Source organism: Natrialba sp. INN-245 (assembly GCF_009807105.1).
Lineage (GTDB): Archaea > Halobacteriota > Halobacteria > Halobacteriales > Natrialbaceae > Natrarchaeobius > Natrarchaeobius swarupiae.
This window is the reverse complement of sequence record NZ_WUBV01000044.1, coordinates 1-56,840: the sequence shown is the minus strand read 5'-3', so window position 1 is coordinate 56,840 and position 56,840 is coordinate 1. Positions and strand designations below refer to the sequence as shown.

The following is a 56,840-nucleotide window of genomic DNA, read 5'->3' as shown; positions in this document are numbered from 1 at the left end:
TCGCATCCACCAGGGTGAGGACATCTCCTACGACAAACTGCTGGTCGCGACGGGCGGGACGCCGACCCAGCTTCCGGTCGAGAACAGTGACGCCGACGGCGTCCACCACTTCTGGACGTTCCAGGACGCACGGCGGATCCGCGAGAGCGCCGAAGCCGGCGAGGAAGCCGTCGTCGTCGGTGCCGGTCTCCTCGGGATCGACTTCGCGGCGGTCTGTGGCGCACAGGGCGTCTCCGGCAAGTATCTCATGCGCGGCGATCGCTGGTGGCGCTACGCGCTCTCGGCCGATGGCGCGGAGATCATGCACGAGGGAATGCGCGACGTCGGCGTCGAACCGGTGTTCGACAGCGGCGTCGGCCAGTTCGAAACCGACGACGACGGTCACGTGACCGCCGCGATCGATCCGAACGGCGACCGGCACGAGTGCGACTGGGCCGGCGTCGCGATCGGATTGACGTTCAACACCGAGTTCCTCCGCGGCGCGGGCCTCGAGGAGGACAACGGGATCGTCGTCGACGAGTACATGCAGACGAACGTCGAGGACGTCTACGCGGCCGGCGACATCACGCGATTCTACGACGTCTTGCTCGACCAGCAGGCACAGAACGGCTCGTGGGGGTCGGCAAAAGAGCAGGGTCGCGTCGCGGCGGTCAACATGGCTGCCGACGACGAGGACGAAGTCTTCGAGTGGGTCTCCTCGTACTCGATTACCCACTTCGACTTCCCGTTTCTCTCCTTCGGTCACCCGACGCTCGGCGACGAACACGCCGAACGCCGCTACAGCGACACCGAGTGGCGACGCGTCGCGTTCAAAGACGGCAAGATCGTCGGCGGCGTCCTGATCGGCGACCTCTCCCCACAGAGCAAGTTCAAACAGCTGATGCGCGAACAGCGCGTCGTCGCCGACCAGGCCGACGTTCTCATGGAAAAGTCCGTCGACCTCGACGATCTCGCACCCGCCCAGAGCCAGGAACAGTAACGCGGCGAGCGAACTGAATCGTCGAACCCGTTTGCGAACGAGTTTCCGCCCGTGTGGGCGTTCCCGCCGGATGAACTGCCGGGAGCGTAGCGATCGTGTGATTTTCACAGGTTCTGAACGACCAGTCTCAACGCTGACTCGAGGAAACGGGCCTGCGATTGCAACGTTCGGTTCGAAACCCGTGGCCGGAATACGTCTTCGGGATTCGGTCACAATGAGTACGAAATCGCCGAGTGAGGCCGACATCCTCAGGCCGATGCAACAGACGTCGACGAAGTACTACGCGTTGGCAGCCGTCGCGGGGCTCGCGTTCGCGCTGTTTCTGCTGGGCTGGCTCTACCAGCTGTACGAAGGGATGGTCGTTACGGCGCTGTCCGACTGGGGGACCGGCGGTGGCGTCACGTGGGGTGTCTACATCGGCGCGTTCATCTGGTGGGTCGGCATCGCCCACGGCGGAATCATCCTCTCGGCGGCCGTCCGCCTGCTCGGCATGGATCGGTACATGCCGGTCGCCAGACTCGCCGAACTGTTGACGATCGCCGGACTCTCGGCGGCCGGCTTCTACATCGTCGTTCACCTGGGGCGGCCCGATCGGATGGTCACGAGCATCGTTGGACACTACCACATCACCATTCACGGCTCGCCGCTCGTGTGGGACGTGACCGTCATTACGGCGTACTTCGTGTTGACCGCGACGTATCTCATGTTGACGCTGCGCTACGACGTCAGTCGGCTGCGAGACGACCTTCCGGATCACTTCGGACCGATCTACTCGCTGTTGACAGTCGGCTACTCCGAACGGGAGGACGAGGTCGTCCAGCGGATGGTCTGGTGGCTCGCGCTGGCGATCATCATCATGGCACCGCTGTTGCTCCACGGCGGCGTGATTCCGTGGCTGTTCGCGTTGCTTCCGACCTATCCCCGCTGGTTCGGCGGTGTGCAGGGCCCCCAGTTCCTGACGATCGCGCTGACGTCGGCGATCAGCGGCGTCATCCTCCTCTCGTACGGCTTCCGCCGGGCGTACGATTGGGACCACATCATCACCGACGACATCTTCCGCGGACTGACGCTGTGGCTCGGCTTTTTCAGCCTCCTCTTTCTCTGGCTCCAGTTACAGCAGGTCACCGCCGGCACGTTCTCCCCGCCGGTCGACATGGGGTACGCCTGGGCCGCGACCCTCGAGCATCCGATCTACATCGTCTCGATGGCGCTGGTCGCGATCGTCCTCGCGTACATCTTCGCCCAGACCATCCGACCCTCGCTGTTCGCGAAACGCCGCGCCGTCGTCGCTGGTGTCGCCATCCTCACGGCGACGCTGCTCGAGAAGATCCTGTTCGTCGTCGAGGGGCTGATGTACCCCACCTTCGATATCTACGGCGCGACACCCGGCGTTTACTTCCCGAGTCTGATCGAGATCGCCTCGGTGATCGGCACGATCGGAATGGTGGTGTTGTTCTTCCTGATCGTCGCCAAAGTCGTCCCCGTCGTCGAACTTCACGCGATCGAACACCTTCGGGAACACCCCGACGAGGAACACTGAGGCGGGTTACTGTAACGATTTACCGACGAGCTCACTCGAGAGATTGCGGAATCGCCGCCGCGATCGACCGGAGCCACGCCTCGCGGTCGTCGGCCTCGAGGGCGGCCGACGCTGCGCCGGTCGCGTCGACGCCGAGGTCGAACGCGCGCTCGACGTCGGTAGCCGTCCGGATGCCACCCCCGACGAACACGGCGGTTTCGGGTCGCTCGCGGGAGACGAGGTCGACGATCGCGTCGATCCGTGCGGGCTCGCTTCGGATCGTCGCGTCGTCCGCCGCGACGTCGGCCTGCCGTTCGAACAGCAGACAGTCCGGCTCGAGTGTGAGTGCAGCCCGCGCCGTCCGGCGATCGGTCACGCAGACGATCGACTCGAGTCCCAACTCCGAACACCGCTCGACGGTGCGTGCGACGGCCGTAAACGGCGTCGGATTCTCCGGGTGGTTGACGAAGATTCCGTCCGCGCCCGCGGCGGCGACCGCCTCGCAGGTGACCGCACCCGTCTCGCTGGTCGCGGCCGGGGTCGCCGACTGCGCGACGACTGGAAGCGAAGTCCGGTCGGCGATCAGCCGAATGTCGGAGTGGTGTGGCGAGACGACGAACCGGCGGCCGGTGTCCGCGCTCACGCGGTCGATCGTCTCCGCGAACGCGAGGCCGTCCCGTCCGACCGTCGCCGCTGTCGATTTGAAGTTGATCAAGAAGTGAGGATACTCGAGGCCCATCTCACTCCGAGTATCCTTCCTGGAGGAACGCCCCCTCGGTCTCGTAGATCGAGACGAGTTCCTCGATGAACTCCTCGTGTGTCTCGTCTTCCTCCAGGTGATCGTCGAGTCGTTCCTTGAGGTCGTCGCTGATCTCTAACGTGTAGGTCATGGGTGTGATGGGTCGACGCCCACCGAACGTATCGTAGGTGGGCCAGTCATAAAGTCATATAGCCAGGGACCGACTGTGGCGTGGATTTGCTCGGACATCGTCGCTGGTCGAACACGACGTTTTCGGTCGCTTTCGGCACACGGTCGGCGTCCAAGACGACGGACTCGGCGGTATCGTCTCGGTCGTAGCGAGGGGATTCGGTCGGGCCGGAATCTGGCTGGCAGTATGATTCCACCGTATACTCCCCAATCAGACGCCGTCAGCCGCCCGATCGGATCGTCTCACTCTCTGGCGGGACGCTCCGTACCGAAACGTGTTTACGTGAAGACTCCGATCGTACGACAACAGAACCGCTGGTGGCACCCTAATTCCGTAATTCGGGCTCCCGGAACGTTAATTTTCCCGGACGGCTCGTCGATGGAATATTGGGGTATATTCTTTACTGGCGGACCCAACATCACCATTCATGAACCAGAACCGACCCTCGACGACAGTGAGTCCCTCCGACGACATCCGACCGAGCATGGCTATCGTCGACCTGATCGCCCGGACAGACGGCGTGGACCCGATCGAACTCGAGCCGCTGTACGAGGTGATCGACCCCGACGGTCTCAATGCAGTCTGTGAATCGAGCACGGAGTCACTCGAGATCGAATTCGTCTACGGCGGTCGAACGGTTCTGCTCGAACGGAGCGGCGATGGGATCGAGATCACGCTCGTCGACACCGTTCGTCGAACCGACGCATCCGGGACAGTAGACACCGAGTCCTCGATCTAGCTGGACGGATCGGAGTCGGCTCCACACTCTCGCAGAACGCGTTCTCGTTCGCTTGCTGGGACGTCGTAGAGCGAGCAGACGCGCTCGTGAATCCGACGATCGATCGACGCGATACGTTCGTCCAGTTTCTTCGCCCGTTCGCGGCGCTCGACGACCCGCGAGAGATCGGCGACGACCTGACCGAGACGGGGGAGCGTGAGTTCGTTCAACCGCTCGAGGGGCGTGATCGTTCGCGTCGCGGCCGCCCTGAAGCCGGCGAACCCGTCACCCACCTCGACGGCGTGCGGGACGAACGTCTCGAGTGCCAGCGCGAGGTCGTCGTCGACACCGACGAATCTGATCGCCGGCACTGGGTCGGTCGTCGCGTACCCCCACCGGTCCGTGTCGGTGCCGTCGTCCGCCGGCTTGTACCGAAGTCGGACCGATATCGTAACCACGTCGCCGTCCCGGCGGAGGCGTCGATCCCGTTTCGTCTCGACCGAGTCGATCCGGAGTCCGGATCGCTCCGTAGTCGTCTCGGTGAGCATCGTCCCCTCGACGCCCGGTTCGACCCGATACGCCGGAACTGCGTCCAGTTGGGTGCCGTCGTCGTACTCGCCGAGCGCCGCGTCGAGATCCACCGAGATCGCGTTCCGTTCGGCCGTGGCTGCGAGCCGAGCGTCGACGGCGGAGACGAGGTCCGGATCGGGTCCGTCGCCCATCGCGAGCGGGAGCGACTCGAACGTCGACTGGTTGATCTGTGGGAACACCGACCGGTATGCGGTGTGTCTGTACCGGAGATAGTAGTTCAAAAGCGGCGAGTTGAGCAGCCCGAGGGTGTGTTTGTACGCGTCGTCCCGATCGGCCGTCTCTGAGATGGATTCGGACCGGAGGTGAACGGTGTACGCCGATTTGATCGTCGCCAGTCCGTCCGGATCGTACGTTCCGACCAGCGAGTCGCTCGTCTGCCTGAAGACGAGTTTCGGACTCCGATACTGGTCGGCTCGCTTCTCGAGGTCGTCGGGGTCGACGTACCGGAGTTCGGCCTCGTCGAGTCCGTACCGAACGATCGCGCTTCCAGGGGCGATCGGCTGCGTCGCCGGCGTCGGCTCGTCCTCGAGACGCGGCGCTCGCTTGCTCACCTCCTCGCCGCGTGCGACCTCGGCGAGCGCCGAGAGCCGCGGCCGATCGTCGATTCGCTCGAGGATCGTTCGCGTCGTCTCGTCGAGGTAGATCAGGAACCGGGCGGCGGACTCGCTTGCGAACGTCTCGAGTGGGATCTCCTCGGTCGCGACTCCCTCGAGCGCCGTGCCATCGGTGACTGCCCCCTCGCGCCCCCCGGGTTCGTCGCTCTCCGTCGCATCCCCACAGGCGACGGTCTCCGAGTCGGGCCCACAGACGAGGATTGCCGCTCCCGACTCGACGCCCTCGAAGACGGTCCCGACGCGGACGATTCGCGACGGCGGTGCCCGATCGATGAGGAGCCGCCGGATCGGCTCGTTTTGCTCGCGGGTCAGGATCGAATCGGGAACGACGAACCCGACGCGGCCGTCCCGAGCCAGCCGAACCGCACGCTCGAGGAAGGCGACGTAGAGATCGAACTGGCCCTCCGTGGCCGCAAACGACCGCGAGAGATACGACCGGAGCGTTGAGTCGATCGTCGCGCTGATGTCCGCACGTCCCGCCGTCGCGACCCAGGGCGGGTTCCCGACGACGGCGTCGAATCCGGGCTCGGCTCGACCGGAACCGCTCGCCTCGAGGAACCGCTCCGGAAACGCGAGCGGCCAGTGGACGTACCGGTCGACGGCGGCGCGTCGCTGTGCGGCTTCGAACCAGGCAGTCCCGGCGAGAGACTCGTATTCGTCCTCGGTCGTCGCCGCCGACACGAGGCGGTCGACCGCATCGGGTGGCACGTCGTCGGTCTCTCCTTCGGGATCGGCGTCGAAGCGCTGTGCCGTCGCCACGTTCGCGATCCGCTCGAGACGGTCGAGGGACTCGCTGTGCTCGAGCAAGAGGTCGGTCGCGGGTTCGCCGTGCTCAAACGGATCGTCGGTCAGCGCCGATGCCAGGTCGGCGAGCTGTTTCCGGTCCATCCCCACGAGCGCGTTACCGGCGAGCAGGTGGGACTCGAGGGCGTCCCGAACCGCGGGCGTCCCGCCAGCTCGCTCCCACAGCGCGGCCCGCGCCAGGCCGACCGCGACGGGATCGAGATCGACGCCGTAGAGACACCCCGCGGCGACTCGACGCCGGGCCCACGCGACACCGCGTTGGGGATCGACCGCCTCGAGTCCGTGTCGTGCAACGTGGCGTTCCCGACTGTGGACGATTTCGCGGACGAGGAATTCGGCCGCGCTCGTCAGAAACCGACCCGTCCCTATGGCCGGATCGAGGATCGCCCGCTCGAGGAGAGCGTCGACGAACGCGTCCGCAAACCCCGGATCGTCCCGCTCGAGTCCCTCACGAACGTCCTCGACGAGCGGACCGAGGGTGGACTCGACGACGTACTCGACGACTCGATCCGGGGTGTAGTACGATCCGCTCGCCTTTCGCTCGCCCGAGTCGGCGGTCAGGTAGACGTCGCCGGGGCGGAGCCCCTCTCGCCCTTCGACGTCTTCACGAACGGGCGCGTACTCCCCGTCCGCGGCCGGCCGCTCGCTCTCGGCGATCGCGAGTTCGTACTCGAGCGTCGACTCGTAGAGACGGCCCAGGTGGCGGCTCTCGAGGCGATCGAGGGGGACGTCGGTCTCGAGCGGCGTCGACGTCGACGCGCTCGAGTGTGTGCCACCGGCCGCTACCGAGGCGAACGACGGTATCGGCGGCTGGACGGAGTCGCCACCGATCGTAGCCGTCCGGTCGACGTACCGCTCGAGTAGATCCCGAAAGACGTCCCGAACCGCGCGATCGTACCTCGCTTCGAGTTCCACCTCGTCGGCGTCGATGGTGGGACCGAGTTCTGTACTATCGCCGCGAGTAGACCGCTCGCTCGCGAGGTCGACGACCGCACGGCAGACGTCCGTCCGGAGCGTCCGGACACGTTCGCGGGCGAGTTCTTCGCTCTCGGTCGAGGCGACGTCGAGCGGACACGCGCCGTCTGGGCCCTCGCGGAACGCGTCGCCACCGAACAGGCGGACGAACTGCTCGAGTGCGACGCGGTCGTCCGCCTCGAGGGCCGCCTCGAGGTCGACCTCGCAGTAGTCGTCGACTCGTCCATCTGCGCCGTAGAGTCGCCACCGTCTGCCGTCCGTGAGCACGCTAAAGCGGGCGGACGTCTCCTCGAGAAACACGCGCATTCGATGGCCCGGATGCTCGAACGGGCGCTCACAGTCGCCGTGACCGTCCGCGTCGAACGCGAGCGAGTCGAACGGCCGCCCCCACCGCCGCACGTCCGCGACGGCGACCGCGTGCTCGAGCGGGTCCGTCCCGTCGACGGACGAAACCCCGTCGCCGATGGCGTACGCCGGTCGTCGTCGTGGCCGGTCGGCCGGTGGCTCGCGGTCGTCGCGGACGAACGGAACCTCGAGGGCGCGGAGAATCGGCCGAACGATCGCCTCCTCGAGGTCGACGACGTCGTACGTCGGCGCGTCCGATCGCTCGCGTTTCCAGACGTCGGCGATCTCGGCGACGATCGCCCGGCGTTCGTCTTCGGGGTCGGCGGGGCGGTCAACCGGCTTCGAGAACGCCGCCTCGAGATACCCATCCGAGAACAGACCGTCGTTCGTGACGGCGTCGGAAACACAGCGCATTGTCAGACGCGCAGGGCGTTCGTCGCTCGCCGGTTTCGTTCGCTTCGACCGTGAATCGTCGACACGGTAGGGGGTATTCGACTGAGCCGTATAGTCTTTCGTTCCAACCGGTTCGGCCCGACGAATCGTCCGTCAGCCTCCGTGCCGATACCTGTAGCCACACAGAGCCGAACGCACGCGATGAGGAGAAATCGACATGCGACCATAGGACGTTTTATATATTTTCAGTGAAACGTAGCTGCAGATACGGATGACCGCACGCGCTCACGCGACGACCGACGATACCGCGGGTGGATCGAACACGGTGATGGGAGTCTCGAGTCGACACGGCGCGCGACTCCGGATTTCGGCGCTGTTCGGATTCGCGTTCGGGCTTGGCATCGGCGTCTACCAGATGTTCACCCTCGACCCGATGATATCGACCGCACACGACGGCGTCCCCCACTGGATGCGGGTGACACACATCCACGTGCTCGGGCTCTCGCTCGTCGTGTTTCTGTACTCGCTCGTCCTCGACGACGTCTTCTCGAGGCGGCGGGGGCTGATCGTCGGGCTGACGGTGTTCGGACAGTGGGGCGTTCCGCTCACGCTGTATCCGCTCATGGTCCACGAACTCGTGATCCTCGCGCCGGTCCAACTGCTCGCCGGAATCGTGACGTTGCTCGTCGCGCTCGCGTTCGCCGTCGGCTACACCCGTACTGTCCTGTGACCGGTCGTCCTCAGAGTGGCTCTCGAAGCGCCCATACGTCCTCGGTCGGCTCGAGGCGGTGAGGTTCGCTCCCGCGTTCGGTGAGGATCCCGGTGTGGTACAACATCGCCTTCAGCTGGAACACCGTCGGCGAGTGGTAGATGGAGCCGTCCTCGAGGGCGGACGGTCGAAGCGCTCCATCGTCGGTCAGCACGCGCCGGCGGACGGCCTCGTCGCCGCGGACGAACAGTTCGACGGTGAACGTCGGGTGGAGTTCGTGCATGTGCGTGAGGAACTCGACCAGCGTCGGCTCGGGTTGCCAGTCGTCGTGCATCGTCTGGAGTTCGGTCACGAGGAGCTCCGTCGCCGGATACTCGAAGACGACCCGACGAGCAAGCTGCCCCCAGCCGGGCGCCAGATCAACGAACCGTTTGCTCGAGCGGTACCACTCCGCGAACTCTTCGAGTGCGGACTCGACGGAGCCGTAGCGGGCTCGCGCGTACCGGACGACCTCGTGGCCGAGCGAGGTCAGTTCAACCCTGGGACCGTCCTCGATCAGTCCGAGGAACGCGGCACCGCGTCTGGCGTCGTCGACCGCACTGACGACGTCGTACGCCGAGAGGAGCGCGCCGGTGTCGCCGTCGGCGTAGTGAGCCAGCGGATAGCCGAGGTAGTTTTTGGGGTGATTGAGTCCGAAGGAGGCGTCCGCGACGCCCTGGGCCCCGGCCTGGAACCGAAGCGCCGTCGCCTCGCTCGTCGAGCGGTTGCCGACGATCCGCGGCGTCTCGAGCACCTCGACGTCGCCGCCGGCGTCGATGCCGAGAACGCCGACGTTCAGGTCGCGTGCGAGCGTCCGATCGGTTCCCGAGATGGCGTCCACCGGTGCGGCGACGTAGGCGGCGTTGGCCTCGTGGAGCCGATCGTGAGCCTGGACGATGCCGAGGCGGGTGTCGACGCCGCCGCTGGCGTACCCTTTCGCCTCGACGGCGATCAGCGGCGGCTCGTCGCCGAGCCGAGAGACGGTGAGGAGATCCGACTCGAGCGAGCGCACGCCCACGAGGTCGGGGTAGCCGCCCCCGATCCGGACGTGGTTGAACGGTGCGAGTCGATCCCGAACCGCCGGATCCACCGGCTGGCCGGGGAGCCACTCCTCTCGAGCGAACTGGGTGTCGGCGACGACGTACGATGACTCCGCCCCGTCGTCGGGAAACAGCCGTCGCTTGGTGTGTGCGAGCACCCGCGGTTCCGAGAGCGAGTCGGTCGCAGTGCCCATAGGATGCCATCGGATACCGTCGTCAATACTGTTCCGGCGGATACCGGCGTCGGTACTGTTCGGTCGGCGACCGATGGTGACCGCGAGTGCTCACAGCAGACGACTCTGACGGCGGGGCGGTGCGTACCCGAACCTCGGCGTGGGTAAAGAGAACGCAAACCTGGTGACTCGTCGCGACCGCGACGACTTCGCCCCCGACTCGAGCAGTTAGCGGACCTCTTTCCACTTCTTCCCGGTCTCGGGACAGATGCGGATCGTCTCGATCGAGTCGGGATCGTTCTTGGTTTTCAACTGCTTGCCGCTCTCGACGCAGACGAGCCTGTCGTAGGTGTCCTTCTCCAGTTCGCCCTCTCGGAGTCCTTCTCTGACGGACTTCACACTCGAGTTATAGGTTACCGAACGACAAAAAACATTTCCCGAAACTGTCCAGGCTGGATCGAACTCCGTCTCGAGCGTCCGAGCGTATCGCCACGGTGTTCCACCGGGTGCGGTCGGTCGGGACCACACGTTTGTGTCTCGGTCTCGTTTTCCGAGTATGGGCCAACCGACGCTCGTCTTCGACGACGACTGCGGCTTTTGCACCTGGTGGGCCGAGTATGTCGACGGCCGGACGGACGTCCGAATCGTCGGCTTTTCCGACCTGACGCCCGAACTGTACGAACGGTTGCCCGACGAGTACGAGTCCTGTTCGCACTTCGTCACCGAGACCGGCGTTCACTCCTGTGGGGCGTCGATCGAACGGGCTCTCACCGACTCGGGGCTCGTCGATCCGCTCGACGAAGTCGTCGGGTTCGCGCGGAACTTCGAGGAGTACGAACGCCTGCGCGAGCGCGGCTACCGGTGGGCCGCGAACAACCGCGACCTGTTGGGACGCGTGGTTTCGACGACGCCCCCGGTCAGGCGCGAATCGGGCGATTCCTGATGCAGACTGCCGTCGGAGTCCGTCTCAGGGGCCGTGGTGAATCGCCATACGCCGTTGGATTTGCCTATAGTAACAACTGAAACGATTTACACACCGATCGCCGATCTGTCTGGCGATCGGGTGTGCAATGACTTTCAGTGGCTACTATAGCTCACAGCACGCTTGATGTTGTAGACGACAGACATCGGCTTTGGAGAATCGATAGACGGCGGCGACCGTCGGTGAGAAACTCCGTCGCTCGAGGTGTCTGACTGGGGCAAATTTAACTGTACGTCGAGGGGTTCGGCAGTGACGAAGCAGATGGATCTCTCACAGTGCCCTCAGAACACTAGGCCCCGGAGCTGTATGGCTATTCATCAGACCCACAGAATTCATCCTGAGCGCGTCAACGTCATTTGACCTACCTCACCGCCCAGTGACGACCGGTGTGTGAGTCGACTGACCAGCTCGTCACGAACCGTTTCACGATTCCAGGTATATTTCATCAGGATTATTATCGATAATAGAAGGTATTATAATCCCAACTTGATTTTCTCGGGCTATGAATATCCGACGGGAATCGGTATTAGCAATCGTTTTCTCAGTGTTACTCGTCACGTCGCTTGCGGCCCCCGTTCTCGGGGCCTCGGCGTCTGGCACCCCTGAACCGGCCGACGGCGCGGCATCCGTCGCTGACGTTCAGCCGGAATCGCCTTCGATACAGAACGAAGAGCAAAACGAGTCCACAGTACCGGCCAATCAGTCAGACTCGTCAAACGAGAGTGGTGATCAGTCGGAGCCACTCGAGGAACCGACCGACTCCGAGACAACCAACGAAACGGCCGAACAGACGGAAACGGCTATCGAATCGACCGGGTCGGAAACGGTCAACGAACCCGCTGAAGGGTCCGAAACGCCCGACGAACCCTCCGAACCGCCGGAGACGGCGAACGAACCCGGCGCGCCGAATCTCACCGACGAGTATCTCACGCCGGTCGAGCGATTGACGCTCGCTCGAGCGTCGATTTCGGATCTCGAGAACGCGAGTGATGGGGAACGGGCCCATTTGAACGGTGCCGCGGGCCACCTGGACGACTCGCTCGAGCACTACGAGCGGTACCGGGCGACGGATCGGCAGGCCTACGACCAGCAGGCGCGGGCGCTCCACGAACTCGCCCGGGCCGCTGACGAGGGCGACGAGGAGATGGCCGAGATCGGACGCGCGATTTCGATGGCGAGCAACGACAGTGCCCGCATCGCCGTCCACGAGACCGACGTCGCCCTCGAGACGTTCGAGGGCGAGATGAACGAGCACCGATACGGCGAGGCCGAGCGGGCGCTCGAGGACGCCGAACGCGCCCTCGAGCGCGGCGACGCGGCGCTCGCTGAGGCCTCAACGTACTCGACCGGACGCGAGATCCGGACCCGAGCGGACGCGATCGATCACTACCGCGAGGCCGCCCACCACGCGGATCGCGCCCTCGAGACGGTCGAACGGGAGGTCGACCCCGAACTCGAGGGCGTCTCCAGCCAGCCCATCGAGATGAACGAGACGGTCCACGTCAGGATCGACGCGGCGGTACTGGCGCCCGACGCCGCGGCGTTCGAGGACGGCGACCTCGAGGCGAGCGTCGACGGCGAATCGGCCGCGGACGCCTCGCTTTCGGCCGTCGGGCCGGGCACGACCGTCGCCGGGACCGTCGCCCTCGAGTTGGACTCCGAGCGGGCGGAGAACGTGACGGTCGAGGTGCGCGCGGTCTCTGCCGATGGCGAGGATGAACTCGGCGAGGACGTGACGGTCGATCTGCGTTCGGAGACCGTGCGGACGATTCGCGACCCCGAGACGTCCTACACTGTCGAGGCCGACGAGGAGTCGACCGGGGTGACAGTCGAGGCGACCGGCGATGGCCTGGGTCCCGCGGACCTGTCGGTGACCGACGAAACCCCCTCGAGCGAGGGCGACTACCGCGCGGGGCCGATGGTCCGCATCGAGAACCGTTCGGCGATCGACGAGGCCAAGGTGACTATCCCGCTGGCCGAGGGCGTCGACCCCGACGACGGCAACCTCTCGATGTACACCTGGGATCCGACGAGTGAGGAGCCGTGGGTTCCCGTCGAGACCGAAATCGACCACGAGAACGGCACCGCCACCGCCGAAGTGGAGCACTTCTCGTTCTTCTCGGTGTTCTGGATCGGCGAATGGGAAGCGGCGACGAGCGACGGGATGGTGCTCGAGGAGCGCCATCTCGCGGGGAACGAAACCACCGACGGCGAAGAAGAGGTAAGCGGACAGATCGACGTCGTGTTCGTCGTCGACGAGAGCGGAAGCATGAGCGGCTCGCCGATTCAGTATGCTCGAGAGGCCGCAAAGCGGTTCGTCGGTGCGCTCGACGACGGCGAACAGGCAGGACTGGTCGGCTACGCTTCGAGTGCGAGTATCGATCGATCACTGACGACGGATCACGACGACCTGAACGCGAGTATCGAGACGCTGAGTGCAGGTGGGGGGACCCACACCGAGGCCGGATTGCGCGAAGGGCTGGACGAACTCGAGCGCAATAGCTGGGAGAACCGCTCGTCGGTGATCATCCTGCTTTCGGACGGGAAATCGAACAGCGGCTCGTACCCGCGGCGCGTCGCTGAAGATGCGGCCGACCGCGGCGTCGAGATCAGTACGGTCGGTCTCGGGAGCAGTATCGACGAGGACGAACTGCAGGACATCGCGTCGATCACCGGCGGCGACTACTATCACGTCGAAAGTTCCGAAGACCTCCCGGAGACGTTCGAACGCGTCGCCGAGAACCGGACCGGCGTCCAACTCAAAGATACGAACGACGACGGTATCCCCGACGCTGTCGCCGAGATGGACCTCCGGATGCCTGCCGGCTCCGGCGACGTCGTCGGTGAACCAGTGGACATCGATCCGATCGCCCGCGACACCTCCGGCGACGGCCTCGAGGACCACGAGCAGGTCGAGATCGAGTACGAGGTTCACCGCGACGGCGACGACTACGTTCTGCAGGCGGAGGTAACGAACGCGGTCGCACAGCCCGGCGCGATCGATACCACCGGCGACGGCCTCACCGATCACGAGCAACTCGAGGGGTGGGAGATCGCGGTCGTCGATGATCACGATAACGCGACGACGGTCATGGAGATCGTCGACGATTACGAGGACGACCGCGAGATTGCCGACTACTTCGAGTCGCGTTCGGTGTCGGCGAGCCCACTGACGGTCGATACGTCCGGTGACGGGCTGACCGACGCGGAGGAACGCGCGCTCAAGACGGACCCCGAACGCGGGGACACGACCGGCGACGGCGTCTCCGATCTCGAGGCGCTCGAGGACCCTGCGGAGGATCCGACGGTCTACTCGACGTCCGGGCCGTCGGTGTACTTGCTCGACGCCCATGCGGAGTGGACGTGGGGCGATCCGACGAGCCTGAGCGAACCGGCCGGCTACCAGTACACGTTCGACCTGCTGGTCTACGACGACGAGGGCGTTTCCCACGTCGAACTGAGGCAGTCGGGCGTCAGGGAGTTCGACGAACCGTATCCGGCCGAACCGCGGGAGGTCGACGAGACGGTCGAGTTCTACGGCGAGGGTGAGGAGATGCTCTCGCTGGTCCGCGGATCCCAGACGACGGTGACCGCCGAGAACGCGCTGGGTGACGGTCACACGGAGGTGGTCGATAGCCGGCACTCGGTGGTGGGCCGCTACGCCGGTGTCGCACCGTATCACAAACAACGAGATCTGGGACAGTGGTCGGGAGCCGGCCACGGCCTCGCGGAGCTTCCGGACTTCGTCCGACTGCTGTACGGCGAACCGGGCGAGACGCTGCTGGCACTCGCCGAATTCCTGCTCGTGGTCATGGACGTCCACCCCGACGCGGTCCAGGAAGACGACGAGTTCGATCCGAACGATTTCGACTCTGATGACGCCGTTCCGGCCGACGTGATCGCCCATCACGGCGGCCTCGAGGAGGATCCGCTCTGGTTGGACCTCGCCCGTGGGATAGGTGCGGATATTCACCGCACACAGGATCAGGATAACCCCCACGAGTCGCCGGCCGAGTCGGCGACCGAGACGATCGCACACTGTGGAGAAGAGTACGCCGAATCGGAATTCGACTCGAGTTCGGATCCCGAGATACTGATCTCGGAGTACTGTCTGTTCGCCGCCGGCTGGTACGAGGGCTACACTGCGTTCGTCGTCGCCGAGACTGCCCTCGGGAGCAAGGGCACGACCAAGGTCGCCAAAGGCGGCTCGAACGCGAACGACCTTCGACGTGTCCTCGACGAAACCGAGGACGTCGCGGATACCGCCGCGATTCGAAACCTCGAGAATCCGAACTCGAAGACCGGGAAGATCAACTATCGAGTCCGAACGACTACCGGTCAGAATGTCGAAGATGTCAGTCCGCAGTTCCAGACGGCTGGAAAGACTACGCAGGCAGTCAACACTCTCGATGAAGTTGATACGCGAATTCTTCGAGAACTCGACGAAACTCAGCGAACTGAGCTTCTTCGTCAGCTGGCTGATCATCCAAGCAGTGTCCAGCTCGTAAACGACCTCGGACCTGATGCAACACAGCGTCTTCTTCGGTCCGGTCAAGCTGACGAGATAATGAAAGTTCATCGGGGTCTTTCGCCGTCTCAACAACAGCAGTTTGCACGGATATTACAGAATGACGATCTCGGCCCTCAGCTCATCCGTGTTACCAGTAACTCAGAGATCGGTGCTGAAAACGTTGAAACTGCACTCTCGAGGATGAGTCGATTAGATGATCACGGTCACGATGTTCTCAATCTCAAAACGGCGAGGGAGGCAAACAACAAGCATAGCGGACAGCCTCCGCACAAAGAAGGGACGATTATCGTCGATTATGAAATCCAAAATCCCTCTTATTTCATCCGCGTGTACGGTGGTGATGATCCTAGTGGTGGATGGCTAATGAAAGAAAATCAGTTTGAGGTCCACGAGATTACAAACCGGGCTGGTGTTCTCGACAGATTCGGCCTTAATACGGAGTGGCAAGACTACGATAAGGTTGCAAGAGTAACAGTTGGATCGGCCAGCGATTCGGATACAATCCGAATGCAGACGAGCACAGCAGCAAAGGTAGAAGATACGCAACTCGGAATTCAACGGCCTGGTGGTGGTACGCAACACCTCGTTACAGAGGGGAGAGTCACCGGTTGGGAAGAAGTTGGTAACATTGAAGACTTCCTAAGTAGTATTTGAACCAACAGATGGTCGATGTATCGTATACGGAAAACAACCTCCAAATCGGGGACAATACAGTTCAAGTCCCGTACAATATTCTATCTGTTTTAATTGTCGAAGATGTGATCGTTGTTCTTCAAAACCCCCCGACGAACGCTGATGACGAAGAAAGAAACATCGTCGCGTTCAATAAAAATGGAAACAAATTGTGGACTGTGGAATCTCCATCATCGGGGTACCGATCCCCCAAGACCTATACTCACATTCAACATACAGATGACGGACTGATAGCGAATAATTGGAATGGATATAAATATATTGTAGATGTTGACAGTGGGGACACCACAAAGTACAAGAAATTTATGAAATGATTTTCCATCCCATGTCTTTATATTCGAACACATGTTTTTGTTATGGCCTTCCGGTCGTAGAACCCAGCGTTACACAAACTAACGAACCACACTGGAACCGACCTCACGTTCGGAAGTGATCGGAATTTATTTCGCGCACCCATATCAATACGCAATTATGACTGGACCGTATGCTGAGCACTCTCTCGTTCTCGAAATTGAGACGGGAACGACTGACCAATTCCTTCGAATTGAACCGGACCGCCCCGATGGTGACTACTGGCTCCACCAACTGGCTGAATTAGATCCAACACTAGACCGAGACGACCTGATTGACCGGTACGCGCTCCCGCCCACCAACGAATATGAAGTCCATCTCGTAACCGTTCCACCGGGCGAATCGTTACAGATCGGCGATGTCGCTGGAACCGATGACCGGACGGGCGGTGGTGATCTGGTAGAACTACTCGAACGTGATTCGGTTCCGGACGCGTGGATCGACGAGACGACCACACTCGAAGCGTTCCTCGGGTGATCCCCACTGCCGACAGCTCGAATTCGAGCGTCTCTGGGATGTCCTCAAACGGGTCGCCGAGAACTAAGCTGGCGTCGACCTGACTGATACGAACAGCAACGGCAATGACGACCTTGAACAGGGTCATCACGGTGGCTTCGGGTATCTCGCCAAATCGATAGGAATAGATTCTCTTCGTATACAGAATCGGTGTATCCCACACGAGTCTCCGGCCGAGTCGGCGACCGAGACGATCACACACTGCGGTGAGGAGTACGCCGAATCCGAATTCGACTCGGATCCTGACACCGAAATCCTGATCTCGGAATACTGTCAGTTCGCCGCCGGCTGGTAGAGGGCTACACCGCGTTCATCGTCGCCGAACTCGCCCTCGGAACCAAGGGGACGACCAAGGCCGCCAAAGGCGGCTCGAGCGCGAACGACCTTCAGCGGGCCCTCGACGAGACGCAGGATATCGCCGATACCGCCGCGGTTCGAAACCTCGAGAATCCGAACTCGAAGACCGGGAAGATCAACTATCGAGTCCGGACGACTGCCGGTCAGAATGCCGAAGATGTCAGTCCGCAGTTCCAGACGGCTGGAAAGACTACGCAGGCAGTCAAAACTTTCGATGAAGTTGATACGCGAATTCTTCGAGAACTCGACGGAACTCAGCGAACAGAACTTCTTCGTCACCTGGCTGATCATCCAAGCGGTGTTCAGCTCGTAAACGACCTCGGACCTGATGCAACACAGCGTCTCCTTCAATCCGGTCAAGCGGATTCGGTACTGCGAACATATACTCAACTGTCAGACCACCGGAGCCAATTCGCCGCTATTCTCCGGACCGATGAGGCCAGTTCGTCCTGGATTCGGGTGATCGGTGACGAGAATATCCACGTTGGAGACGTCCAGAACACTCTCGTCCGGATGGATCAACGGGGGATAGATACGAATCAAATCACTCAGTTCAGAACCGCTCGAGACGTGAATCGTGGCTTCCCCGATGAGTGGCAACCGCCGTACGAGCAGGGAACAATCGTCATTAGGATCACTCCTGAAACTGATCAGAGGTTTGTCAGAGTCCACCAGAAAAACAATCAAGCAGGCGGATTCGTAATGCAGGAGTCGCAAATCAGGGGGCTCTCCCCGACTGAAATCGAGAGTGAATTCTCTCTGTCATATACCCCGGAATACGTCTCGGATGTCGTCGTACCGAGTGGAACCCGCGTTAATATGGGAAGTGTAGAAAAGAATTTCGGCGGTGAACGAGGCGCAACGCAATTTAACCTGGTGGACGATGTTCCAACGGACAACTTCCAGAACGAACGGCCGCTAACCGATACATGAAATATATTGATGATACGCTTCGGCTAGACGATATCGAAGTAACCCTTCCAGCACCGATCGGCGGAGCTGTGGAGGTTGACGAGTTCGTCGTCGTCCAACTGGATACGCTAGGGGCAGCCGATCGCCTGAATACTGAACACTACAGACGAAACGTCTGGGGCATAGAGAGTGATGGCACCACTCGATGGCGTATCGAGGCCGGGGATCGAATCGACGGTCACGTCAAACCGTATACTGATGTCTGGATGGAAGATAATGCGCTCTGGGCATACAACTGGAACGGGATCACCTACAAGATTGATCCCACCGACGGGAGCCACTGTGATAGTCGAGTTATGAGATGAAATCGTCGTCCCAGTGACTTTCGTTGCGAAGAGTTCGGTTTCTAAGTATTATCTCGATAGGGATCAGAAGATCATCGATACCGCCTCGATTCGAAACCTCGAGAATCCGAACTCGAAGACGGGGAAGATCAACTACCGGCTGACTGATAGTGATCAACCGATTGAAGACTACTCGCCACAGTTCCAGACCGCAGGCAAAAACGCACAGACAGTCAGACAGTTCACTGAAGAGGCTAACCCAGCGGTTGTAAATCAGTTGGATCCTGACCAACGGACGGAACTGTTGATACACTTCGGAGACAATTCAGAGGGGTATCGTGTTGTCAATGATCTTGGCCCTGAACGGACCGAGCGACTGTTTGGTCTCTCGTTCGAACAAGTTGATGAGGTGAAGTTCCGGGCAAACCTTATCCAACACGGAGACGAGATAGCGCAACAGCACTCGGCACACACGCATTTCGATCCTATCGAATGCTAGACATAGCGTGGGTGGATGAGAGAGATCGGCCGGTTCAAGGCCGGTCTCCCGGGTTATTCGTGGCATCTCCGTCAGGATGTCGATGGTCATCCGATAGGACGTCCCAAGGTAAATTCGCAAGCAGTGAAGCGGAATCAGCGCATAATCGGCGAATCCACCGCCACCTTCCGGAGCGGCGGATTCGTCCGTATCGTCAGCAACTCTTTTGGCAATCCAGACACAGCGTTCGGTGAAGCGGAAGATTTGGGTTGGCACAATTTCCGGTCTTCCGCTTCAATACCGTGATTCTAACGACTCAACTCGACGCCGTCTAGCGATTAAACAGAGCCGTCTCAGGTCGACGGGGCGAGAGTCTCGCGGAGTTCGACCAGCGGCGCCTCCTCGAGTGCGACGACGCGAAAGTTTCCGTCCCATCTGCCGGTTCGTATCGCATCAGAGAGGGTCTGCCCGAGGCCGTACGTCCCGAGAACCTCGCCGTCGACGTAGACGACAAGTTCCTGTTCTTCGGGTTCCTGAAACGCGTCGACGGCTACGAGTCCGCCGGTGAACCTGCTCACGCCGTCGTCGGTGAACTGGAGTGGGAGATAGTAATTACCCCGCTGTTCGTCACGACCGACGGTCCCGACATCTGCGACCTCCCCGTGGGTGACGAGAACGACCTCGTCGTCCGTCGGTCCGTCACCTTCAGACTCGACGTCGTCCGCCGATCGGTCGTCACGTTCGGTATCGCCGCTTTCCGGGTCGTCGCTCTCGACGTTCTCGTCTCGTCGGAGGGCGGTGACGAGCGGTTCGTCGAGTGTCTCGGGCGACGGCTCCGATTCGTCCGGGTGTTCCGTCGCGTCGTCACCGCGATCGTCAGCCGTCGCCTGGTCGGTGTCCATTCCGCCATCGTCGGGCGTAGGGTTCTCGTCGTCGGCCGTCGCCGCGTTCTCACCGCCGCTCGGTGGATCGATCGTCTCGTCGCCGAGACAGCCCGCCGTCGCGGCGATGGCGACGCTACAGCCAGCGAGTACATGTCTGCGTGGGACCATACACGGCCGTTCGTGTCGCCTAACTTAAACCCACGAGAGCCATCTCTGGGCCAGAAATCGCTGCCCGGTGGCCGCGTCCGCTCGAGAACGGCACCGGACCGCCGAGAAAAAGCGTTCTGCAGGCGAACGCACGCCTCGAGCGTCGTCGGCGCTATGGAGCGGTGTCGTCACCGTCCGCCTCCGACCGCCCGCGAGAACCGCAGCGGTGCAGTCTCGAGTCTGACGGTGAGGACGCCGTTGTTGAAGACGGCCTCGCGGTCGTCGGTGAACCGTCGGTGGGACGGTGAGGGGATCGTTCGATCGTAGACGTCGCCGGCGCGCTCGAGGTGGATCCGCACGCGACTCGAGTCGGCAGCGACCGAGACGTCGGCGTCGCCGTCGACCGCGTCCACGGCGATCCGGAGCCGTTCGGTCGAGCGGTCGTAGACGACTCGCGTCCGGAAGGGATCCGTCTCGACGGAGTGAGCGAAGGGCACGAATCGACGTTTCGAACGACCGCGGAAACCGTTCGTCCTGTACACGTTCACGGTTGATGACGTGGGTCCGCTCGCAGAGGGCGTGTGCGGAGTCCGCTCGAGGACAGGGCGACTCCCCTCGAGCGTATCAGAGGTAGCCGAGGTCCGCCAGTCGCTCCTTGGTTCCCTCGCGCATCGAGACCGACCCGTCCGCGGTCGTCGACTCGAGCGAGCCGAACCGGTCCTCGAGGCGCTCTCGGAGCGTACGCGCCCGCTCGGGTTCGTCGTCCGAGACGTCGGTTTGCTCGAACGGATCGGTCGGGACGTGGTGGAGCCGTTCGAAGCCGTCGTCGCCGCAGACGTACTTGTACTCGTCCGTCCGGATCGCCCGAAGCCGGCGGTCGAACGCCCGCACCCGGTCGGGGATCTCGCCGAACCTGGCCTCGAGCCGCTCGATCGACGGCTGGGGGGCGATGTACTCGGCGAAAGCGGCGTCGCGGGGGTCGTCGTCCGAGCCGGGAAGAAACGACCGCGAGGACCACTGCTCGCGGAGCGCCGGATCGTCGATCCCGACGGCCTCGAGCACCGTCGCGGGGAGGTCGAGCAACTGCACGAGATCGCTCCGCCGCCCGCCACCGGTACACGGTCCGCCACAGAGGACCAGCGGGACGTGGATCAGCGTGTCGTAGAGATTGTACTGGTGGCCGAAGAAGCCGTGTTCGCCGATGTGCTCGCCGTGGTCGCCACAGACGACGAACAGGGTGTTCTCCCACTCACCAGCGGCCTCGAGGGCGCGCCGGAGTTCGGCGAGCTGGCCGTCGACGTATGCGAGTTCGGCGCGGTAGAGCCCGCGGAGCATCGCGAACTCGCGATCCGTGATCTGGTAGTCCTCGCAGTCGTAGGCCCGCGGGTCCTGACGGATCGCCGTCGCCTCCTCGTAGCTCGCCTCTTCGGGGAGGTACCGTTCGGCGTACTCGCGGGGCGGATCGTACTCGACGTGTGGCTCGATGAAGTTACAGAACAGGAAAAACGGCCGGTCGTCCTTCCGGTCTGCGAGCCAGTTTTCGATCCAGGTCGTCGACCGGTCTGCACCGTCGTCGCCCGCAGGCTGGAGAACTTCGCTGTAGAGGATGTTCGCCGCGTTGACGAGGGGGTTCCCGTCGAAGAGTCGATTGCGCGTTGCCTCGAGTTTTTCACGCGTGTCTTCGCCGCGGACGACTGCGCCCATGTCGGCGTCGGACTGGATGTACTGCCACCCCTTCCGGAGGTCGTCGAAGCCGCGGTCGAAGCCGAACTCCTCGGTGATCCAGGTGTTGTTCGAGACGCCGATCGTCTGGAAGCCGCCGTCGGCGAACGCCTCGGGGAGCGTCCGCAGATCGTCGTCGAGGTACGTGTGACCGCCGTGGGTGCCGTGTTCCGACGGATACGTTCCGGTAAACATCGAAGCGTGAGAGGGCAACGTCCACGGAGCCGTCGCGAAGGCCCGCTCGAAGGTCGTTCCCTCCGCGGCGAGTCGGTCCATCGTCGGGGTAGTCGGACGGTCGGTGCCGGAACGCGTTCGCTCTCGAGTGTCGGGATCGCCGGTGACGTCGACGCTTCGCGCCCGTGCGGTATCGAGAACGACGAGAACGACGTTCCGGACAGTTTCGTGTGACTCGGAATCACGTCCGCTGGATTCGTCCATGGGTAGGGAACGTCCGCTTCACATCCGGAAGGTCGTCGGCCCGGAAGGTGCAGGGAGTTCACAGGGGTGGGAGGTGGCTGCCCCGACCATCTCGAGCGGAAAATGTTCGGGGGACCGTGCTGGCGAGTGACTGCGGGGAGAGCCACCCCAGGATGGAGAACGACCGCCGATAGCCGAACGCGGACGCGGTCGACGGCCCTAACTCGACCGCCACCGTCGGTGGAACCGATGCGCGCGTTCCGGATCGCCTACGACGGCACCGACTACTACGGATACCAGCGCCAGCCGGACGTTCCGACCGTCGAGGACGCGATCTTCGACGCGCTCCGGACGCTCTCGGTTCTCGAGGACGACGAGGAAAAGCCGACGGGGTACGCCGCGGCCGGGCGCACCGACGCCGGCGTCTCCGCACTCGCCCAGACGATCGCCCTCGAGGCACCGACCTGGCTCACCCCGCGGGCGTTGAACGCCGAACTGCCGGCCGAGGTCAGGGCGTGGGCGGTCGCGGACGCCCCCGACGGATTCCACGCGACCCACCACGCGACCCGTCGGGAGTATACCTACCACCTGTACGCGCCGGCCGCCGACTCGAGATCGGACCGAAACGACGTGGAACCGGACGAACTCACCCGCGAGCGAGCGGTCGACGACGACCGATTCGTGGCCGCCTGCGAGGGGCTCTCCGGCACCCACGACTTCCACAACCTCACCCCCGACGACCGCAACACCGAACGGTCGCCGACGCTCGAGGCGAGCCGCGACGGCGACTACGTCGTCCTCACCGTCGTCGCCGATGGCTTCGCCCGCGAACTGGTTCGACGACTGGTCTCGCTCGCACGGGCGGTCGGAACGGGTGAGGCGTCCCTCGAGAAACTCTCCCGGGCGCTCGCGTCCGAGCCGTTGCCCGGCCACGAGGGCATCGCCCCCGCGCCGCCGGAACCGCTCGTGTTGACCGACGTCGCGTATCCGGACCTCTCCTTCGAGATCGATCGACAGGCGGCCGAGAGCGCTCGAGGCGTCTTCGCATCGCGGTCAATCGAACGGCGAACCGGCGCTCGAGTCGCCCGCCACGTCGCCGACGGCGTTCGGTGATCGACGGTCGACCGGGAACGCTTCGGGGTAACGGTTTACACACGGCTCACTCGAGCGTCTCGTGTACGAGCGTTTTTTACCACCCGGAACACACCTCGGCGCATGGAACTGTCGCCGGAAGAGTACGGTGCCTACTGGCGTGCCTCGATTCGCATCGCAGGTGGGATTCTCGTCGTCTACCTGAGCTACCGGTTCGTTCTCACGCACTTGCTCTCACACCCGGACGTCGCACCGGTGCTGATGGGCATCTTCCTCTTCGCCGTGATCGTCTTCGCCGGGACGTTCCTCGCGATGCTCGGGGTAGCCCGCGTCGTCCGGACCGCGGTCGATGCGGAGGGACGCGGCTGACTCGAGTTCCCGATCGTTCGATTGTGATGGGATAACAACCGACACTCGTTATAAAAAACCCTCATTCGTGGGGCAGAACGCGGAGGAACGGTCGGCACCGACGTACATATGTTATGTACGAACAGGCAGTGCGACCCGACGACGCGTCCCGGTGGCCGGAGGACCTCGCCGACGGAGTCGAGCGGATCCGCGACGCCGGCGTTGCGGGTGCCGGCGGCGCCGGGTTTCCTTCCTACGCGAAGTGGGAACGGGCGGACTCGACGGAGTATCTCCTCGTCAACCACCAGGAGAGCGAGCCGAACTACGTCGTCGACAAGTGGCTGGGGAAGACCCGCGCGAGCGCGTTCGCCGAGCTGTTCGACCGCCTGCTCGAGGACGTCTTCGACGTGATCGTCGTGAGCGCAAAGCGGACCGACCGGGAGGAGTACCTGCTCGAACTCGAGGCTGAGACCGGTGGAACGGTCCGCACGCCGGACGAACTCCCGCTCGAGGTCGAGACCGAATCCGGCGTCGTGTTCGCGTACACCGACCCGACCTACCAGTACGGGATGGAGAGCGTCCTGTTGAACGTCGTCGCCGACACGGTGATCGGGAGCGACCTGCCCGCCGATCACGGCTGGCTCGTCCAGAACACCGAGACGATGTCCAACATCTCGCGGGCGTTCCGAGAGCAACGGCCGGTGACGTCCACGTACGTCCACGTCGACGGAGACGTCCCCCGCCACCGATTTCTCGAGGTCCCGATCGGGACCCCGGCGAGTACGGTACTCGAGGCGGCGCGCGCTCCGATCGAGTCGCTGCCGTCGGACGCCGTCGTCGCCTCGGGCGGGCCCGGCTGGTGTTTCGAACTCGAGTGCGGGCCTCGGGAGTTCGGGATCACGAAAGCGACGAACGGACTGCTCGTTCTCGAGGAGTCGACGGTCGAGGCCAACACGCTCGGCGACGGCCGGATCGACGTCCTCGAGTCGCGTGACTGGACCGAACGGGAACTGGAGACCGAACCGACGGCGACGCTCGAGCCCGACCGTGTTCGGATCCCCCTCGTGACGAATCCGGCGTTCGAGGGAACCGTCGAACCGGCCCGGCCGATCGTCGCCCCCGGCGACCGGGTCGATCGCGGTGACGCCGTCGCCGGTCCCCGATCGGATGGGATCAGCATTCCCCACCACGCCTCGATCGACGGGACGGTGACCGCGGTGACCGACTCGAGCGTCGAGATCACCGCTGACGACCGTCGCTGACCGACTCGAGGGTCGAAATCGCCGCCAGTGACCGCGGTGACCGATCACGCCGCGCTGACCGGTGGTGCCAGCCGACCGCCCTGGTCGCGACAACCACTCCCGCTGACACGTCGGCTCTACCTCCTCCGTTGTGCGATCGTCGTATCTGGCGCTATTCCTCGAGTCGGAACGCCGCAGGCACGTTCACGATTCGCAGGGGTTCGACACCCTTTACCACCTTCGCTCCGAATCGGCGGCCATGAGTTCAGTCCCCGAACGCTCCGAGGTCGACGAGGAGTACACCTGGGATCTCGAGAGTATCTACGCGACCGACGACGACTGGGAAGCCGCCTACGAGAGCGTCGCCGAGCGGATCGACGACCTCGAGAGCTACGAGGGCCGAGTCGTCGAGGATGCGGAGACCCTCCACTCGGTGCTCGACCTTCGCGACGAGATCATGCGTGAGGTATCGACCGTTTCGGCGTACGCCCGGATGCGCCGGGACGAGGACACGACCAACCAGCAGTACCAGGCGCTGACCGCCCGCTCCCAGTCGCTCGCGGCCGACGCCTCCGCCGCGGCATCCTTTATCGACCCCGAGATCCAGGAACTGACTCGCGAGGAGTTCGACGAGATGGTCGAGACAGAGCCGGACCTCGAGACGTACGACCACTACGTCGACGACGTCCTCCGGATGAAACCCCACACCCGCTCGGCCGAAGTCGAGGAATTGCTGGCCGAACTCGGGGAGGTCACCGGCGCGACGGGCGAAGTGTACAACATGCTCTCGAACGCGGACATGTCCTTCTCCGCGGTCGAAGACGCCGACGGAGAGGTCGTCGAGATCACCCAGAGCAACTTCACGAACCTGCTGAAACGACCCGACAGGGACCTGCGCCGACGCGTCTACGAGTCGTACTTCGACGAGTGGGGGTCGATGCGCAACACGGTCGCGACGGCGTACAAGAACAGCGTCAAGGCGGACGTCAAGACCGCCCGTGCGCGCAACTACGATACGGCACGCGAGGCCGCCCTCGACGGGCCAAACGTCCCGGTCGAGGTCTACGATACGCTCGTCGACACCGTCCACGACAACCTCGAGAACCTCCACCGCCACGCCGAACTCAAACGCGAGGCACTCGAGGTCGACGAGCTCCGAATGTGGGACCTCTACATGCCGCTGACCGGCGACGAGGGCCCCGACCTCGAGTACGACCAGGCGACCGAGTACGTCGTCGACTCGCTGGAACCGCTCGGCGAGGAGTACCAGACCCGGGTCGCGGAGGGACTCGAGTCGCGCTGGGTCGACGTCTACGAGAACGAGGGCAAGCAGTCGGGGGCCTACTCCGGCGGGACGTACGACACGCAGCCCTTTATCCTGATGAACTACCAGGACGACGTCTCCTCGATGTACACCCTCGCCCACGAACTCGGCCACTCGATGCACTCCGAGCTGACGAAAGAAGAACAGCCATACGTCTACTCGGGGTATGAGATCTTCGTCGCCGAGGTCGCGAGCACGGTCAACGAGGCGCTGTTGACGAACCACCTCCTCGAGACCGTCGACGATCCCGAACTCAAGAAACACGTCCTCAACGAGTTTCTCGAGCGAGTGCGATCGACGCTCTACCGCCAGACGCTGTTCGCCGAGTTCGAACACCGCACCCACGAACTCGAGGAGGCCGGCGAACCGCTCACCGCCGATAGACTGGACGAACTCTACCGCGGTCTCAAAGCGGAGTACTACGAACCGGCCGTCGTCGACGACCGCATCGCCCGCGAGTGGATGCGCATCCCCCATTTCTACCGGGCCTTTTATGTCTACCAGTACTCGACGGGAATCTCCGCCGCGCTCGCCGTCGTCGACCACATCCTCGAGGAGGGAGAGTCGGCGGCCGCCGACTATCGAACCTTCCTCCGGCAAGGATCCCGGGAGTACCCCCTCGAACTCCTGCGGACCGCCGGCGTCGACATGAGTGCCTCGGAGCCGATCGATCGGGCGCTCTCGACCTACGGCGACCGACTCGAGGAGTTAGCCGAGTTACTCGAGTAATCGCCGACCTCGCGGGAACGTTCTGGAGATCTGATTCGAGTCGCGAAAACCGACCGCGACCCAAAGGCACATTTATGACCGAGGACTTATCGGCGCACGTCAGGATGTCTCGAAGCCCGTCTCTCCCCGACCGACCCCATCGCGATATCGACCCCGATCTCCCCGACGACGAGCGACTCGAGGCGCTTCGTGATCACTTCGTGGACCTCGTCGAGGTCAACGACCAGCTCTCGGAGCAACTCGCCGAGGCCGAACAGCGCCGCGAACAGCTCCGAGGAGAGGTCGACCGCGTCGAGCGCGAGAACGAGGCGCTCAAGAGTTCCTCGCTGTACATCGCGACCGTCGAGGACGTCCTCGACGACGAAGTCGTCGTGAAACAGCACGGAAACAACCAGGAAGTACTCACAGAACTCTCGCCCCGTCTCGCCGACCGTATCACCGCCGGTGACCGGGTCGCCGTCAACGACTCCTTTGCGATCCAGACGATCCTTGAGGCCGAAACCGACGCGCGCGCCCAGTCGATGGAGATCACCGAGAAACCCGCCGTCGGCTACGAGGATATCGGCGGCATCGACGAGCAGGTCCGCGAGGTCCGCGAAGCCGTCGAACAGCCACTCGCCCAGCCGGAGATCTTCGAGGAGGTCGGCATCGACCCGCCCAGCGGCGTCTTGCTGTACGGGCCGCCGGGAACCGGGAAGACGATGCTCGCGAAGGCCGTCGCGAACAAGACCGACGCGACGTTCATCAAGATGGCCGGCTCCGAACTCGTCCGTAAGTTCATCGGCGAGGGCTCTCGGCTCGTCCGCGACCTCTTCGAGATGGCCCGCGAGCGCGAACCCGCCATCATCTTTATCGACGAAATCGACGCCATCGCCACCACGCGAACGGAATCGAAGACGTCGGGCGACGCCGAGGTCCAGCGGACGATGATGCAACTGTTAAGCGAGATGGACGGCTTCGAGGCCCGCGGCGAGATCCGCATCATCGCCGCGACCAACCGCTTCGACATGCTCGATCGCGCAATTTTGCGCCCGGGCCGATTCGACCGCCTCATCGAGGTGCCCGAACCGGACCGCGACGGCCGCGAGCAGATCCTCGAGATCCACACTCGCGGCATGAACGTCGGCGCGGACATCGACTTCTCGACGCTCGCCGACGACACCGAGGGCTACTCCGGGGCCGACATCGAGAGTCTGGCGACCGAAGCCGGCATGTTCGCCATTCGAAACGGTCGCGACGAGGTCCGCCACGAGGACTTCCTCGAGGCCTTAGAGAAGATCGAAAACGACGACTCGAGCGACGTCGTCTCCTCCGCCGGCTACTTCTATCAGTAGGACGTCTCGAGACGCTCCCGGTCGGGATCGTTCCGACACGCATTCGATCGTCTATCGCCGGAGAGCCCGTGGGTCGGTCCGAACGAAACACGTCATCACGACAGACGTTCTCTCGAGGCGTCGATTTCCGAACCGCAACGCCTTACGTCGTGGATCCCCGAGCGCGTCTATGAGTTCGATCCGAGTCGTCTGGGGGGCCGCCTCGGGGCCGACGGAGATGTCGTCGTACGACGCCGCGCTCGCGGACGCGGGCGTCGAGAACTACAACCTCGTCTCCGTCTCCTCGGTGATTCCCGCGGACGTCGACGTCGAAGCCGTCGGAACTGCGCCGACCCTCGGTCCCGCTGGCGAGCGTCTGACCGTCGTCGAGTCTCGAGCGATCGCCTGCGGTGACGACGCCTCGAGTCGGGTGAGCGCGTCGCTGGCCTGGGCGCGATCCGTCGGCGACGGGCCGGGACTGTTCTACGAGTTCGCCGGCGAAGCCGACCGCGAGACCGCCGAGAACCGTGTTCGGGAAGGGCTCGCTGCGGGTCAAGAGCTTCGCGAGTGGGAGTTCGACGAGCCGTCGGTCGTCTGTGAGAGCACCCCCGTCGAGTCGGACGGGTACACGACGGCGGTCGTTCTCGCGGTGTACGGCGAAAGCGATCCGATCGTTCGTCCGAACGCCGGCTAACACCGATACCGAGAGGGTCTCGAGCTACCGATCACCGACCGCAGTGACAACGACTGTCATTCTCCGAAAGCGAACGCTTTTGACCGACCAACACATTGGTGGTGGTACACACTTCTCATGAACGGAAATACGCCGTACGCAGGGCTGCCAGGAGAGACGCAGGCCGGAAGGCGAGCAGCGGCGGACGTTCCGACCCTCACGAGTACACAGAAACGACTGCTTCACCGCGACGTCTCGCGGATCGCGGCCCGAACCCGCGAGTTTCTCCCCGACGAGTATATCGTCGACGCCGACGTCTCGAGCGGCGTTGGGGGGCCCCAGGTCAGGGTCGCAGTCAGGCCACCGGTCGGCCACGCCGTCAGTGCCGGCTTCACCCCGGACCTCGAGAACGCGACCGAGGAGATAATCACGTCCGACGAGCGAAGCGAGGTCGCCCGCGGGCTGGCTGCAAGCGCCGCTCTCCAGGTGAAACAGGCAGTCAGCGACAACGTGACGCCGACCGGGAAATAAACTCTCGTACAAACTGCTGTCCGTCATTTTCGGGGCGACCACGAGCCGTCCTGCGGTCGTTCCGGTACATCGGTACAACAGTCGTATCAGAAGCAGGCGACGAGTTCGCCGGATTCGATCGGATCCGCCGGTTCCTGATACCGATCCGTTTCGACGCGGACAGCACCCGTCTCGTCGATCGCGTAGACGGCCGCACTCGAGAGGTGTCCGAGTCTCCGATGATCGCCACTCGTCCGGCCTGCTGTCCGTCAGCTCCGGTGAGACTCCGACCGGCCTCGCCCTACGGTGGATCGGTACAACAGACCGTCTCAGTACAGTAACTGTTCGATCTGGTGTGACCGACGCTCGAGGTCGAACGCCGGTTCGACCGACGGATCGTGCTCGAGTCGATCCATCACGAGCAACGGGTCGGCACCCGCGCGTTCGACCGCGCGAAGCAGCGACTGGATCGCCGATCGATTGGTCGCGAGTGACTGACAAAGCCCGAGCGCCAACGCGAGCGGGATCGCTCGCTCGGGACGGTCGGGAAACGAGTCGCTGATTCGCGAGAAGTCAACCCTGTCGTCCGATTGCTCCACACACGAGTCGACCGGCTCGAGCGTGAGACACCGCGTACAGCACTCGACGTCGGACGCCCCTTCGGGTGTGTACTCGCGACACTCGGCCGGGACGGAAAACGAAATCGTCGGCGCGTCGCACTCGAGACAGGCCATACGAGAGCAGTCGTCGCCCGCGTCCGAAACGGTATCGGTGGAGAGGCGTTCAGTTTCCGGGAACGCCGCCAGCGGTCGCCTGCTCCATCTCGGCTTCGTCGGCGGCCGCATCGGCCTCGGCTTCGCGCTCTTCGCGCTCTTCTTGTTCTTTCTTCTCTTTGATCTTCTTCAGGCGGAACGTCTCCTCACGCTCCTGTTCTTCGAGTTTCTGCTCGATGTACTCCTGGTTCTCGTACAGTTCCGGCAGGAGCTTGAACTCGAGGGCGTTGACGCGGCGTTTGGTCGTCTCGATCTCGCGGAGCATCTTCTTCATCGCGGTCTCGACTTCCGCGGCGAGAATGATGCTCTCTAAGAGGTCTTCGTAGGCCTCGGCGGCCTCGTCGATGCGGGCGGAGGTTCCCATGATCCCGTAGCCACGCTCGTCTAAGCTCTTCGAGACGCGCGAGGACTCGATCTGTGGGACGACGACGCCCATGATGTTTTTCGACTCGGTGGTGATCTCCGGGTGCTCCTGTAACGCGGCGGCTGCTCCGCGAACGGCGACGTCTCCTTCCATTGCGCGAGCCATGTTGATCTTCTTCTGGGCCTCCTCGTAGTCCTCGGAAAGCTCCCCGCGGACGTCCTGGGCCTTGTCCAGGATGTCCATGAACTCCATGATCAGCCCGTCCCGTTTCTTCTCTAAGGTCCCGTGGCCCCGCTCGGAGAGGTCGATACGATCCTCGATCTCCATCAGGTTCTTGCGGGTTGGTTTGACGTCCTCGGCCATCTTGTGGGACGCTTGCGCTCCCAGCCGGATAACTGTTTACAGTTTCAGTCGCCGGGTTTCGGCCCGCTTGCCGTCGTCCGGTTCGCATCGGGGCGAACTCGAGGCCGCCGCCTCGAGGCGAACTCCGGACCGCGGAGTCAGCGACGGATTCAGCCCAGAAACAGATCGACCATATCGTTCGTTTGCCCGCCCTTGTACAGCTCCGCGTAGCCGCAGTTCGTACACGAGATCACCCGGAACCGACGGTTCTGGATGTCGAAGAACTTCGAAAATCCGGTTCCAGTCGTCGAGATATCGTCGACCTCGGTTTCGGTGTGTCCACACTTCGGGCAGCCGTGCTCGTCTCGGTCGTGCTCGTTCATACCGGTAGTGTCAGACGAGTTTGGTAAGTGTCTTCCGGTGGGCGGTCGAACGCGAACGCGATGACCGGAGGTGGAATCGTCCTGTTGTTTCTCTTTCTCGGGCTCGGAGCGCCGCTCGTGTTGTTCCTGTTGATCGGCTCGGAGACGTCGAACCCGACGGTCGTCGACCGCGAGACGGCCGAGCGCGAGGCGAAAGCACGGGGCGGGCTCTCGTCGAACGAATCTTCGAACCGTTCGGGGGCAACGATTGCTGGAGACGGGTCCGAGCGCTCGAGTTCGTCCGAGAACGCCGACGACGACCGCCTCGAATACGGCTCCTGGGGGCCCGAGTCGGAGCGAGACGAGCGGTGAGGTCGGCTCGAGCGACTCGGCGTTCCCGGTCCGGCAACAGTCGTGATTCCGACTCGACGGACGAAAACGTCGACGAAGGTTACTCTCACGCGCGCAAAGGCCAGCAGAAACCGACGACGGACCTACCCTTCTCCGACCATCTGATCTTCGTCTTCCCACTCCTCCTGGCGGAGTTCGTACTTCTGGATCTTTCCGGTCGCCGTCGTCGGCAACTCCTCGACGAACTCGACTCGTTTGATCGCCTTGTAGCTCGCGAGTTCGTCGCGCGTGAACGCGACGAGTTCGTCGCTCGTCACCCCCGGATCGTCGGGGTCGCCGCTGGCCGGTACGACGAACGCCTTCGGCGTCTCGCCCCACTCGTCGCTGGGCGAGGGGATGACCGCGACCTCCGAGACCGCGGGGTGGTCGAAGAGGGCGTCCTCGAGTTCGATGCTCGAGACGTTCTCGCCGCCGGTGATGATGATGTCTTTCTTCCGGTCCTGGATGGCGACCATTCCGTTCTCGTCGACCGTCGCCAGATCGCCGGTGTGGTAGTAGCCTTCGATGCGGTCGGTAAAGGCCTCCTCGGTCGCGTCGGGCTTGTTCCAGTACTTCTCCATCACCTGGTTGCCCCGGACGACGACCTCGCCGATCGTCTCGTCGTCCCGTGGGACGTCCTCGCCGTCCTCGTCGACGACCCGGACGTCGGTCCCGAGATATGCGAGCCCCTGTCGCTTCTTGATCGCGAAGCGACCCTCGCTCTCGTCGTCGAAGTGACGGCGTGCGTCCGACGTGGTGATCAGTGGTCCCGTCTCCGTCGCCCCGTAGACGTGTTTCAGATACCAGCCGAACTCGTCTTCGACCGTTCGGACGGTTGCCTCCGGCGGCGCACTCCCCGCAGTCGCGATCCGTACGTCGTTGTCGCCGGTCGTCTCGGGGTCGTGCTCCTCGTAGTGGTCGATCAGCATGTTCAACACGGTCGGCGCACCACAGAGGTAGGAGATATCCTCGGATCGAATCGCCTCGAAGACGTCCGCAGAGTCGACGCCACGCGTACAGACGTGTTTCGCGCCCATCCCCGTGATGGCGTAGATGTGGCCCCAGCCGTTGACGTGGAACATGGGGAGCGTCCAGAGGTAGACGTCGTCGTCCGCGATCTCCTGGTGGATCGTCACCTGATAGGCGTGGAGCGTCTCGGCGCGGTGGGTGCGACAGACGCCCTTCGGATCGCCCGTCGTCCCCGAGGTGTAGTTGATCGTGATGATTTCATCCTCGGCCATCTCCGGCCGTTCGTACGCCGTCCCGGCCTCCTCGAGCATCACGTCGAACGACTCCCACGCGTCGGCGGCGTCCCCGCTCGAGTCCGGCGGTTCGCCGTCGTCACCGGATTTCGCTCTCTCGGCGTCGAGTTTCTCGAGCGCGTCGAGATCGTTCGTCACGAACGTCTCCGTCGGCACCGACTCGCGGATCGGTTCGATCTTCTCGACGTACTCGTGGTCGGCGTAGATCGTGTCGACGCCCGCATTCGAGAGGATGTACTCGAAGTCAGACGGCGTGAGCCGGTAGTTCAACGGTGTGTGGACCGCGCCGATCTGCATCGTTCCGTACGCCGCCTCGAGGTGGTAGTGCGTGTTCGGGTCGAGCACCGCAACTCGATCGCCCTTCTCGACCCCGCGGGCCTGCAACGCGGCCGAGAACCGGTCGGCGCGCTCGCCGAGTTCCTCGTAGGTGAATCGTTCCCCCGTCGTCGCGACCACCGCCTCGTCGTCACCGTAGTGGGTTCGCGCCCGGTCGAGAAACGCCGTCACGAGCAGTGGTTTGTGCATACACACCAGACGCCAACGCCGCCGGACAAATCCGTTGCGGTGAGCCCGACGTACGAACCGTCCGACTACGCTTACCTGTTCGGACACAGATTTTCGAGGCGACAACCCACGACGGTCGTTTCGAGGCGACAACCTACGACAGGAGTCGTCAGTCGAGACGTGAACCCGTTCGGCGTCGATGTCGATCGGTATCGACGTCACTCGAGGACGTCCTCGAGCAGTCGGTCCTCGGTCAGAACGGCATCGACGACCGTCCGACCGGCGTCGGTCAGTTCGTACCCCTCCTCCCGGTTGGCGACGAAGTACTCTCGAAGCTGTCTGAGGTGGTAGTTGAACTGGCCTTTGTCCTCCGCCGACACCGACGCACGGAGCGTCGAGTACGCGATCGGTTCGTCACGCTCTGCGAGCGCGAGGAGGATCTGCAGGCGGTTGGGCTCAGAGAGCACCGACAGCGTCTCCGAGACGGGCTCGAGCGACGACCGTGCGGGTGTTCTGACGAGGTCGTCGCCCGCGACGAACCGTTCGTCCAGGGGGATCCAGCTTCGCTCCGTCGCGCCGACGTATCTGGCGGTCGGCCGGACGAGTCCGTTGTTGGCGCGTTGCTCGAGGCAGTGGGCACACCAGCCGCCGACCCGCGAGGCGGCGAACGTCGCGGTAAACAGCGCTGGCGGAACGCCGACGCCGTGGAGTAACGCGGCGGCGTAGAACTCGACTGTCGCCCGGACGTCCCGCGTCGGCATCCGTTCCGAAAGCACCGTCTCCGCGACCGTCTCGAACTCCCGGATACTCTCGAGGAGGTCGTCCTCCCTCGCCCGCTCGTAGAACCGTTCCGCCGCGGCCGCGAGGACGGCCGCCCGCGGGTCGCGGACCCGATAGATCCGGTGGCCAAACCCCTCGAGTCGCTCGCCGGCCTCGAGTCGCTCCCGGACGTATCGCTCCCCGTTGCCGGTGTCGTGGACCTCCCGGAGCGTCGCGAAGACCGAATCGAGGGTGCCGCCGTGGCGAGTCCCTTTGAACGAGCCGACGGCGGCGGTGATCGCCGAGACGAGGTCGGAGTCGGTGGAGACGACGGTTCGTGCGGTGAACGTCGAGGGGTTGAGCCCGTGTTCGAGGGCCGTGACGAAGAACGTCTCGAGGCCGCGAACTTCGGCCGGTGTCGGCTCCTCGCCGGTGAGCAGGTAGAGGTAGTTCGCGGCGTGGTTCAGGTCAGAACGGGGCTCGAGGGGCTCCTCACCCTGCCGATAGCGCCAGTAGGCGGCGACGACCGTCGGGACGACCGCCACGAGGCGACACACCGTCCGACGAACCGGCTCCGTCGCGATGGGGGCGTCGGTCTCCGGGATTCCCGACTCGTTTGGAGTTGCCTCCGCCGCCTCGAGAGCCGCGGCCGCGACGCCCATCCGTACGGCGTCCATCGGCGAACCGTCGGCTCGAGCCGCCTCGCAGAGGAGGTCGTCCACGACCGCGGGGATCGCCCGTCGAGCAGAGAGCGCCGCGCGGAACTCCTCGAGTTCGTCGGGGGTCGGGAGCCGACCCTCGAGGAGCAAAAAGAGACTCTCCTCGTAGCCCGCGTTGGCCGCGAGTTCCTCGATCGGATAGCCCCGAACGATCAACTCGCCGGCCTCGCCGTCGACGTCACAGAGTTCCGTCTCGGCGACGGTAATCGACTCGAGTTCCGGATCGAACACCGATGGCGCCACGATGGATCGACGGTCGGCTTCGGCGCTCGTAAGCGTACCGAAGAAAACGCCGGACGGCCGTCGGTGCTGGGTTGGCGTTGGGTCGGTGCTGGGTTGGCGTTGGGTCGGTGCTGGGTTGGCGCTGGGTCGGTGCTGGGTTGGCGTTGGGTCGGTGCTGGGTTGGCGCTGGGTCGGTGCTGGGTTGGCGCTGGGTCGGCGCTGATGAGTTACGACTCGAGGAGGCCGCCGAGCGCGCCGGCGAGTGCGCTCTCTATGGCCATGACGAACGAGATGAGGATGGCGACGGCCAGGATGCCGATCCCGGCGAGACCCGAGATCAGTCCGCCGACGGGACCGCCCGCCCAGCCGACGACGCCGACGACGAGCGCCACGAGCACCCCGGCGACGATTCCACCGAACGCCCCCGCGAGCAGCCCGTGCCAGAAGCCACGTCCGAGCCCGCCGCCGGCGAGGTAGCCGGCGACGAAGCCGCCGATGAGTCCCGCCGCGAGTTGGCCGACGCCCGGCAGCGTGAGTCCGATGAGTCCGAGGACGGTGATGACGAGAAAGCCGATGATGACGGCACGCCAGTCGGTCATAGCTGTCCTAGGTGGACGACAAAGATAACGTCACGGTCGTCGGTCCAAGTACCGGAGGTAGTGATCGGAATCGAGTCGTCACCGAACGTCACCGACTCGTTGTCGGCGATCCGTGGCAACCGACTCGAGTTCGATCCGTCCGCGACGTTCACGTGGGAGATCCCCGAGTACCACGAGCGGCGCAAGCAGTCCGACTACATCCTCCAGGAGGCGTTCGGAGACGTTTCCTGAGCCGGGTGCGAGGAATAGAGGACGAATCGCTTCAGTTGGAGTGTTATCATTTCTCATGCCGATCGAGACCGTGGCAAGGCTGCGCCGCGTAACGAACGACCTTTTACCGTCGCGCGTCCTACGACGGAGTATGATTTTCGAAGATCTTCCGACGACGCCCACGGCGGAAGAGTTGATCGATAAGTCGTTTTCGCGGGCAGCACGGGCCGGGAACGCCAAAGGTGGCCTCGAGGCCCAGCAGTCGATGCTCCAGACGGCGGCGAACATCATCTCGGACAACTTAGAGAACGTGGTGACGGCCTGGCCGGACTTCGCGTACGAAGACGACGTCCACCCGTTTTACTACGAACTCGCGGACGCAATCGTCGACGTGGACGAACTGCGCCAGAGCCTCTCGGAAGTAATGTGGGCCAGTCGAAAGTCCCGCGAGATCCACGAGGAGTACCAGTCGAAGCTTCGGAAGACCGACGTCGACACCGCTCGAAAGCACCGCAAACAGGCCTTCGCGCGACTTGCCGACATCGTCGAGCAGGTCGACGACGAGCTGTTGTATATCAACAAATCCCGCAACGACCTTCGGGACCTCCCGGAGATCAACCCCGACGAGCCGACGATCGTCGTCGCGGGCTACCCGAACGTCGGAAAGTCCTCGCTCGTCAACGACGTCACTAACGCTCGCGGTGAGACCGCTTCCTACCCGTTTACGACGAAAGGTATTGGTGTCGGCCACTTCGAGCGAGATCACATCCGCTACCAGATCGTCGACACGCCCGGCCTCCTCGACCGCCCGCCGGCCGAACGAAACGAGATCGAATCCCAGGCAGTCAGCGCCATCGAACACCTCGCCGACTGTATGCTCGTCGTCCTCGATCCGAGCGCCGAGTGTGGCTACCCACTCGAGTCACAACTCGAGCTTCGGGACGCGATCGCGGCCCGATTCGATACCGTCCCCGTCCTCACGGTGGCGAACAAGGCCGACCGCACGGAGGTCTGGACCGGCGACGCGGTCGCGGAGATGGACGCCGACTATCGAATGAGCGTCGAAACCGGTGAGAACGTCGATACAGTGCTCGAGGCGGCGGTCGACGCGATCGACTACGAGCCGACACTCCCCTTCGAGGGGTGACGATGAAGAGTCCGGGACTCCTCTGGATGCTTCAGACCGCCGCCGGACTCTCGATGGCTGGACCGATGTTCATCGTCGGAATCGAGTTCCTCCGGACGGGGCGAATCGTACCCGGTGTCGGGATGTTCGCCGTCGGGCTCGTCGCACTCTATCTCCCGACGTACCTCGTCAACCGCATCGGCGGGCCACGAGCCTGGATTCGTCGCCGACTCGGACACACCGACGCCGGCTCGAGCGAGCCCGAATCCGAGCGTCGACAGTCCGATGACGGAAGCGATCCGACGCTCTCGAGCCCGCTTGACCGGCTTCGCAAACGCTGAACGGTCCGCGGCCCGAGTGTGCGGCGGGCGGTTACGCCGTTTCCCGCTCGACGAGGCCGATGTATCTGATCTCGACGTCGACGGAGCTCTCGGCGTGTTGGTTGATCCGCTCGTGTAACGCATCGGCCAACTCCGGCGGCGGCTCCTCCGGCGCACCACCGATCGTCAGGATCACCCGCTCCGGGCTCCGGAACGGATAATCCTGGTCCATGATCACCTCGAACTCGAGCAACTGGTACTGGGCGAACGCTTCGTCCTCGAGGAGGAGTTCAGCTTCACCACGGGCGTTCTCCTCGAACGACGCGACGGCAAACGAGGAGTACGTGATCGCACCGAGAAAGACGGTGAAGACGAGAACGATCACGCCCAGGCCGACGACCCGTCGTCGAACCCGCTCTTCGGTCGGGCCCAGCGAGAACAGATTCTCCGGTCGGTAGCCGGCGTACCACAGCGTGAGCAGGCCGGCGAGGTTGACCGAGAGAACGTTGACGAGTACGAGGACGGTCGAACCGATCGCCGCCGAGGGCTGTCCCCAGGCCATGGCGATACCCGCCGCGGCCGCAGGCGGGATCAACGCCGCGGCGATCATGACACCGACGAGCGCGACCGACGTCCCGGTCGCGATGCTGATGATCCCCGCGACGCCAGCACCGAGTGCGATCGCCAGCGAGAGGAGGTCGGGGGCGAGACGCTCGGAGATCTCGTCGACCTCACTGATGGCGAGCCCGGGCGGGACGATGTTGGTCACCCGCACCATCCAGGCGAAGATCGCCGCCGCCGCGATCGCGAGGACGACGCCAATGATCTGGTAGCGGAGACTCTCGAAGAACAGGTCTTCGTCGTCGATCACGGTCCCGACGCTCGCGCCCAGCGCCGGTCCGATCAGCGGCGCGATCACCATCGAGCCGACGACGACCGCCGGCGAATCGAGCAAGAGGCCGGCGGTCGCGACGACGGAGCTGATGACCGTCATGATCGCGTACACCGCAAACGTCGGCGTCAGCGACTCCGCTTCGGCCTGGAGCTCCTGTCTCGAGATCCGGTCGGACTCGACGTCGCCGTTCTCGTACTCCTCTCGAAGCGCCTCGAACCGGCGGGAAACCACCGTCTCCGCGTCGACGACGACCGTGTAGGCGTCCTCGTCAATCCCCGCCTCCTGGATCTCGTCGAGGACGACCTCGACCGCCGGCGACGGCAACGGGAAGTAGACGACAGCCGTGTAGTCGCGATTGCTGTCCTCGTCGGTGACGACGTAATCGATCCCTCGTTCGTCCAGCGTCTCGAGGATCGTCTCGCGCTTGCCCGTCGGAACCGTCAGCTGTACGAGCCGCACACAACTCTCTGAGACGGCGGGGGATCATAACTTTCGGTCATCTGCGGTGAGAATCGACGGCGCATCGACACTGGGTGCGCTCAGCGCTCTCGCTGTGACGCTACATATTTCCTCGAGACGACCCAACGGTCGGTATGTTCGAGACACGTCCCGACCGCGAGGCCGAGGTTGCGCTCGTCGGCCGCTCCAACGTGGGGAAGTCGACGCTCATGCGCGAGTTGACCGGCCACAGCTTCGACACCGGCGGCAAACCCGGCGTCACCCGCGAGCCCAACCACTACGACTGGGCACCCGAAGACTTCGTCATCACCGACCTGCCCGGCTTCGGCTTCATGAGCGGCGTCCACGAGGAGTACCGCGAGGAGATCAAGACGAACATCGTCCACTACTTAGAGGAGTACGCCGACAACGTCCTCGTCGCAATCTTGGTCGTCGACGGCAAGAGCGTCATTGACATCATCGACCGCCACTCCGGCCCGGACGAGATTCCCTACGACGTCGAGATGTTTCACTTCCTTCGCGAGCTGGAGATCCCGACCGTCGTCGCCGTCAACAAGATGGACAAAGTCGACGACCGCGACGAGCGGCTGAACGACCTCTGTGATCGGCTCGGACTGCTCCCGCCCTGGAAGCAGTGGCAGGAGACGATCGCCCCCATTACGGCCAAAACAGGCAAAATCGAGCCGCTGAACGAGGCCGTCCGCGAACACCTCCACGAGCAAGAACGGGACGATCTGTTCAAATTCTTCTAGTACTCCGACAAGCGTCGACTGCAGGGCGGCGATCCGTGTACGCAGGTCGTCGAGCCCGACACAGACGTCGTCACCACTGGCCGACGCCTCTTATCGCTCGTCCGTCGTCGGGTTCGTCTCGGAGTCCAACCGGAGTCCTGACGGGCGGTCGGCTGCGACGTACACTTTCCGGACGCCGCGGTCGTGGAGGCCGGTGCCGCACTCGCCGTCACGGACCGCCTCGCGGACGCTCGCCGGATCGTCGATCGTCGCCCCCGCGACGACGTCGACACCGGCCTCGAACAGCGGGTCGGGCAGAAACGAGGCCGTCGCACCGACGACGACCACGGTCGCGGACGACGGCGCGAGGTCGACGTAGCGACTCGCGCCGCCGTAGACGAACGCCGAACCGGTGACGAAGACGACGTCGGCGTCGGTCATCGCCCGTTCGGCCTCGTCGGGGCCGAACGTCGACACCCGAACACCAGGGGGCGTCGACACCGAGTCGATCGGCGTCCGCTCGATCACGCGAACGTCGACGTCGTCGAACTTCCGAAACGCTGGCCGAAAGAGACCCACCGTCGCAATCGTCTCGACGGACGGCTCGAGCAACGCCATCGGATCGCCGTCGCGCCACTCGAGAAACGGGACCGACAGCGCGTTCAGCGTCGCGACGGCGAGGGCTCGATCGAACCGCTCCGCACCGTCGCTCGAGGCGGATCGAGAACCGGCGATCGGGTCGAGTTCGTCGTCGGCCGACGCGCCGGCGGAAGCGGCGAGCGGTTCGAGGAGGTCCTCGAGCGTCCGCGGCGTCGGGGACGGGGGGACCCCTCGCGGACGGTGGGCGAGGCCGGCGAGCGTTGGTTCGGACGCGTCGTCCGCGGTCAGTTCTACGAGAACGACGCGTTTCCCGACGGTGATTCGGTCGACGCTCGTCCCCTCGAGTGCACCGCCGGCCTCGAGGTGGCCACGAACCGCTGTGAGGAGGGAGTTCATCGGTTAGTTTCACCCGCTGAGTTTGAGAGTGCGTCCGAAACGGGATCAGTGCTTCGGGCCGGATTCGCGCCGACGCCGCGAGCGTTGGCCCGACGGCGAGTGCCCTGTCGAGTTCGGTCTCCTCGCTTCTCGCCGGTCCGTTGGCCACAACGGCACCGACTGCGATCGAAAACGCCGGTCACGGCGCTGCCGTCTCGTCGAGTTGCTCGAGATACGAGTCTGGATCCTCGCGAAACGAGTCCGCACAGCCGGGACAACAGAAGTGATACGTTTCCCCCGCGTGGTCGACGCTGGCCGGTGCGTCCGCCGGATCGACCGTCATCCCGCAGACGGGGTCGGTCGCCAGCTCCTCGCCGGAATCGCGGACGCCGTCGTCGGTCTGGGAATCCGAACTGGCATCGCCAGAGTCCGCGGTCACACCACAGGACGTCGGCGTGTAGCTCCCGCTCGCACCGCCGGCCGTTCCGCGGACGTCGACGACCTCGGCGAGCAGGCTCGCGGCGATCTCCGCCGGCGTGTAGGCAGCCACGTCGACGCCGGCGGGGTTCGTCACCGCCGCCTGGATCGCCTCCGGGTCACGCTCGAGGATACTCGCGGCGCGATCGATCACCTCCTCGGCGCGCGTATCGCTCGCGACGAGGCCGACGTAGAGCGCGTCCGCGAGGACGCCGGCCGCGACGCCGCGAGCGTCGAACGACCCCATCGAGGCGACGACGACGATCGGCTCGCCGTCGACGGCGGCCGCAACCGTCTCGGGATCGGTCTCCCCGAGGACGGTCGTCCCAGCCGGGATCGAGCCCTCGAGCCCGGCGCTCTCGCCGGCGACGAGCGTGACGTCGAACGTCAGCTCGCCCGCGAGGCGGGCGAGCGAGCGGGCAACCGGCGAGTCACCGACGAGCAACAGATCCGGCGCCGTGTTGACCGGCTCGAGAAACACCTCGAGGATGCCCTCGCTGTGACAGCGCATCGGGAACGCCTCGAGGCCCGCGCGGTCGATCCGGTCGGGGTCGGGCGCGATGCCGATCAGCCGGGCCTCGTCCGCCTCGATAGCCGCTTGAGCTTCGGCCGCGACGATCGACTGGGCGCAGGCGGCGCCGCCGATCCAGCCGTGAAGTTCGCCGTCGGCGGTGACGACGGCTCGATCGCCGACGTTGGCAGAGACCGGCGGCTCCCGGCGGACGACCGTCGCCCGCGCGTAGGGCTCTCTGCGACTCGAGAGTCGGCGTTCGATCGTCGAGACGGCGGTTTCGTCCGTCGGTTCGTCGCCCTCGTCGGATTGGGGCAGATCGGCCTCGGTAGATCGTGCCGGATCTCCCTCGTCGGAGTGAGCCGGGTCGCCGTCCGCCGCGTCGTCGGGTGGTGTCGTGTCCCTGGTCATTCGTGATCGGTCAGTCGTCCGCCGCTTCCCCGCTCTCGAGTTCGAACTCGAGGTTCGCGGCGGGCTGTTGTGCGAGGCCAGCCTCGTCGAGAGCCTCCCAGACGACGTCCGGTGTCATCGGCATCTCGACGTGGGAGACGCCCGCGTGGGCCATCGCGTCGACGACGGCGTTGACGATCGCCGGCGGCGAGCCGACCGTGGGCGACTCGCCGACGCCTTTCGCGCCGATCGGGTGGTGGGGGGAGGGCGTGACGGTGTGGCCCGTCTCGAACTCCGGGATCTCCATCGCCGTCGGCAACAGGTAGTTCATGAAGTCCCCGCCGGTGACGTTGCCGTTGTCGTCGTAGGTGACGTGTTCCATCATCGCGGTGCCGATCCCCTGGGCGAGGCCGCCGTGGATCTGGCCCTCGATGACCATCGGGTTGATCCGGTTGCCACAGTCGTCGACGGCGACGAACTTCTCGAACTCGACCTCGCCGGTCTCGCGGTCGACCTCCACGACCACGACGTACGAACCGAACGGGTAGGTCATCTCCGGGGGGTCGTAGTAGTTGACCGCCTCGAGGCCGGGCTCCTCGCCGGCCGGGTTGTTCATGTACGCACCCGCAGCGATCTCGGTGATCGTGATCGATCGATCCGGTGCACCGGCGACGTGGAACTCGCCGCTCTCGCGGTCCCACTCGATATCCCCCTCGTCGGCCTCGAGTTCGTTCGCGGCGATCGTTTTGGCCTTGTCGCGGACCTTGCGCGAGGCGACGGCGGTCGCCGCGCCGGCGACGGGCGTGCTCCGGGAACCGTACGTTCCCAGCCCGTAGGGATCGGTGTCGGTGTCGCCGTGTTCGACGACGATGTCGTCGACGTCCATGCCGAGTTCCTCGGCGACGATCTGGGCGAACGTCGTCTCGTGGCCCTGACCCTGGGTCTGAACGCCGACACGAACCGTCGCTTTCCCGGTCGGATGGACCCGGATCTCCGCGGAGTCGAACATCTCGACGCCCGCGATGTCACAGGTCTTGCCGGGGCCGGCCCCGACGACCTCCGTGAACGAAGAGATGCCGATTCCCAGTAGCGTATCGGCGTCGTCCTCGATTCGCCGTTTTTGTTCCTCGCGGTAGTCGTCGTACTCTGCCATCTCGAGGGCGAGATCCAGCGCCGACTCGTAGTCGCCCGAATCGTAGTTCCATCCCGTCGGACTCTCGTAGGGGAACTGCTCGGGCTGGATGAAGTTCTTCCGTCGGATCTCCGTGGGATCGACCTCGAGTTCGTCCGCGAGCACCTTCACCATCCGTTCGATGAGGTAGACCGCCTCGGTAACCCGGAACGAACAGCGGTAGGCGATGCCGCCCGGCGCGGTGTTGGTGTACGCCGCCGACAGCGAGGCGTAGGCCGCGTCGATGTCGTAGGAGCCGGTGAAGATGTTGAAGAAGCCGGCGGGGAACTTCGAGGGCTGGGCCGCCGCGTTGTACGCGCCGTGGTTCGCGAGCACGTCGGTTCGAACCGCGAGGATCTCGCCGTCCTCGGTGGCGGCGATCTCGCCGGTCATGTCGTAATCGCGGGCGAACCCGGTCGTCTGGATGTTCTCCGAGCGCTCTTCGACCCACTTGACGGGTCGCTCTAAGACGTACGACGCGGCCGCGGCGACGACGTAGCCGGGATAGATCGGCACCTTGTTGCCGAAGCCGCCGCCGACGTCCGGGCTCACGATCCGGATCTTGTGTTCGGGAATCCCCGACACCTGCGCGAACAGCGTCCGGTGGATGTGGGGTGCCTGCGAGGTCATGTGGACGGTCAGCTTGTCCTTCCCGGGATCGTAGTCGCCGACGGCACCGCAGGTCTCGATCGGCGCGGGGTGGAGCCGCTGGTAGAGCATCTCCTCTTCGACCGTGACGTCGGCCTCCTCGAACGCCTGTGCCGTCGCCTCCTCGTCGCCGGTCTCCCAGTCGAAGATGTGGTTGTCCTCCTTGTCTTCGATGTCCTCGCGAATGAGCGGCGCGTCCTCGGCGAGCGCGTCCTCGGCGTCGACGACGGGGTCCAGGACGTCGTAGGTGACGTCGACTTTCTCCGCACCGTCTTTGGCCACGTACCGGTCTTCGGCGATCACCGCCGCGACCTCCTGGGACTGGAACTTGACCTTATCGTTGACGAGGACGTCCTGGGTGTCGTCCATCAGCGTCGGCATCGTCGCCAGATCGTACTCGAGGAGGTCCTCGGCGGTGAGGACGGCGACGACGCCGTCCATGTCCATCGCCCGGGAGACGTCGATCTCCTCGATCCGGGCGTGGGCGTGGGGGCTGCGGACGAGTTCGCAGTGGAGCATCCCCGGCTTCTTGACGTCGTCGACGTAGTTCCCACGGCCCGTGATGAACCGCTGGTCCTCCTTGCGTCTGACCTCCTCGCCCATCCCGCCGCGGCCGTGGCCGCAGTGTTTCTCCGGCTGTGGCCCGCCGTCCTCGGCGTGTTGGTACTCCGTGTCGGCCGAGTTCTCGTGGTCGCTGCTCACGATTGGTCACCTCCGATATCGGCGGTTTGATCGGCGATCCCGCCGTCGTCGGCCGGCTCGGTGACCCGGCCGCCGTCCTCTCCCGCCTCCGCCGACGGGCCGCCACAGCAGTTCTCGACGCCACAGTCGAACGCCGGGCCAGCCTGGTCGTCGCCGACGTCGGACGTGGAGTCGGCGGCCGAAGCGACGTCCGTTCCGCCGTCCGCGGCCGCACGCGCCTCGAGTTCCTCGGCGGCGTACTCGATCGAGCGCACGATGTTCTGGTAGCCGGTACACCGACAGAGGTTGCCGCTGATCGCCTCGCGGATCTCCGCCTCGTCGGGATCGGGATTCTCGTCGAGCAACGCCTTTCCGGCCACGATCATTCCCGGCGTACAGTAGCCACACTGCAGGCCGTGTTCCTCGTGGAACCCCTCCTGAATGGGATGGAGGTCGCCGGCCGATTCCGGAAGCTCCGCCATCCCTTCGACGGTGAGCACCTCGCTCCCGTCGGCTTGCACCGCGAGCATGAGACAGGATTTGAGCGGCTCTCCGTCGACGAGAACGGTACAGGCACCGCAGTTGCCAGTATCACAGCCGATGTGGGTGCCCGTCAGGTCGAGATCCTCACGGATCGCGTGGACGAGCAGTTGCCTCGGCTCGGCGTCGATCGTTCGCTCCGTTCCGTTGACCGTCAGCGTGATTTCTCGCGTCTCCGTCATTGTGGAACCCTCCGTTCGACGACGCCCGCGCGTTCGGCGGCGTCGGCCAGCGCCCGCTGGGTGAGGACGTCGACCATCCGTTCCTTGTAGGAGGCGTCGCCGTGTTCGTCCGATTCGGGATTCGACTCCTCGGCGGCCAGTTCGCCGGCTTCCTCGAGGAGCTCCGGGCTCGGCCGCTCGCCCTCGAGGTGGGCCTCGGCGTCGTTCGCACGGGCGTTCGTGATGTCGACCGCCGTCATCCCGATTCCTGCATTCTCGATTCGGCCGTCGTCGTCGAAGACGAGGCGTGTCGCGACGCCGGCCATCGCGTAGTCGCCGGTCTTGCGCTTTAATTTGTGATAGGCGCTGCCCTCCCGCGGCTCGGGCGTCGGAACCCGGAGTTCGGTCGCGAGTTCGTCCTCCGCGAGCGTCGTGTCGTACGGCAACAGGAAGAAGTCGTCCGCGGGGATCACCCGCTCGCCGTCGGGGCCGTGGGCGACGACCTCGCCGTCGTGGGCGAGCAAGACGCTTCCCCAGTCGCCTTTCGGATCGGCCTGCGTGACCGAGCCGACGACGGTGCCGCGATTGCGGATCTGTGGATCGGCCACGAGCGGCGCGGCGTCGGCGAAACTCCCGTAGCGGTCGGCGACGATCGGCGAGTTCTCGACGTCGGCGTGCCGTGCGAGCGCGCCGAGTGTGAGGGAGCCGTTTTCCTCCCGGAGATAGTCGAGCGAGTCGATGCCGTTGATGTCGACGACCGTCTCGGGACGGGCCAGCCGAAATCGAAGCATCGGGACGAGACTCTGCCCGCCCGCGAGGATCGTCGGCTCGTCCAGACTCTCGAGAAGGCTGACCGCCTCGTCGATCGTCGACGGTTCGTGGTGTTCGAACTGTGCGGCTTTCATAGCATGTTGCGAAGTCTGTCCGTGACGCTTTCGTCGGTCTCCGCGTCGACGTCGGTCATCTGCTGCTCGATACTCCCGAAGAAGTTGGTCACGATCTTGTCGGCGACCGGTTTGATCACGCGGGAGCCGAGCTGGGCAATCCGCCCGGTGATGTCGGCTTCCGTCCACCACTCGATGCGCGATCCCTCCCCGCCCTCGAGGTCGTCGATTCGCATGCCGGAGGTCATGCTGAAGCTGCTCGAGCTCGCGTCGCCGCCGCCCGAGGCGATCATCTCGAAGTTCTCGTCGTCGCGCTCGTCGATCGTGACCGTCGTCTCGAACCGGGGTTTCACGCTACCGACGCCGATCTGCATCAACGCGGCGTAGCGCTCCCCCTCCCGGAAGGCGCGATCGGCGACGACCTCGGGGTCGGCCTCCGGGAGCGTCTCCGCGCCCTCGTTGGGTTCGTACTCGTCGAAGCTGAACTCGTCGTCCATCGGCGTGATGTACCGACACCCCTTCAGGGAGTTTCGGACCGCGATCGGATCCGAGAGGACGATCCACGCCTTCTCCGGCGGGACGCCCTCGAGTTCGAACTCGCCGTCGAACTCCACTACGATCGACCCCCTGTCGGACGGATCGAACTGGTCTGCTGGCGCGTCATCTTTTATAACCCCTCACTATGAGCATACTATTACCACGAACGATAATGACGGACACGATCATGATAAGTGTTACCCCGGTAATAGATATCATCCCACAATCCCGTCGACTCGAGCGTCCAGACGCAAAGATTCGTCTCTCGGCGACGGAGCGTGAAGAAAACGGCTCTTACGAGGAGTCGTTCGTCTGCTTTTCGACGATAATGCGTCCGTCCTCGACGTGCCACTCGACCCGATCACCGGCGCCGACGTCGAGGAAGTTGCGGACGGGTTTCGGCACTGTCGTCAGGTTCTTCTCGGAGACTTTCGTGTCCGTGAGACGGCCCATGTACGCTACGTTCTTGCGTAGTGACTACATAGTTTTCGCTATACGTCGTCGGGCGGCCATCGACCCATCGCTACCGATCATCCGGTCGATCGCCAGCGGTGTGCGCCGCCGTCGGACGCCCGCTCGAAGTTCAGATCGTACCGGTCGGACTCGAGGAGCACGGGACCAGGAACGTATGCGCCGTCGGCGTCGGTCTCCTCGAGGACGCCCCGCTGTGCCATCGTCTCGAGGACGTCGCGGACCGTTCGTTCCTTGCCGGGGACCAGGTTCGCCTCCTCGACGACGCTCTCGACGTCGACGCGTCCGCGAAGGAAAGCGAGACGGATAGCCGCCACCCACGACGGCTCCCGCTTTAGTTCCCGACACATGGCCTAGCGGAGGACGAAAGGCGTCTTATACGTTCTGGCAGTTACGTTTCGGCTGATTTGCAATTGGGACCGGTTACGGCCGAGAACCGGCTGAAAGTGTCAGACGGGTTCCTGTCCGACAGTGCCGGCCCAGCCGCGACCCATAGGACGGGTCCGTCCGGGAGATCTGGCGGTCCGTCTCAGAACGCTCGAAGCGCCTCGAGGATCGCCTCGGCACTGCCGTCCGCGATGACCTCGCGGGCCCGTTCGAGTCCGTTTTCGAGAGTATCGACGTCCTGGCGGGCGTACATCCGGAACGCGCCGTTGAGTGCGATAGCGTCGGCGAACTGGTCTTCGCGCTCGCCGGCGAGTACCTCTTCGGTGATCGTCGCCGAGTCGGCGGTGACGTCGTCGACGGCGAGGTCGTCGCCGTCCATCTCCATGCCGTAGTCGGCGGTTTCGATCTCGTAGTCCTCGAGGTCGCCGTTCGCATCCTCGGAGGCACCCGCCGCACGATCCCACTCGGCCACCTTGGTGTAGCCGGGGCGGATGTCGTCGTAGCCCTCCATCCCCTGAAAGAAGATGGTCCGCGAGAACGCGAGTTCCTCGCTCTCTTCGATCAGATCGATCATCTTCTTTGCGAACGCGAGGTGGTAGAACGAGCCGAGATGGACGTCGGCGTTCGCGGGGTTGGCGACCGTCTCGATCGTGTTCACGAACGTTCGCACACCCATCTGGTCGCGCCGGTCGTAGAGTTTCTGAATTCCCGGATTGAACGCGGGCTGGTAGTAAAATCCGAAACCGGTGTCGTCGACCATCGCGGCGCTTTCGCCGGGCTCGAGTTCCGTCCGGACGCCGAGCTCGTCGAGGACGTGCTTGTACGCCGTCGCCTTCTGGGTGGGGACTCGGTCACCGGAGTGAACGACGACCGGCGTTTCCGCGGCCGCAGCGACGACGCCGGCGCCGACACCGAGGATGGCCGAGGTGTGCTTGCCGTCGTAGTTCGCCCCGCAGTCGACAGGATCACAGTCGGGTTCGGCGGTGACGACCGACTGCTCGCGCATGACGTCGGTGTACGCCGCGAGTTCCTCCGGTGTATTTCGCTTCCACCGGTTCGCCAGCCAGAACGCGCCAAGCGTCGTCTCGTCGGGTTCGCCGGCGAGGATCCGCTGGAAGGCCTCGCGAGCCTGGTCGCGAGTCATGTCGTCGGCCGATTTGTGTCCCGAGCCGACGACGTCGGTCATCAACCGCTTCAGCGGCCACTCGCCGAACGCCTGGGTCGCCTGAGTCATGGTCCGATGTTGGATGGGACGACGCAAAAGCGTCCCGTTTCCGGGGTTGACCGATCACGCGAGATTACGGACTGTGGTGGCGATCTCTCCACCCGAAGAGAGGATATCGTCGACGGATGTATCGATATTTAGCCAGTCACGGCGAGATTGCCATCATTACCTCGTCGATGTACTCCTCGTCGAGTTTGTAGTGGTCCTCGCGGACCGCCTCGATCGTCCACCCGCGGTCCTCGAAGAACGCGATCGCCTCCTCGTTGGTCGACGGAACGCTCTGGTAGACTTTCTCCTGACCGTTCTCGAGTGCCCACTCGAGTGCGCGATCCAGCAGGCCGCTGCCGATTCCAATCCCGCGGTACTCCTCTAGGACGCCGACGGTGAGTTCGGCGGTGTGGCTCAGCTTCTCGAGTTTGGGAACGTGGAGGTGGGCCCAGCCGACGACGTCGCCGTCGACGGTCGCGACGAAGAACATGCGCGACTCGACGTCGTTGTGGCGCAACAGGACGTCCTCGTGGTCGAGTGCGTCCGCGACCGACTCCGCTTCGATGGAGGTCATCTCCTCGACGACGCGGCGGATCGCACCGACGATCCCCGTCAAATCCTCCTGGCTGGCCGGCCGGATCGTGACGTCGACATCGTCGGCCGAGAACTCCTCGCGTTCGTCCGAGAGATCGATGGCGATTCGCAACGTATCGTCCTCACCCTCCTCGAGGTAGCCGTCGCGTTTGAGGATCGCCACGTTGTGGCGAAACGCCCGCTCGTGTTGGGGATCGCCGTGTGGGTCCTGTGGGAACAGGTCCCGGCGGGCCTGTCGTGTGTCGACCGCACCGTGGGCCTCGACGTAGCCGTAGATCCGCTCGCGTTCGTCCCCGTCGATCGTGATCGGGTCGGTCAGTACCATGTCGAGTGATAACGACACCCACGGCAATAATTGTTACCGTGACGATACTCCCTCGAGAACCGGTCCGCAAATTCGAGAGGGGACGGAGAACGGACCGTCGCTGGCGACGTCAGTTTCGGAACTCGAGGCGAGCTACCGAGCGCGGATCGGCGAAGGCGTGTTCGCGCTCGGTCTCTGTGCGGGCGCCGTTCCGTACCTGCTGCGGGGCGTCGGCTGGCTGTAACCGCGCGCGAACGGGCCGAAAGCGATACCTTTCGAATCCCCCTAGGGCCGTTGATGAGCAGCCTCTCGGGGGAGTGGCGCGAAGAGATCGACGACGTGGACGCCGCCATCGTCGACGGCTACCAGAGCGGTCTCCCAGTCGAGACGCGTCCGTTCGACCGCATCGGCGAGCAACTGGGAGTCGACGGCGAGGAGGCGCTCGAGCGCGTGCGCCGACTCGTCGACCTCGGCATCGTCCGGCGGTTCGGCGCGGTCCTCAATCCGCCGGTCATCGGCTCCTCGACGCTCGCGGCGGTCGAAGCGCCCGAAGGCCGGTTCGCAGAGGTTGCAGCGGTCGTCAACGGCTACCGGCAGGTCAACCACAACTACGCCCGCGATCACGAGTGGAACATGTGGTTCGTCGTCACCGCCGGTTCGCGCGAGACCCGCGATCGGATTCTCGCGGAGATCGAAGCGCAGACGGGCTGTCGCGTACTCGACCTGCCGATGCTGACCGACTACTACATCGACCTTGAGTTCCCCGTCGTCAACGCCGACCGGTTCGCCCGCGAGTCGCTCGCGGATCGGACGGACGCGTCGGCGACCCGGATCAGCGAGGAGGCGACGGATAATCTCTCCGCGTTCGACGCCGATCTCCTGGTCGCGGTTCAGAACGGCTTTCCCCTCTCGGCGACGCCGTACGCCGAGATCGCCGACGAACTCGGAGCCGACATCGACCGGGTACTCGAGGCGATTTCCCGCCTGCAGGACAACGGCTGTCTCAAGCGCATCGGCTGCGTGATCGACCACGTCGTCACCGGATTCGACGAAAACTGCATGATCGTCTGGGACGTCCCCGACGACGAACTCGACGAACGAGGCGAACGGGCGGGCCGACTGCCGTCCGTCACGCTCTGTTATCACCGCCCTCGACGGTCCGACCTCGAGTGGCCGTACAACCTGTTTACGATGATCCACGGCCGGGACGCCGCGGCTGTCGACGCGAAGATCGACGAACTCGCCTCGGAGCACCTGCCGGTCGAGCACGAACGGCTCTACTCGACGGAGACGTTGAAACAGACCGGTGCCCGCTACGACGAGCTCCTGTCGTCGTGACCTCCGCCACACGACTGATAGGGATTATCGTAGGAGTTCATCGGTTCCCGGTGAAGAACCGAGAGACAGTGCCGAAAGAGAGGATTCGAAACCGGTGGTTGGCTACGATAATCCCTATGATACGGTCTGCTGTAAGTCATTTCCGGTGCGACCGTGACCTGTCCTGCGGTCGCACCGGTAAATCGTTACAGCAAACCGTATGAGTTAGAGATCGTCAGTAGAGAAGATCAGCCTGGTGCTATTGTCGTCGAGCCATCGAGCGTGTTCTGTGTAGTCTGGATCGTATTCGGCTACCAGTGACCAGAAGTCGTCCGTGTGGTTCTGCTCGAGAAGGTGAGCCAGCTCGTGAACGACGATGTACTCTCCGATCTCAGGAGGGGCCATCATCAGCCGCCAGTTGAGTCCGAGGGTGCCCGTAGACGAACAACTGCCCCACTTCGTTCGTTGGTTTCGTATCTCGATTTCCTCGTACTCGACGCCCATCTCGGCAGCGTACTGGTCGGCATGGTTTTCGAACCACTCTCGTGCTTTCCGTCGATAGAGAGTTTCAAGCGCACGCTGTATCGAGGTCTGTTCGACGTGGTGTCTCGCGAGCCGAAAGCGCCCGTCTGAGACTCGGGAGGTCGGTCGCTGTTCGACGACGATCTCGTGGGGGTCTCCGTGGTAGGGAAACGTTTCACCGATCTCGAACGTCCGGTCTGGAACCTGTTTACGGTAGGTGTCGTACTCGCGCTTTTTCTCGAGGACCCACGCTGCGTTTTCCCTGAGGAGGGTTTCGGGATCTTCTGACGACGCCTGGGGAAGCACGACCCGTACACCGCGAATATCTACGTCGATCCGTGGCTCAGTCGCTTCCGGACTGCGTCGAACGTCGTACGATACGGACTTTCCGAGAAGTGGCGTCTCCCGACTGTCCATCTCAGGCATAGTTGGTGATGAGATACCCTCGAATAGCGTCTACGAGCGGATCATCGATAAGGTCACGGCGTTCGTACTCAACGGCGAGTACGTCGAGGACCAGGATCTCTACGTCCTGTTCGGTCGCCCTGTTGGTCTCCCAACCGGGGTAGTCTCGATCGACGCGCTCTTCGAACAGGTTCACGAGTTCTCCTGCAATCTCTGCGGCCATCTCGTCGGATTCGAAGCCATCCTCGAGTTCTTCCGTGAAGTGGGTGTAGATCGCGAACTCGGCGCGTTCGGCGGAATCATCACCGGCCTCGTCTTCGATCTCGAGTACGTCCTCTTCGACGGCCTCGAGTGCCTCTACGGCTTTCGGATCGGAGAGCTGGTCGTCCTGCCAGCGCTCGACGATCTCGGTCACGCGCTCGCTCAATCGCTGGTAGCGGGGATTTTCCCCCACTCGTGGATGTAAGTGGTCCTGCGTCGCGTGGGCGATCTGCGAGGCTTTCACGCCGGGATCGCTCGGTCCCTCTACGTCTTCGAGGTATTCTTCGCCGAGCTTGTACGTCGGGAAGTCGTCGCGAATCTTCCCCACGTCCACGTTCTCGTTTATGATCTCCCGCGTCTTCTCGCGCATGTTCTCTTCTGGGGTCTCCTCACCGGCCGTGGTCCGCTCGAACGCGACGTGAATCCCGCTCAGCCACTTGTACTCGTCTTGAATACCTTCTTCGATGAGTCTACCGTCGGGTGCGACGGACTCGTAGAGGTTCTGAAGGCGGCGAAATCCCTGCTTGAACTCCCGACGATGTGGATGCTTGCTGATCTTCGAGACGGCGGCGTTCGTGGCCTCCTGTGAGTCGTCCTTGGGGATGCCGTCGAAGATCTCCATGACGCGTTCTACCTGTTGCTCGAGTTCGTCGAACAGTTCCTCGGAGTCGCGAGCTGCGTAGGCTTTCGTCTCCGCGTCGTAGTCGAGTGCGTCGTCGATGTTCTCGAAGACGCCCTGGAAGTCCACGATCTCCCCGTTTTCCTTGCCTTCTGTAACTCTATTCGTCCGAGCGATCGCCTGCATGAGGTTGTGGTTCGTCAGGTTCCGATCGAGGTACATCGTCTTCAGAATCGGCGCGTCGAACCCCGTCAAGAGCATATTGTGGACGACCAGCAGGCTCGGCTCCTCGTCGGGTTCTTTGAACCGCTTGACGATACTGTCGCGCTCCTCGGGATCGGTGTGGAACTGGCGGACCAGTTCGTCGTCGTCTTTCCTCGCAGTGTACAGCACTTCCACGGCGTCCTCTCCGCGGCGTTCGACGAGCCGTTCGCCGTACATCGCGGCCGATCGGCGACTTGGCGTAACCACCATTCCCTTCCAGCCGTTGGGCGCGACTTTCTCGCTGTAGTGTTCGTCAATCTCCTCGACGGCACGATCGACCCGAGGCTCGAGTTCGGCCATGGTCCGACTGGTCACGGTATCACTTATGAACTCGCGCTTTTCCTCGGTGGTCATGCCGCGGAACTCGCGTTCGAACTCCTCGTCGAGGGCGTCTTCGGAGACTTCCCACTCCATCTCGTGGCGGAGCGTGAAGTAGACGGGTACGATCAGACCGTCGTCGATACCGTCTTTGACCGAGTAGCGATGGAGGTACCGTTCGCCCTCGGGACTGAACTCGGTGAACGTGTTTCGGTCCTTCTCGCGTTCCCCTTCCTCGACCGGCGTCCCGGTGAATCCCAAGTGCGTGTAGCTATCGAACGCGGCCTCGAGACGGCTGCCGAGATCGGCTTCCATGAACCGATGGGCTTCGTCGGACATGACGACGACGTTCTCGTTGGACTGGACGTTCGGCTCAATGCCCTGGAACTTCTGGATGGTCGTGAGGATTAGCTGGCTGCTGCCTTCCTCAATGAGCTGCTGTAGATGATCGATGCTCTCGGCTTCCGTCCAGTGGGCAAGCGAGAGATTTGAGAGCTGGTCGCGCATCTGGCTGTTGAGCTTGTCCGTATCGACGATGATGAAGACCTGCGGATTGCGGGCAGCGTTCCCGGACAGTAAGTTGTCCGCAGCGTAGAGCATCGTGAACGACTTACCTGACCCTTGCGTGTGCCAGATGAGACCGCGGTCATTCTCGTCCTTCCGGACACGCTCGAGGATTCGCTTGACCCCGTAGTACTGCATGTACCGCGGGACGATCTTCGCGTCGCCACCGGGGCGTTGCTCGAAGAAGACGAAGTTCTTGAGAACGTCCAGCAGCGTTTCCGGATTACAGAGGGCCTGTACGGCCTGTTTCATGTCGTTTTCCGGGTCAGCGTACTCCTCGGGGGCATCGTTCCACGGTTCGTAGAATTCCGCTGGTGCTCCGACTGCACCGTAGCGAAACGCCATCGTGTCCGCAGCGACGTTGAACAGCCCTGGAACGAACAGCCGCGGGACATCCGCCTCGTACTGCTGGAGGTCGTCGATCGCGTCGCCGTAGTAGTTGTCCTGGGCGACGCTTTTCAGCTCCATCGTCACGAGCGGGATTCCGTTGACGAAGAGGGTCACGTCCGGGCGGATCGTCGTCGCCCTCGAGACGGAGAACTGATTGACTGCGTGGAAGCGGTTGGTCTCGAGGAAGGTCTCGGGATCGAAGTCGATCAGATCGACGTAGATCGTCTCCGTTCCGTCGTCGGTTTGGACGGTGAACGTCTTCCCTTTCGTCAGCAGTTCGTGGACGTGCTGGTTGCCGTCCAGTAAGTTGTCGTGGTCGAGGTCGCGTCGCAGCGAAGTGAGGAACTTCTCGACGTTCTCGTCGGTGATCTCGTCGTTGAGTCCGATCACCTGCTCGGCCAGCAGGTTCCAATAAATGACCTCGTTGCGTCGTCGATCGTATTCCTCGTCGAGAACTCCTGCCCCCCGTCCGCCATCGCTTCCGTGTGTCTCCCAACCGACGGCGTCGAGCCACGAGAGCAGCGAGCGTTCGACGCCATCTTCGGTGGGAGTCCGAACCATATCCACTACTTCTCAGTCCTGAAGAATGTGTCTGTCGGTTACAGTGTCGGTCGGTGGATCGGCTCTTCCGTTTCGCGCTCGTTCGAACACCGACAGTATCGCTCGAGAGTCGATCGTAGCACTCTCACTCCGCATACGGAGTTTTGGTTCGATTCTATATATACTTTATTTAGACCTCTCGAGTGAGCGATGCTCGAGAACTCGAGTCACTCTGAAAGCCATTGGCGTACGGATACTGTTCATAGAAATTATAGTAGCCACTGAACGTCAATGCACACCTGATCGCAGGATAGCTTCGCGGTCGGTGTGTGATTCGTTTCATACGGTTTACTGTAAATCATTTCCGGTGCGACCGCAGGACGGGTCGCGGTCGCACCGGTAAATCGTTACAGCAATCCGTATCAGTGGCTACTATCGCACCCTGGGCGGTGGGGCAGAACACGTCCCAAGAGCTAACTCGGCGGATCTTGAATCGAGTTGGCGGTATAAACAAGAAGAAATTAGCGGATCCTATCAGTAAGGCGAGGGTGGAAATTGGGTCTCCCACAGACCAGGTATCAGCACGCATGCTGTCTCTGAAGGCGTTTACACTGCTGTCAACGCAACTGATTAGTTGATATTTGCTCATATAGTTGGCGTATTGGGGCGGATGAGTACAGGGCGCTTACCTCGCATAGAGGGCGGTCAGATTCGGGTCACCAGATCAGCCAAACACATCCAGTGACAGGAGTTTACCAGCGGCGGTTACAACAGGACCGCCTGGGCCAATCCGAGGAAGACGAAAAAGCCCAGCACATCGGTTGCCGTAGTGATGAAAATCGTCGCAGACGTGGCTGGATCGAATCCCACTCGGTCGAGTAACAGTGGCGTAATGGCACCGAAAAAGCCAGCGATCACGAGATTTGCGACCATTGAGATACCAATAACAGCTCCGAGTAACAGCCCAAATTCGCCGAACGAGAAGGCGATAGCGATCACGGCGACGAGCACACCGGTAATCATCCCGTTGACGGCACCGGCTACGACTTCGTTGAAGATGACACGCTTGCCGGTGTTGAGTGACACCTCACCGAGTGAAATCCCACGGACCGTGACCGCCATCGCCTGTGTGCCAGCATTTCCACCCATCCCGGCGACGACCGGCATGTATGCTGCCAAGATGGCAACAGCAGCGATGGTTGACTCGAACAACCCCACCACCGCTGCAGCCATAAATGCTGTCCCGAGGTTGAGAATCAACCACTTGTATCGTTGCCGTACCTTTGTTCCCGGACCGTCGAGAACGCTCTCTTCTTCAGCAACGCCGGTGAACTCGTAGAGCGTTTTCCCCCGTGCCTCTTCGAGGAGGCGTAGCAGGTCCTCGGCGTGAATCACTCCGAGGATATCTTCCTCTTCATCGAGTACAGCAACGGAACGCTCGCGGTTTTGTTTGAAGACCTCAAGAACCGCTTCGTCATCGCGGTCGTACCGGACATGCGGTGTCTCCTGAACGTAGTCGCTGATCGTCTCGGTTTCAGGATCGGCTATGGTCAGCGCTGCTCCAGGAAGTTCGCCTTGTAACTCTCCATCGTCAGTAACAAAGATCGTCGGAACCTGTCCTCTTCTCTCTTCAAATCGACGGACGCGTTCGGTGACGTCTCGGAAGTCCCGTGTTTCATCGACGGTGACGTAATCGAGGCTCATCACCCCGGCTGCACTTTCAGGGTCGAACGAGAGTAAGAAGTTGATTTTCTCGCGGCGTTCGCTATCGAGCGTCGCGAGCAGCGCCTCACGTGTCTCTTCGTCAGTGTACCCGAGAACGTCTGTCACCTCGTCCGGATCGAGCCGGTCGATAAACGTCTCCAGCTCGGACCGACCCATGTCAGCTATGAGATGTTCTTTCACGTCTTCGGTGAGCCCGAAGAACACATTTCGCCACTCGTTCAGTGGCAAGTCTGTGAACGGATCCGACGGCTCTGGGTCTCCCACAATTGCTTCCTGTAGGTCTGCCTGCCGAGTCATATAGTGACCATATAAGTCGGGCACCAAATCATACCTGGTAGTGTTTCGTGAAAAGACGACATCGGCAGTCGTTGCGCTAGCGACACTGAATGGCCAATCAATTGGGATACACCCGAAAGAAAGAGATGTTTGCTGCTGAACGAACTCTTGTACGTCGATTTCAAAAGAAAACCAAGGCGGATTCCCCGGACCACCGTGCCCGGGGTTGAAGCCGACACCCGCTGCCACTAACCATGGACTATTAA

General features: G+C 63.4%; 53 protein-coding genes and 1 pseudogene (1 of these 54 running past the window's edge). 24 read left to right on the top strand and 30 right to left on the bottom strand.

All coding sequences use genetic code 11. The annotated features are described in order from the left end of the window. Both GRS80_RS13635 and nrfD read left to right on the top strand, forming a co-directional pair. On the top strand, positions 1-979 hold the 3' portion of the coding sequence (locus tag GRS80_RS13635) for an FAD-dependent oxidoreductase (RefSeq protein WP_160048037.1). It extends 266 nt beyond the left edge of the window; 979 of the gene's 1,245 nt are visible here — the last part of the coding sequence; its start codon lies beyond the left edge, outside the window; it ends in the stop codon at positions 977-979. Positions 980-1,193: 214 nt separating this feature from the next. Next, positions 1,194-2,519 (top strand): NrfD/PsrC family molybdoenzyme membrane anchor subunit, encoded by a 1,326-nt coding sequence (gene nrfD, locus GRS80_RS13630; RefSeq protein ID WP_160048036.1) that lies wholly within the window; start codon positions 1,194-1,196, stop codon positions 2,517-2,519. 31 nt (positions 2,520-2,550) lie between these two features. Here nrfD and GRS80_RS13625 read toward each other — a convergent pair whose 3' ends face one another. Both GRS80_RS13625 and GRS80_RS20450 read right to left on the bottom strand, forming a co-directional pair. Next, positions 2,551-3,237, bottom strand: a complete 687-nt coding sequence (locus GRS80_RS13625) for a triose-phosphate isomerase (RefSeq protein WP_160048035.1) — start codon at positions 3,235-3,237, stop codon at positions 2,551-2,553. A 1-nt stretch (position 3,238) separates the two neighbouring features. After that, positions 3,239-3,388, bottom strand: a complete 150-nt coding sequence (locus tag GRS80_RS20450; protein WP_200840393.1) for a hypothetical protein — start codon at positions 3,386-3,388, stop codon at positions 3,239-3,241. A 493-nt stretch (positions 3,389-3,881) separates the two neighbouring features. Here GRS80_RS20450 and GRS80_RS13620 point away from each other — a divergent pair, with 493 nt between their 5' ends. Further along, positions 3,882-4,166, top strand: coding sequence for a HalOD1 output domain-containing protein (locus GRS80_RS13620; protein ID WP_343161581.1), 285 nt, complete (start codon positions 3,882-3,884; stop codon positions 4,164-4,166). On the opposite strand, the gene GRS80_RS13615 is transcribed toward GRS80_RS13620, so the two are convergent. Then, on the bottom strand, positions 4,163-7,888 hold the full coding sequence (locus tag GRS80_RS13615; protein WP_160048034.1) for an N-6 DNA methylase: 3,726 nt from the start codon (positions 7,886-7,888) through the stop codon (positions 4,163-4,165). The two genes, GRS80_RS13620 and GRS80_RS13615, sit on opposite strands and share 4 nt — an antisense overlap. A 250-nt stretch (positions 7,889-8,138) precedes the next feature. On the opposite strand from GRS80_RS13615, the gene GRS80_RS13610 reads away from it, so the two are divergent. Further along, a complete protein-coding gene (locus GRS80_RS13610; RefSeq protein WP_160048033.1) occupies positions 8,139-8,597 on the top strand; it encodes a hypothetical protein in 459 nt (152 codons plus the stop codon). 10 nt (positions 8,598-8,607) lie between these two features. Here the strand turns inward: GRS80_RS13610 and GRS80_RS13605 are convergent, their stop codons facing one another. Continuing rightward, positions 8,608-9,849 (bottom strand): hypothetical protein, encoded by a 1,242-nt coding sequence (locus tag GRS80_RS13605; protein WP_160048032.1) that lies wholly within the window; start codon positions 9,847-9,849, stop codon positions 8,608-8,610. A 207-nt stretch (positions 9,850-10,056) separates the two neighbouring features. Further along, on the bottom strand, positions 10,057-10,227 hold the full coding sequence (locus GRS80_RS13600) for an HVO_0758 family zinc finger protein (RefSeq protein WP_160048031.1): 171 nt from the start codon (positions 10,225-10,227) through the stop codon (positions 10,057-10,059). A gap of 157 nt (positions 10,228-10,384) precedes the next feature. Here GRS80_RS13600 and GRS80_RS13595 point away from each other — a divergent pair, with 157 nt between their 5' ends. The 4 genes from GRS80_RS13595 (at position 10,385) to GRS80_RS13580 (ending at position 16,862) form a co-directional block, all read left to right on the top strand. Then, positions 10,385-10,771 (top strand): DCC1-like thiol-disulfide oxidoreductase family protein, encoded by a 387-nt coding sequence (locus tag GRS80_RS13595; protein WP_160048030.1) that lies wholly within the window; start codon positions 10,385-10,387, stop codon positions 10,769-10,771. A gap of 541 nt (positions 10,772-11,312) precedes the next feature. Beyond that, entirely contained in the window at positions 11,313-15,995 is a 4,683-nt protein-coding gene (locus GRS80_RS13590) for a VWA domain-containing protein (protein ID WP_160048029.1), read from the top strand. Positions 15,996-16,003: 8 nt separating this feature from the next. Continuing rightward, the gene (locus tag GRS80_RS13585) at positions 16,004-16,348 is read left to right on the top strand and encodes a hypothetical protein (protein WP_160048028.1); all 345 of its coding nucleotides are present in this window, start codon (positions 16,004-16,006) and stop codon (positions 16,346-16,348) included. A gap of 157 nt (positions 16,349-16,505) precedes the next feature. Further along, entirely contained in the window at positions 16,506-16,862 is a 357-nt protein-coding gene (locus GRS80_RS13580; protein ID WP_160048027.1) for a hypothetical protein, read from the top strand. Positions 16,863-17,174: 312 nt separating this feature from the next. Here the strand turns inward: GRS80_RS13580 and GRS80_RS13575 are convergent, their stop codons facing one another. After that, positions 17,175-17,609: a hypothetical protein gene (locus tag GRS80_RS13575; protein WP_160048026.1), complete on the bottom strand. Its 435-nt coding sequence runs from the start codon at positions 17,607-17,609 to the stop codon at positions 17,175-17,177. Between the two features lie 108 nt (positions 17,610-17,717). On the opposite strand from GRS80_RS13575, the gene GRS80_RS13570 reads away from it, so the two are divergent. After that, positions 17,718-18,191: a hypothetical protein gene (locus GRS80_RS13570; protein ID WP_160048025.1), complete on the top strand. Its 474-nt coding sequence runs from the start codon at positions 17,718-17,720 to the stop codon at positions 18,189-18,191. Then, positions 18,188-18,535 carry a hypothetical protein gene (locus tag GRS80_RS13565; protein ID WP_160048024.1) on the top strand — a complete coding sequence of 116 codons (348 nt, stop codon included), beginning with the start codon at positions 18,188-18,190 and terminating at the stop codon, positions 18,533-18,535. Before GRS80_RS13570 ends, GRS80_RS13565 begins: the two co-directional genes overlap by 4 nt. A gap of 430 nt (positions 18,536-18,965) precedes the next feature. Here GRS80_RS13565 and GRS80_RS13560 read toward each other — a convergent pair. The 4 genes and pseudogenes from GRS80_RS13560 to GRS80_RS13545 all read right to left on the bottom strand — a co-directional run. After that, positions 18,966-19,271: pseudogene (locus tag GRS80_RS13560) on the bottom strand (IS5/IS1182 family transposase); the annotation flags it as partial. A gap of 74 nt (positions 19,272-19,345) precedes the next feature. After that, a complete protein-coding gene (locus tag GRS80_RS13555; RefSeq protein WP_160048023.1) occupies positions 19,346-20,044 on the bottom strand; it encodes a hypothetical protein in 699 nt (232 codons plus the stop codon). A gap of 167 nt (positions 20,045-20,211) precedes the next feature. Further along, on the bottom strand, positions 20,212-20,520 hold the full coding sequence (locus tag GRS80_RS13550; protein ID WP_200840392.1) for an Hsp20/alpha crystallin family protein: 309 nt from the start codon (positions 20,518-20,520) through the stop codon (positions 20,212-20,214). A 127-nt stretch (positions 20,521-20,647) separates the two neighbouring features. Next, a complete protein-coding gene (locus tag GRS80_RS13545) occupies positions 20,648-22,183 on the bottom strand; it encodes a sulfatase (RefSeq protein ID WP_160048022.1) in 1,536 nt (511 codons plus the stop codon). A gap of 228 nt (positions 22,184-22,411) precedes the next feature. Between GRS80_RS13545 and truA the strand changes: the two genes are divergently transcribed. From truA to GRS80_RS13510, 7 genes are all read left to right on the top strand, one after another. Further along, on the top strand, positions 22,412-23,275 hold the full coding sequence (truA, locus tag GRS80_RS13540) for a tRNA pseudouridine(38-40) synthase TruA (RefSeq protein ID WP_160048021.1): 864 nt from the start codon (positions 22,412-22,414) through the stop codon (positions 23,273-23,275). A gap of 102 nt (positions 23,276-23,377) precedes the next feature. Continuing rightward, positions 23,378-23,623 carry a hypothetical protein gene (locus GRS80_RS13535; protein ID WP_160048020.1) on the top strand — a complete coding sequence of 82 codons (246 nt, stop codon included), beginning with the start codon at positions 23,378-23,380 and terminating at the stop codon, positions 23,621-23,623. 113 nt (positions 23,624-23,736) lie between these two features. Continuing rightward, the gene (locus GRS80_RS13530) at positions 23,737-24,864 is read left to right on the top strand and encodes an NADH dehydrogenase subunit (RefSeq protein ID WP_160048019.1); all 1,128 of its coding nucleotides are present in this window, start codon (positions 23,737-23,739) and stop codon (positions 24,862-24,864) included. Between the two features lie 238 nt (positions 24,865-25,102). Beyond that, positions 25,103-26,896, top strand: coding sequence for an oligoendopeptidase F (gene pepF / locus GRS80_RS13525; RefSeq protein WP_160048018.1), 1,794 nt, complete (start codon positions 25,103-25,105; stop codon positions 26,894-26,896). A gap of 104 nt (positions 26,897-27,000) precedes the next feature. Further along, on the top strand, positions 27,001-28,230 hold the full coding sequence (locus tag GRS80_RS13520) for a proteasome-activating nucleotidase (RefSeq protein ID WP_160048017.1): 1,230 nt from the start codon (positions 27,001-27,003) through the stop codon (positions 28,228-28,230). 169 nt (positions 28,231-28,399) lie between these two features. Further along, a complete protein-coding gene (locus GRS80_RS13515) occupies positions 28,400-28,903 on the top strand; it encodes a pyruvoyl-dependent arginine decarboxylase (protein ID WP_160048016.1) in 504 nt (167 codons plus the stop codon). Between the two features lie 117 nt (positions 28,904-29,020). Continuing rightward, complete coding sequence (locus GRS80_RS13510; protein WP_149081415.1) at positions 29,021-29,413, top strand: DUF5811 family protein; 393 nt, start codon at positions 29,021-29,023, stop codon at positions 29,411-29,413. A 308-nt stretch (positions 29,414-29,721) separates the two neighbouring features. Here GRS80_RS13510 and GRS80_RS13505 read toward each other — a convergent pair whose 3' ends face one another. From GRS80_RS13505 to GRS80_RS13495, 3 genes are all read right to left on the bottom strand, one after another. After that, on the bottom strand, positions 29,722-30,126 hold the full coding sequence (locus GRS80_RS13505) for a DUF6276 family protein (RefSeq protein WP_160048015.1): 405 nt from the start codon (positions 30,124-30,126) through the stop codon (positions 29,722-29,724). A gap of 49 nt (positions 30,127-30,175) precedes the next feature. Next, positions 30,176-30,892 carry a V-type ATP synthase subunit D gene (locus GRS80_RS13500; protein ID WP_160048014.1) on the bottom strand — a complete coding sequence of 239 codons (717 nt, stop codon included), beginning with the start codon at positions 30,890-30,892 and terminating at the stop codon, positions 30,176-30,178. A gap of 149 nt (positions 30,893-31,041) precedes the next feature. After that, positions 31,042-31,254 carry a zinc ribbon domain-containing protein gene (locus GRS80_RS13495; protein WP_160048013.1) on the bottom strand — a complete coding sequence of 71 codons (213 nt, stop codon included), beginning with the start codon at positions 31,252-31,254 and terminating at the stop codon, positions 31,042-31,044. Between the two features lie 60 nt (positions 31,255-31,314). Here GRS80_RS13495 and GRS80_RS13490 point away from each other — a divergent pair, with 60 nt between their 5' ends. Then, positions 31,315-31,605: a hypothetical protein gene (locus tag GRS80_RS13490; RefSeq protein ID WP_160048012.1), complete on the top strand. Its 291-nt coding sequence runs from the start codon at positions 31,315-31,317 to the stop codon at positions 31,603-31,605. A 122-nt stretch (positions 31,606-31,727) separates the two neighbouring features. Here GRS80_RS13490 and GRS80_RS13485 read toward each other — a convergent pair whose 3' ends face one another. The 3 genes from GRS80_RS13485 to GRS80_RS13475 all read right to left on the bottom strand — a co-directional run bounded on the left by GRS80_RS13485 (position 31,728) and on the right by GRS80_RS13475 (position 35,688). Continuing rightward, complete coding sequence (locus GRS80_RS13485; protein ID WP_160048011.1) at positions 31,728-33,410, bottom strand: long-chain-fatty-acid--CoA ligase; 1,683 nt, start codon at positions 33,408-33,410, stop codon at positions 31,728-31,730. A gap of 197 nt (positions 33,411-33,607) precedes the next feature. Beyond that, a complete protein-coding gene (locus GRS80_RS13480; protein ID WP_343161580.1) occupies positions 33,608-35,110 on the bottom strand; it encodes a citrate/2-methylcitrate synthase in 1,503 nt (500 codons plus the stop codon). 206 nt (positions 35,111-35,316) lie between these two features. Then, positions 35,317-35,688, bottom strand: a complete 372-nt coding sequence (locus GRS80_RS13475; protein ID WP_160048010.1) for a DUF5518 domain-containing protein — start codon at positions 35,686-35,688, stop codon at positions 35,317-35,319. A gap of 60 nt (positions 35,689-35,748) precedes the next feature. Here GRS80_RS13475 and GRS80_RS13470 point away from each other — a divergent pair, with 60 nt between their 5' ends. From GRS80_RS13470 to GRS80_RS13460, 3 genes are all read left to right on the top strand, one after another. Then, a complete protein-coding gene (locus tag GRS80_RS13470) occupies positions 35,749-35,919 on the top strand; it encodes a hypothetical protein (RefSeq protein WP_160048009.1) in 171 nt (56 codons plus the stop codon). A 130-nt stretch (positions 35,920-36,049) separates the two neighbouring features. Beyond that, positions 36,050-37,045 carry an NOG1 family protein gene (locus GRS80_RS13465; RefSeq protein WP_149081407.1) on the top strand — a complete coding sequence of 332 codons (996 nt, stop codon included), beginning with the start codon at positions 36,050-36,052 and terminating at the stop codon, positions 37,043-37,045. 2 nt (positions 37,046-37,047) lie between these two features. Beyond that, complete coding sequence (locus GRS80_RS13460; RefSeq protein WP_160048008.1) at positions 37,048-37,365, top strand: hypothetical protein; 318 nt, start codon at positions 37,048-37,050, stop codon at positions 37,363-37,365. Positions 37,366-37,396: 31 nt separating this feature from the next. Here the strand turns inward: GRS80_RS13460 and GRS80_RS13455 are convergent, their stop codons facing one another. After that, positions 37,397-38,698: a TIGR00341 family protein gene (locus tag GRS80_RS13455; RefSeq protein WP_343161579.1), complete on the bottom strand. Its 1,302-nt coding sequence runs from the start codon at positions 38,696-38,698 to the stop codon at positions 37,397-37,399. 134 nt (positions 38,699-38,832) lie between these two features. On the opposite strand from GRS80_RS13455, the gene engB reads away from it, so the two are divergent. After that, entirely contained in the window at positions 38,833-39,450 is a 618-nt protein-coding gene (engB, locus tag GRS80_RS13450) for a GTP-binding protein EngB (RefSeq protein WP_160048007.1), read from the top strand. Positions 39,451-39,540: 90 nt separating this feature from the next. On the opposite strand, the gene GRS80_RS13445 is transcribed toward engB, so the two are convergent. From GRS80_RS13445 to GRS80_RS13400, 10 genes are all read right to left on the bottom strand, one after another. Beyond that, positions 39,541-40,425: a DUF364 domain-containing protein gene (locus GRS80_RS13445; protein ID WP_160048006.1), complete on the bottom strand. Its 885-nt coding sequence runs from the start codon at positions 40,423-40,425 to the stop codon at positions 39,541-39,543. Between the two features lie 178 nt (positions 40,426-40,603). Beyond that, entirely contained in the window at positions 40,604-41,803 is a 1,200-nt protein-coding gene (locus GRS80_RS13440) for an XdhC family protein (protein WP_160048005.1), read from the bottom strand. 10 nt (positions 41,804-41,813) lie between these two features. Next, on the bottom strand, positions 41,814-44,303 hold the full coding sequence (locus GRS80_RS13435; RefSeq protein ID WP_343161578.1) for an aerobic carbon-monoxide dehydrogenase large subunit: 2,490 nt from the start codon (positions 44,301-44,303) through the stop codon (positions 41,814-41,816). Further along, the gene (locus GRS80_RS13430) at positions 44,300-45,004 is read right to left on the bottom strand and encodes a (2Fe-2S)-binding protein (RefSeq protein WP_160048004.1); all 705 of its coding nucleotides are present in this window, start codon (positions 45,002-45,004) and stop codon (positions 44,300-44,302) included. The genes GRS80_RS13435 and GRS80_RS13430 overlap by 4 nt, the downstream gene beginning before the upstream one ends. Then, entirely contained in the window at positions 45,001-45,888 is an 888-nt protein-coding gene (locus tag GRS80_RS13425; protein ID WP_160048003.1) for a xanthine dehydrogenase family protein subunit M, read from the bottom strand. The genes GRS80_RS13430 and GRS80_RS13425 overlap by 4 nt, the downstream gene beginning before the upstream one ends. After that, the gene (locus GRS80_RS13420; RefSeq protein ID WP_343161577.1) at positions 45,885-46,481 is read right to left on the bottom strand and encodes an SRPBCC domain-containing protein; all 597 of its coding nucleotides are present in this window, start codon (positions 46,479-46,481) and stop codon (positions 45,885-45,887) included. Before GRS80_RS13420 ends, GRS80_RS13425 begins: the two co-directional genes overlap by 4 nt. A 217-nt stretch (positions 46,482-46,698) precedes the next feature. Continuing rightward, the gene (locus GRS80_RS13415; RefSeq protein ID WP_149081397.1) at positions 46,699-46,857 is read right to left on the bottom strand and encodes an AbrB/MazE/SpoVT family DNA-binding domain-containing protein; all 159 of its coding nucleotides are present in this window, start codon (positions 46,855-46,857) and stop codon (positions 46,699-46,701) included. Positions 46,858-46,934: 77 nt separating this feature from the next. After that, positions 46,935-47,225 (bottom strand): hypothetical protein, encoded by a 291-nt coding sequence (locus GRS80_RS13410; RefSeq protein WP_160048002.1) that lies wholly within the window; start codon positions 47,223-47,225, stop codon positions 46,935-46,937. Between the two features lie 179 nt (positions 47,226-47,404). Next, positions 47,405-48,496 carry an anthranilate phosphoribosyltransferase gene (locus tag GRS80_RS13405; protein WP_160048001.1) on the bottom strand — a complete coding sequence of 364 codons (1,092 nt, stop codon included), beginning with the start codon at positions 48,494-48,496 and terminating at the stop codon, positions 47,405-47,407. Positions 48,497-48,632: 136 nt separating this feature from the next. Then, the gene (locus GRS80_RS13400; protein ID WP_149081394.1) at positions 48,633-49,394 is read right to left on the bottom strand and encodes a GNAT family N-acetyltransferase; all 762 of its coding nucleotides are present in this window, start codon (positions 49,392-49,394) and stop codon (positions 48,633-48,635) included. Between GRS80_RS13400 and GRS80_RS13395 the strand changes: the two genes are divergently transcribed. Next, positions 49,393-49,617 carry a hypothetical protein gene (locus GRS80_RS13395; protein ID WP_160048000.1) on the top strand — a complete coding sequence of 75 codons (225 nt, stop codon included), beginning with the start codon at positions 49,393-49,395 and terminating at the stop codon, positions 49,615-49,617. The genes GRS80_RS13400 and GRS80_RS13395 overlap by 2 nt on opposite strands. 53 nt (positions 49,618-49,670) lie before the next feature. Then, the gene (locus GRS80_RS13390) at positions 49,671-50,711 is read left to right on the top strand and encodes an Lrp/AsnC family transcriptional regulator (RefSeq protein ID WP_160047999.1); all 1,041 of its coding nucleotides are present in this window, start codon (positions 49,671-49,673) and stop codon (positions 50,709-50,711) included. Between the two features lie 204 nt (positions 50,712-50,915). Here GRS80_RS13390 and GRS80_RS13385 read toward each other — a convergent pair whose 3' ends face one another. The 3 genes from GRS80_RS13385 to GRS80_RS13375 all read right to left on the bottom strand — a co-directional run bounded on the left by GRS80_RS13385 (position 50,916) and on the right by GRS80_RS13375 (position 56,595). Continuing rightward, a complete protein-coding gene (locus GRS80_RS13385; protein WP_160047998.1) occupies positions 50,916-51,638 on the bottom strand; it encodes a SprT family zinc-dependent metalloprotease in 723 nt (240 codons plus the stop codon). After that, positions 51,631-54,594: a type I restriction endonuclease subunit R gene (locus tag GRS80_RS13380; protein WP_160047997.1), complete on the bottom strand. Its 2,964-nt coding sequence runs from the start codon at positions 54,592-54,594 to the stop codon at positions 51,631-51,633. The genes GRS80_RS13385 and GRS80_RS13380 overlap by 8 nt, the downstream gene beginning before the upstream one ends. A gap of 744 nt (positions 54,595-55,338) precedes the next feature. Next, complete coding sequence (locus GRS80_RS13375; protein ID WP_160047996.1) at positions 55,339-56,595, bottom strand: magnesium transporter; 1,257 nt, start codon at positions 56,593-56,595, stop codon at positions 55,339-55,341. Between the last annotated feature and the right edge of the window lie 245 nt (positions 56,596-56,840).

Bases quoted from the DNA above. Each gene is read 5' to 3' on its own strand.
- GRS80_RS13475 (WP_160048010.1), bottom strand. From the start codon at position 35,688: ATGACCGACTGGCGTGCCGTCATCATCGGCTTTCTCGTCATCACCGTC.
- GRS80_RS13530 (WP_160048019.1), top strand. From the start codon at position 23,737: ATGTACGAACAGGCAGTGCGACCCGACGACGCGTCCCGGTGGCCGGAG.
- GRS80_RS13405 (WP_160048001.1), bottom strand. From the start codon at position 48,496: ATGACTCAGGCGACCCAGGCGTTCGGCGAGTGGCCGCTGAAGCGGTTG.
- GRS80_RS13425 (WP_160048003.1), bottom strand. From the start codon at position 45,888: ATGAAAGCCGCACAGTTCGAACACCACGAACCGTCGACGATCGACGAG.
- GRS80_RS13375 (WP_160047996.1), bottom strand. From the start codon at position 56,595: ATGACTCGGCAGGCAGACCTACAGGAAGCAATTGTGGGAGACCCAGAG.
- GRS80_RS13385 (WP_160047998.1), bottom strand. From the start codon at position 51,638: ATGCCTGAGATGGACAGTCGGGAGACGCCACTTCTCGGAAAGTCCGTA.
- GRS80_RS20450 (WP_200840393.1), bottom strand. From the start codon at position 3,388: ATGACCTACACGTTAGAGATCAGCGACGACCTCAAGGAACGACTCGAC.
- GRS80_RS13625 (WP_160048035.1), bottom strand. From the start codon at position 3,237: ATGGGCCTCGAGTATCCTCACTTCTTGATCAACTTCAAATCGACAGCG.
- GRS80_RS13605 (WP_160048032.1), bottom strand. From the start codon at position 9,849: ATGGGCACTGCGACCGACTCGCTCTCGGAACCGCGGGTGCTCGCACAC.
- GRS80_RS13490 (WP_160048012.1), top strand. From the start codon at position 31,315: ATGACCGGAGGTGGAATCGTCCTGTTGTTTCTCTTTCTCGGGCTCGGA.
- GRS80_RS13395 (WP_160048000.1), top strand. From the start codon at position 49,393: ATGTCGAGTGATAACGACACCCACGGCAATAATTGTTACCGTGACGAT.
- GRS80_RS13430 (WP_160048004.1), bottom strand. From the start codon at position 45,004: ATGACGGAGACGCGAGAAATCACGCTGACGGTCAACGGAACGGAGCGA.
- nrfD (WP_160048036.1), top strand. From the start codon at position 1,194: ATGAGTACGAAATCGCCGAGTGAGGCCGACATCCTCAGGCCGATGCAA.
- GRS80_RS13615 (WP_160048034.1), bottom strand. From the start codon at position 7,888: ATGCGCTGTGTTTCCGACGCCGTCACGAACGACGGTCTGTTCTCGGAT.
- GRS80_RS13510 (WP_149081415.1), top strand. From the start codon at position 29,021: ATGAACGGAAATACGCCGTACGCAGGGCTGCCAGGAGAGACGCAGGCC.
- GRS80_RS13555 (WP_160048023.1), bottom strand. From the start codon at position 20,044: ATGGTCCCACGCAGACATGTACTCGCTGGCTGTAGCGTCGCCATCGCC.
- GRS80_RS13400 (WP_149081394.1), bottom strand. From the start codon at position 49,394: ATGGTACTGACCGACCCGATCACGATCGACGGGGACGAACGCGAGCGG.
- GRS80_RS13520 (WP_160048017.1), top strand. From the start codon at position 27,001: ATGTCTCGAAGCCCGTCTCTCCCCGACCGACCCCATCGCGATATCGAC.
- GRS80_RS13565 (WP_160048024.1), top strand. From the start codon at position 18,188: ATGAAATATATTGATGATACGCTTCGGCTAGACGATATCGAAGTAACC.
- GRS80_RS13585 (WP_160048028.1), top strand. From the start codon at position 16,004: ATGGTCGATGTATCGTATACGGAAAACAACCTCCAAATCGGGGACAAT.
- GRS80_RS13460 (WP_160048008.1), top strand. From the start codon at position 37,048: ATGAAGAGTCCGGGACTCCTCTGGATGCTTCAGACCGCCGCCGGACTC.
- GRS80_RS13440 (WP_160048005.1), bottom strand. From the start codon at position 41,803: ATGACCAGGGACACGACACCACCCGACGACGCGGCGGACGGCGACCCG.
- GRS80_RS13595 (WP_160048030.1), top strand. From the start codon at position 10,385: ATGGGCCAACCGACGCTCGTCTTCGACGACGACTGCGGCTTTTGCACC.
- GRS80_RS13465 (WP_149081407.1), top strand. From the start codon at position 36,050: ATGATTTTCGAAGATCTTCCGACGACGCCCACGGCGGAAGAGTTGATC.
- pepF (WP_160048018.1), top strand. From the start codon at position 25,103: ATGAGTTCAGTCCCCGAACGCTCCGAGGTCGACGAGGAGTACACCTGG.
- GRS80_RS13380 (WP_160047997.1), bottom strand. From the start codon at position 54,594: ATGGTTCGGACTCCCACCGAAGATGGCGTCGAACGCTCGCTGCTCTCG.
- GRS80_RS13535 (WP_160048020.1), top strand. From the start codon at position 23,378: ATGGAACTGTCGCCGGAAGAGTACGGTGCCTACTGGCGTGCCTCGATT.
- GRS80_RS13390 (WP_160047999.1), top strand. From the start codon at position 49,671: ATGAGCAGCCTCTCGGGGGAGTGGCGCGAAGAGATCGACGACGTGGAC.
- GRS80_RS13545 (WP_160048022.1), bottom strand. From the start codon at position 22,183: ATGGACGAATCCAGCGGACGTGATTCCGAGTCACACGAAACTGTCCGG.
- GRS80_RS13610 (WP_160048033.1), top strand. From the start codon at position 8,139: ATGACCGCACGCGCTCACGCGACGACCGACGATACCGCGGGTGGATCG.
- engB (WP_160048007.1), top strand. From the start codon at position 38,833: ATGTTCGAGACACGTCCCGACCGCGAGGCCGAGGTTGCGCTCGTCGGC.
- GRS80_RS13580 (WP_160048027.1), top strand. From the start codon at position 16,506: ATGACTGGACCGTATGCTGAGCACTCTCTCGTTCTCGAAATTGAGACG.
- GRS80_RS13590 (WP_160048029.1), top strand. From the start codon at position 11,313: ATGAATATCCGACGGGAATCGGTATTAGCAATCGTTTTCTCAGTGTTA.
- GRS80_RS13415 (WP_149081397.1), bottom strand. From the start codon at position 46,857: ATGGGCCGTCTCACGGACACGAAAGTCTCCGAGAAGAACCTGACGACA.
- GRS80_RS13410 (WP_160048002.1), bottom strand. From the start codon at position 47,225: ATGTGTCGGGAACTAAAGCGGGAGCCGTCGTGGGTGGCGGCTATCCGT.
- GRS80_RS13515 (WP_160048016.1), top strand. From the start codon at position 28,400: ATGAGTTCGATCCGAGTCGTCTGGGGGGCCGCCTCGGGGCCGACGGAG.
- GRS80_RS13495 (WP_160048013.1), bottom strand. From the start codon at position 31,254: ATGAACGAGCACGACCGAGACGAGCACGGCTGCCCGAAGTGTGGACAC.
- GRS80_RS13485 (WP_160048011.1), bottom strand. From the start codon at position 33,410: ATGCACAAACCACTGCTCGTGACGGCGTTTCTCGACCGGGCGCGAACC.
- truA (WP_160048021.1), top strand. From the start codon at position 22,412: ATGCGCGCGTTCCGGATCGCCTACGACGGCACCGACTACTACGGATAC.
- GRS80_RS13500 (WP_160048014.1), bottom strand. From the start codon at position 30,892: ATGGCCGAGGACGTCAAACCAACCCGCAAGAACCTGATGGAGATCGAG.
- GRS80_RS13505 (WP_160048015.1), bottom strand. From the start codon at position 30,126: ATGGCCTGTCTCGAGTGCGACGCGCCGACGATTTCGTTTTCCGTCCCG.
- GRS80_RS13445 (WP_160048006.1), bottom strand. From the start codon at position 40,425: ATGAACTCCCTCCTCACAGCGGTTCGTGGCCACCTCGAGGCCGGCGGT.